44 protein-coding genes (2 of these 44 cut by a window edge) are annotated in these 57,671 nt (G+C 46.5%); 7 read left to right on the plus strand and 37 right to left on the minus strand.

The window, feature by feature from the left end; translation table 11 throughout:
* Window positions 1-400: the 5' portion of a SusC/RagA family TonB-linked outer membrane protein gene (locus B050_RS0101695; RefSeq protein WP_083923228.1), read on the minus strand. 2,762 nt of this gene lie to the left of the window's left edge; the window shows 400 of its 3,162 coding nt (coding positions 1-400); its start codon is at window positions 398-400; its stop codon lies off the left edge, out of view.
* A 131-nt stretch (window positions 401-531) separates the two neighbouring features.
* Window positions 532-1,806: a glycoside hydrolase family 88 protein gene (locus tag B050_RS0101700; RefSeq protein WP_018472139.1), complete on the minus strand. Its 1,275-nt coding sequence runs from the start codon at window positions 1,804-1,806 to the stop codon at window positions 532-534.
* Between the two features lie 495 nt (window positions 1,807-2,301).
* Here B050_RS0101700 and B050_RS0101710 point away from each other — a divergent pair, with 495 nt between their 5' ends.
* The 4 genes from B050_RS0101710 (at window position 2,302) to B050_RS0101730 (ending at window position 9,577) form a co-directional block, all read left to right on the plus strand.
* On the plus strand, window positions 2,302-6,414 hold the full coding sequence (locus B050_RS0101710) for a hybrid sensor histidine kinase/response regulator transcription factor (RefSeq protein ID WP_018472141.1): 4,113 nt from the start codon (window positions 2,302-2,304) through the stop codon (window positions 6,412-6,414).
* A 651-nt stretch (window positions 6,415-7,065) separates the two neighbouring features.
* Window positions 7,066-7,956: a GTPase Era gene (era, locus tag B050_RS0101720; protein ID WP_026235537.1), complete on the plus strand. Its 891-nt coding sequence runs from the start codon at window positions 7,066-7,068 to the stop codon at window positions 7,954-7,956.
* An 11-nt stretch (window positions 7,957-7,967) separates the two neighbouring features.
* Complete coding sequence (der, locus tag B050_RS0101725; RefSeq protein WP_018472144.1) at window positions 7,968-9,281, plus strand: ribosome biogenesis GTPase Der; 1,314 nt, start codon at window positions 7,968-7,970, stop codon at window positions 9,279-9,281.
* A gap of 74 nt (window positions 9,282-9,355) precedes the next feature.
* Entirely contained in the window at window positions 9,356-9,577 is a 222-nt protein-coding gene (locus tag B050_RS0101730; RefSeq protein ID WP_018472145.1) for a hypothetical protein, read from the plus strand.
* 337 nt (window positions 9,578-9,914) lie between these two features.
* Here B050_RS0101730 and B050_RS0101735 read toward each other — a convergent pair whose 3' ends face one another.
* The 3 genes from B050_RS0101735 to galE all read right to left on the minus strand — a co-directional run bounded on the left by B050_RS0101735 (window position 9,915) and on the right by galE (window position 13,309).
* On the minus strand, window positions 9,915-10,580 hold the full coding sequence (locus tag B050_RS0101735) for a heme exporter protein CcmB (protein WP_018472146.1): 666 nt from the start codon (window positions 10,578-10,580) through the stop codon (window positions 9,915-9,917).
* Between the two features lie 117 nt (window positions 10,581-10,697).
* Window positions 10,698-11,972, minus strand: coding sequence for a serine--tRNA ligase (gene serS, locus B050_RS0101740; protein ID WP_018472147.1), 1,275 nt, complete (start codon window positions 11,970-11,972; stop codon window positions 10,698-10,700).
* Between the two features lie 323 nt (window positions 11,973-12,295).
* The gene (gene galE, locus B050_RS0101745; RefSeq protein WP_018472148.1) at window positions 12,296-13,309 is read right to left on the minus strand and encodes a UDP-glucose 4-epimerase GalE; all 1,014 of its coding nucleotides are present in this window, start codon (window positions 13,307-13,309) and stop codon (window positions 12,296-12,298) included.
* 223 nt (window positions 13,310-13,532) lie between these two features.
* Between galE and B050_RS0101750 the strand changes: the two genes are divergently transcribed.
* Window positions 13,533-14,672 carry an acyl-CoA dehydrogenase family protein gene (locus B050_RS0101750; RefSeq protein WP_026235538.1) on the plus strand — a complete coding sequence of 380 codons (1,140 nt, stop codon included), beginning with the start codon at window positions 13,533-13,535 and terminating at the stop codon, window positions 14,670-14,672.
* 528 nt (window positions 14,673-15,200) lie between these two features.
* On the opposite strand, the gene recO is transcribed toward B050_RS0101750, so the two are convergent.
* Genes recO through B050_RS0101770 form a run of 3 tightly spaced genes read right to left on the minus strand, consistent with a single transcriptional unit; the run spans window position 15,201 to window position 16,853 of the window.
* Entirely contained in the window at window positions 15,201-15,896 is a 696-nt protein-coding gene (gene recO, locus B050_RS0101760; protein WP_018472151.1) for a DNA repair protein RecO, read from the minus strand.
* Between the two features lie 21 nt (window positions 15,897-15,917).
* Window positions 15,918-16,502 carry a thymidine kinase gene (locus B050_RS0101765; protein ID WP_018472152.1) on the minus strand — a complete coding sequence of 195 codons (585 nt, stop codon included), beginning with the start codon at window positions 16,500-16,502 and terminating at the stop codon, window positions 15,918-15,920.
* Between the two features lie 24 nt (window positions 16,503-16,526).
* Window positions 16,527-16,853 carry a 2Fe-2S iron-sulfur cluster-binding protein gene (locus tag B050_RS0101770; protein WP_018472153.1) on the minus strand — a complete coding sequence of 109 codons (327 nt, stop codon included), beginning with the start codon at window positions 16,851-16,853 and terminating at the stop codon, window positions 16,527-16,529.
* 34 nt (window positions 16,854-16,887) lie between these two features.
* Between B050_RS0101770 and B050_RS0101775 the strand changes: the two genes are divergently transcribed.
* Window positions 16,888-17,991, plus strand: coding sequence for a hypothetical protein (locus B050_RS0101775; RefSeq protein ID WP_018472154.1), 1,104 nt, complete (start codon window positions 16,888-16,890; stop codon window positions 17,989-17,991).
* Between the two features lie 248 nt (window positions 17,992-18,239).
* Window positions 18,240-19,634 carry a sulfatase-like hydrolase/transferase gene (locus B050_RS0101780; protein ID WP_026235539.1) on the plus strand — a complete coding sequence of 465 codons (1,395 nt, stop codon included), beginning with the start codon at window positions 18,240-18,242 and terminating at the stop codon, window positions 19,632-19,634.
* 162 nt (window positions 19,635-19,796) lie between these two features.
* Here the strand turns inward: B050_RS0101780 and rodA are convergent, their stop codons facing one another.
* The 29 genes from rodA to B050_RS0101935 form a co-directional block, all read right to left on the minus strand.
* Window positions 19,797-21,071, minus strand: a complete 1,275-nt coding sequence (gene rodA / locus B050_RS0101785; RefSeq protein WP_026235540.1) for a rod shape-determining protein RodA — start codon at window positions 21,069-21,071, stop codon at window positions 19,797-19,799.
* A gap of 1 nt (window position 21,072) precedes the next feature.
* Entirely contained in the window at window positions 21,073-22,875 is a 1,803-nt protein-coding gene (gene mrdA / locus B050_RS0101790) for a penicillin-binding protein 2 (protein WP_018472157.1), read from the minus strand.
* The gene (locus B050_RS0101795; protein WP_018472158.1) at window positions 22,876-23,397 is read right to left on the minus strand and encodes a hypothetical protein; all 522 of its coding nucleotides are present in this window, start codon (window positions 23,395-23,397) and stop codon (window positions 22,876-22,878) included.
* The gene (gene mreC / locus B050_RS0101800; RefSeq protein ID WP_018472159.1) at window positions 23,397-24,224 is read right to left on the minus strand and encodes a rod shape-determining protein MreC; all 828 of its coding nucleotides are present in this window, start codon (window positions 24,222-24,224) and stop codon (window positions 23,397-23,399) included. Before mreC ends, B050_RS0101795 begins: the two co-directional genes overlap by 1 nt.
* A gap of 7 nt (window positions 24,225-24,231) precedes the next feature.
* Window positions 24,232-25,260, minus strand: coding sequence for a rod shape-determining protein (locus B050_RS0101805; protein ID WP_018472160.1), 1,029 nt, complete (start codon window positions 25,258-25,260; stop codon window positions 24,232-24,234).
* Between the two features lie 283 nt (window positions 25,261-25,543).
* Entirely contained in the window at window positions 25,544-27,070 is a 1,527-nt protein-coding gene (gene purH, locus B050_RS0101810) for a bifunctional phosphoribosylaminoimidazolecarboxamide formyltransferase/IMP cyclohydrolase (protein WP_018472161.1), read from the minus strand.
* Between the two features lie 72 nt (window positions 27,071-27,142).
* Window positions 27,143-27,700 (minus strand): phosphoribosylglycinamide formyltransferase, encoded by a 558-nt coding sequence (gene purN / locus B050_RS0101815; protein WP_018472162.1) that lies wholly within the window; start codon window positions 27,698-27,700, stop codon window positions 27,143-27,145.
* 111 nt (window positions 27,701-27,811) lie between these two features.
* Window positions 27,812-28,690 (minus strand): geranylgeranylglycerol-phosphate geranylgeranyltransferase, encoded by an 879-nt coding sequence (locus B050_RS0101820; RefSeq protein ID WP_018472163.1) that lies wholly within the window; start codon window positions 28,688-28,690, stop codon window positions 27,812-27,814.
* Window positions 28,691-28,842: 152 nt separating this feature from the next.
* Complete coding sequence (locus B050_RS0101825; RefSeq protein WP_018472164.1) at window positions 28,843-29,613, minus strand: Rossmann-like and DUF2520 domain-containing protein; 771 nt, start codon at window positions 29,611-29,613, stop codon at window positions 28,843-28,845.
* Window positions 29,614-30,238: 625 nt separating this feature from the next.
* Window positions 30,239-32,767: a cytochrome c biogenesis protein CcsA gene (gene ccsA / locus B050_RS0101835; protein ID WP_018472166.1), complete on the minus strand. Its 2,529-nt coding sequence runs from the start codon at window positions 32,765-32,767 to the stop codon at window positions 30,239-30,241.
* Between the two features lie 42 nt (window positions 32,768-32,809).
* A complete protein-coding gene (locus B050_RS0101840; protein ID WP_018472167.1) occupies window positions 32,810-33,232 on the minus strand; it encodes a cytochrome c maturation protein CcmE domain-containing protein in 423 nt (140 codons plus the stop codon).
* 51 nt (window positions 33,233-33,283) lie between these two features.
* Window positions 33,284-33,526 (minus strand): CcmD family protein, encoded by a 243-nt coding sequence (locus B050_RS0101845; protein WP_018472168.1) that lies wholly within the window; start codon window positions 33,524-33,526, stop codon window positions 33,284-33,286.
* A complete protein-coding gene (ccsA, locus tag B050_RS0101850) occupies window positions 33,527-34,204 on the minus strand; it encodes a cytochrome c biogenesis protein CcsA (RefSeq protein WP_018472169.1) in 678 nt (225 codons plus the stop codon).
* Window positions 34,205-34,339: 135 nt separating this feature from the next.
* Window positions 34,340-34,633, minus strand: coding sequence for a winged helix-turn-helix domain-containing protein (locus tag B050_RS0101855; RefSeq protein WP_018472170.1), 294 nt, complete (start codon window positions 34,631-34,633; stop codon window positions 34,340-34,342).
* A 135-nt stretch (window positions 34,634-34,768) separates the two neighbouring features.
* The gene (locus tag B050_RS0101860) at window positions 34,769-35,374 is read right to left on the minus strand and encodes a hypothetical protein (RefSeq protein WP_018472171.1); all 606 of its coding nucleotides are present in this window, start codon (window positions 35,372-35,374) and stop codon (window positions 34,769-34,771) included.
* A 318-nt stretch (window positions 35,375-35,692) separates the two neighbouring features.
* Complete coding sequence (locus B050_RS0101865; RefSeq protein WP_044201467.1) at window positions 35,693-38,404, minus strand: alpha-L-rhamnosidase; 2,712 nt, start codon at window positions 38,402-38,404, stop codon at window positions 35,693-35,695.
* 36 nt (window positions 38,405-38,440) lie between these two features.
* Complete coding sequence (locus B050_RS0101870) at window positions 38,441-40,006, minus strand: MGH1-like glycoside hydrolase domain-containing protein (RefSeq protein WP_157492485.1); 1,566 nt, start codon at window positions 40,004-40,006, stop codon at window positions 38,441-38,443.
* A gap of 14 nt (window positions 40,007-40,020) precedes the next feature.
* Window positions 40,021-41,232, minus strand: a complete 1,212-nt coding sequence (locus tag B050_RS0101875; RefSeq protein ID WP_018472174.1) for a glycoside hydrolase family 88/105 protein — start codon at window positions 41,230-41,232, stop codon at window positions 40,021-40,023.
* An 86-nt stretch (window positions 41,233-41,318) separates the two neighbouring features.
* Complete coding sequence (locus B050_RS0101880) at window positions 41,319-43,766, minus strand: glycoside hydrolase family 95 protein (protein ID WP_044201472.1); 2,448 nt, start codon at window positions 43,764-43,766, stop codon at window positions 41,319-41,321.
* A gap of 196 nt (window positions 43,767-43,962) precedes the next feature.
* Window positions 43,963-45,366 (minus strand): dienelactone hydrolase family protein, encoded by a 1,404-nt coding sequence (locus B050_RS0101885; protein WP_018472176.1) that lies wholly within the window; start codon window positions 45,364-45,366, stop codon window positions 43,963-43,965.
* A 3-nt stretch (window positions 45,367-45,369) separates the two neighbouring features.
* Window positions 45,370-46,545: a four-carbon acid sugar kinase family protein gene (locus tag B050_RS0101890; protein WP_018472177.1), complete on the minus strand. Its 1,176-nt coding sequence runs from the start codon at window positions 46,543-46,545 to the stop codon at window positions 45,370-45,372.
* Entirely contained in the window at window positions 46,526-47,575 is a 1,050-nt protein-coding gene (gene pdxA, locus B050_RS0101895; protein WP_026235543.1) for a 4-hydroxythreonine-4-phosphate dehydrogenase PdxA, read from the minus strand. Before pdxA ends, B050_RS0101890 begins: the two co-directional genes overlap by 20 nt.
* A gap of 246 nt (window positions 47,576-47,821) precedes the next feature.
* Window positions 47,822-48,967 (minus strand): iron-containing alcohol dehydrogenase, encoded by a 1,146-nt coding sequence (locus B050_RS0101900; protein ID WP_018472180.1) that lies wholly within the window; start codon window positions 48,965-48,967, stop codon window positions 47,822-47,824.
* On the minus strand, window positions 48,964-50,541 hold the full coding sequence (locus B050_RS0101905) for a sodium:solute symporter (protein ID WP_018472181.1): 1,578 nt from the start codon (window positions 50,539-50,541) through the stop codon (window positions 48,964-48,966). The genes B050_RS0101900 and B050_RS0101905 overlap by 4 nt, the downstream gene beginning before the upstream one ends.
* A gap of 113 nt (window positions 50,542-50,654) precedes the next feature.
* Window positions 50,655-51,563, minus strand: a complete 909-nt coding sequence (locus tag B050_RS0101910) for a dihydrodipicolinate synthase family protein (protein WP_157492486.1) — start codon at window positions 51,561-51,563, stop codon at window positions 50,655-50,657.
* Window positions 51,564-51,674: 111 nt separating this feature from the next.
* Window positions 51,675-54,509, minus strand: a complete 2,835-nt coding sequence (locus B050_RS0101920; RefSeq protein WP_018472183.1) for a glycoside hydrolase family 78 protein — start codon at window positions 54,507-54,509, stop codon at window positions 51,675-51,677.
* Window positions 54,510-54,514: 5 nt separating this feature from the next.
* Window positions 54,515-56,377, minus strand: coding sequence for a sialidase family protein (locus B050_RS0101925; protein ID WP_018472184.1), 1,863 nt, complete (start codon window positions 56,375-56,377; stop codon window positions 54,515-54,517).
* Complete coding sequence (locus tag B050_RS0101930) at window positions 56,370-57,317, minus strand: glycoside hydrolase family 43 protein (RefSeq protein ID WP_018472185.1); 948 nt, start codon at window positions 57,315-57,317, stop codon at window positions 56,370-56,372. The genes B050_RS0101925 and B050_RS0101930 overlap by 8 nt, the downstream gene beginning before the upstream one ends.
* A protein-coding gene (locus B050_RS0101935) for a glycoside hydrolase family 28 protein (RefSeq protein WP_018472186.1) crosses the window boundary here: on the minus strand, window positions 57,307-57,671 show its 3' portion. It continues 1,234 nt past the right edge of the window; 365 of the gene's 1,599 nt are visible here — the last part of the coding sequence; its start codon lies off the right edge, out of view; its stop codon occupies window positions 57,307-57,309. Before B050_RS0101935 ends, B050_RS0101930 begins: the two co-directional genes overlap by 11 nt.

Consider the following 57,671-nt stretch of genomic DNA (forward strand, 5'->3'; position numbering starts at 1 on the left):
TTTGGATATCGATCTTGCTTTGATTTAGGGCTTTTACCTCCTGAGGGACATAGCCCACAATCTTAAAAATCAGGACGGAGCCAGTCTCAGGGACATTGAGGCTGTAATGGCCATCCATATCAGTGACCGTTCCTGTGGAGCTTCCTTTGATCAAAACATAGACTCCTGGCAGCCCGAGGCCATTTTCATCCACCACCGTGCCCGTCACTTGCTCATATCTGAGGGCATTGCCCTCCACTTTTGGTTGTCCGTCATTTTCCAAGGCGAGGACTCCCGTCATTCTCTCTAAGCCACTGCTCTCTCTTGCATAGGTATCGAATATCAATAGAAGCAACAGAAACACCAGGGTGCAGATTTTCTGCAATGCGCTTAGTCTGTTAATTGTAAAATTAAAACACATAAGTAATCATTTAGGTTATTAAGTTTTGGGTTTCAATAAATATAAAGGATAGTGCATCCATCTAGCTGGAATTCATTTGATCTATTATTTTCATAATTTCACCTCTTTATCTTCAGTTTTTGGGGACAATATTAAGAATCCATCTCAAACCAATTTCTCAATCGCAGTAAGGATTCCAGGTAATAGTAATCGGCATAATTCAAGGGCTTATCGATTTCAGAATTATGAGGGATGCTTCCCACAGAATGCTTGAGCAGAAAATTGTGGTTTTCTCCTGGCTTAGCGAAATACTCCGGACCAGATAGGGTTTTCAACATATCCTTCGCTCTCTGGAGGTAATCTCCTTCGCTATAAGTGCTCAGCTCCAGCAAGGCAGAGGTGGTGATAGCCGCAGCGGAAGCGTCTTTTGGCTCCTGAGGAATATTCTGAGCATCGTAATCCCAGAAGGGCACATCATTTTTCCGGATTTCTGGATTACTAAGTATAAAAGCCGCAATATTCCTGGCTTGCTCAAGGTATTCCTCCTTCTCCGTAAACCTATAACACATGATATATCCATACAGCCCCCAAGCCTGGCCCCTCGACCAGGAGGACTCATGAGAAAATCCCTGAGCTCGTTCTTTATTTCTAACTTCTCCGCTGATCGGATCGTAATCCACCACATGGTATGAGCTATAGTCTTCTCTAAAATGGTGCTTCATGGTGGTATTGGCATGGTTGATGGCGACCTCGGCATATTTGGCATCGCCAGTCATCTCGGAAACCACAAAGAGTAGCTCCAGATTCATCATATTATCTATGATCACAGGAAATTCCCACCCACGCTTAGATTGCCATCCTCCATCCACATTCCAAGACAGGATACAGCCCACCTCTGGGTTATATCTATCCATAAGCGTATTGGCAGCATCTATCAGTACCTGCGCATAGGCTTTATCTCCACTTATCCGAAGGCCATTACCATATGAATTATTAAACACAAAGCCCAAATCATGGTTGGAGAAGAACCTATCCTCCTTATTCAATTCCTGAAAATATTGGGCCTCTTCCATCCATTCCTTGTCCCCGGTAAGCTCATATAAATACCATAGTGAACCGGCAAAAAACCCTTCTGTCCAGTCAAAGCCATTTCTTACCCACATTATTTCCCCATCTTCTTCTATACTTCGGGGAGCCTTTTTAGCCTCCCTCGCCACCTTTGCTAAGCCAGCATATAAGGTTTCGGCCTTCTGCGTCTGAGTTTGTATGGAGAGACTTTCCAGAGGTTGGGAAGTGACCTGAACTTCTGAAGTATTTTCTGCATTGGACTTGGCGGTGCTTGAGCAGCTCCCATGAAGAACTATTACAGAAAGCAGCAGCAGATTTGCAAACCATCCAGCCTGCTGGCCATTTTTGAAATTGATCATAAAGAAAAATTTTGATTCGTGTTTAGAATTTCCAAGCCGGTTTTCAGCGACTTGATTTATTCAAATCTAAATAATAGCTCACCATGGAATCAATAGCATAGGGGCATATTATGAATATTCCCCCCCTTAAATCAGAGAATACACCCCCAGTATAAGAGAATGCAAAGCCCTTCTATCCACAACACCTAATTTCACGCCTCCCTCATCGGACAAAACATACGACTGCCTACTCTGGCTTTCTCAAAATAAAATGACGGGACAATAAAACTGACTTTTGAAGTGGGGAAAACGCCTCTCCTCCCTCAGTATCAGTGAAAGCCTCTGGTGAAGCATCACGCTTCAGGAAATACGGTTAGCACTCCCATATTCATATTTTATAGGGGGTATTTTGATATTTGGCCTTGCAGAGTCCGTCCCAATTATAATTTTTAAACTATTTTTAGTTTGCAAGTCAGACATCATCATCGCCCAAAAACCAAAGTCATCCATTAGATTATGAAAAGAGTAATAAACAAGGTAAGTATTCAGGCATGGGCTATCCTATTTTCGTTTGCCTTCATAATACCTTGTTTTGGCCAGGAACTTCCTAATCTAAAGTTTAAGAAAATCGGTGTTTCTGATGGGCTTAGCAGCACCACGGTCAGCAGCATCATCCAGGATAATAAGGGCTTTTTGTGGTTTGGCACTCGAGATGGCCTAAACAAATTCGACGGATACACGATCAAAACCTACCATAACGAGCTATATGATGACTCCACTCTTCATGACAATTGGGTATCTTCGCTCTATGAGGATCCCAGCAATAAGCTATGGATAAGCACCATCAAGGGCCTGTCATTGTATGATGATGATTTAGACAAAATCATAAGAATAAAAGATGAAAATAATATCCTCGAAGGGCTTACCATCAGTCAGATTTCGGCAGGCCATGGCAACCAGATCCTATTAAGTAGCCGAAAGGGGCTTTTTTCGTTTGACTCTAAGGACGTGCAGCAGCAGATCACGTTGAAACAGATCGTAAATACCTCCGTCATCTCTGCGTATGCAGATCAGGACACCTTATGGATTGGCTCCACTGATGGGGTATATTGCTATGACTATCGGGCAAAGTCGATCTCCAAAGTATATAATTACGACAATAATGTGGTTTCCTATAATTTCAAGATTAAGTTCTTCAGGCTAAACCAAGACACCTTGCTCATGGCTTCTCCCCTGGGATTATTTCAGTGGGATGGCCAAAAGGAAACATTTGTCCCTTTTATATTCAAGGACTCCGACGGGCATATTCACAGCTTCCCAAAGGCGATAAGGGCGATTGTAAAAGACTCCAATGACGTCTTGTGGATAGGTGCTATTGATGGGCTATATTTATTGAATATTGCAAAGAAGAAATTTTCCAAATACAGCCATATCCCCCAGGATTTATACAGCTTGAGTCATAACTCCATCTACGATATTCTCGAAGATGAGGATCATAATATGTGGATAGGAACCTGGGCTGGCGGGGTAAATCTATTTGACAGAAGTCTCGGCACTTTTAATCATTACTATAGCTCAGAAACGGAGGATGCCTTGAGCAATAATATTATTAGCTCCTTTGTGGAAGATGAGCCCAATAGATTCTGGATCGGCACTGAAGGGGGAGGGTTAAACTATTTTGATAGACTGAGCGGCAAGTTTGAAAGAATCCATTACAGTCCTACCGACGAACCAGACGCGAATATCAAAAAGATCATAAAGGACCAGAATGGCAATTTGTGGATAGGCCTGCATTATCATGGACTGGAGGTATATAATCCCAAACAAAAAAACTATACCAAATACAAGCATCATCATGCTGATCGGCACAGTCTGAGCAATAGCACCATCATGACACTCTATGAAGATTCCCAAAGCAATATATGGATAGGGACCAATGGTGGAGGCCTCAACAGGTATATGGGCAATGGACAGTTTGAGCGATATGACAATCAATCCTGGACCTCAAATATGACGGTGTTTTCCATTCACGAAAAGTGGAATGGCAGCCTAATGCTAGGAACCAATAGGGGCTTAGTGGAATTTACTCCCGACAATAAGCAGTTTACTCCCTCCAATATATTTTCGGAGGCGCTCGATGAGGACATCACCGTTCACACTATCTATTCCGAAAAGGACAGTGTGTATTGGCTAGGCACCTCCAGCCACGGCTTGATCAAATTCAATAGTGTAAACGATGATGTGAAGGTGTACCATACGGCAAATGGCTTGCCCAATAACCTGGTCTATGGGATACTTCCTGGGGGCCATCATACCTTATGGATTAGCACCAATAATGGGCTTTCCACCTTCAATATAGATACGGAAACTTTCACAAATTACAGCATCAAAAATGGCCTGCAAAGCAGCGTCTTTAATTATAATAGTTTCCTGAAAACCTCCCAAGGAGATATGCTTTTTGGGGGAATTAATGGGTTCAACCTGTTTGACCCCTCTAAGATTTCCACTAAGGAACGTAATGCGCCTCTCTATATCACCTCCATTAAGGTTTTTGACAAGGAGGTACAGGGTGATAATGAAATGGTCAAGAACATCACCAATTCCGAAAAGGTAATCCTGGAACCCGACCAGTTCAATTTTACCATAAGCTATACCTCCATCAACTTTGTGTCTCCCCAAAGCACAAAATACCTGTATAAGCTCGAAGGAGTGGACAATGATTGGGTAGTTGCCGGAAACCAGCGCTTTGCCAATTATAATGATATTGGGCCCGGCACTTATACCTTCAAAGTAAAAACCTATTCCAATACAGATAATCCTCAGGTGTCACAGGCTTCTTTGGAGATCATAGTGCTGGCACCCTGGTGGCAGACCCGATGGGCCTATCTGGGCTATTTCCTGTTATTTGCCATCCTCCTGTTTTCCTTGTGGAAATTCAGGTCATGGCAGTTCCGCTTACGCCAGAAGCTGCTGCAAAGCCAGATGGACACAGAAAATGAAAAAATTCTTTATGATCTCAAGCTTAATTTTTTCACTAATATTTCCCATGAGCTAAAGACCCCGCTTACCCTGATACTTGGTCCTGCGGAGGAGCTGATCTCGCATGAGTGGAAGAGCAATACACTTAAGGAAAAGGCTCATTTACTTTATTCTCAATCAAAGAAAATGTACCAGTTGGTAAACCAGCTCCTAGAATTCCGTAAGACTGAAACCGACAATATAAGCTTAAGAGCGCTTAAGGGCGATGTGTCTAATTTCGTAAATGAGATATATCTGGTTTTTAAGCTTAAGGCGCAGGAAAAGGGCATCCAATACACCTTTAAGAGCATTAATCATGATATCTCGATCTATTTTGATAGGGAGAAGCTTGAGATGGTATTTACCAATCTACTTTCTAATGCATTCAAGCACACTCATGAGGGTGGTAGCATAAAAGTGGATGTGGACTTTGTGGGCTCTCCTGCCAAAGACGCTGAGTTTTTGCAGGGAGCACTGGTGAATAACTATGCAAAGATATCCATTGAGGACGATGGAAATGGCATGTCCAGAGAGGAGATGGATAAGATTTTCGATCGTTTTCATCAGACTTTTAGAAGTGAAACCCTATCGATCAGCGGTACAGGTATAGGCCTTTCCTTAGTGAAGGATTTTGTCAGTATTCACCATGGGGAGGTGCTGGTAAAGAGTGCTCTTAAGGAAGGTACCATATTTACAGTAAAGCTTCCTTTTGGGAGTAAGCATCTCGCTCCGGAGCAGATATTACCGGATATAAATGCAGGGGCAGAATTTACTATTTATAAGGATATTGACCTTGAAAAAGACCATGATACTCGCCCCATCAGGAATGCGGAGGCCTTTCCCTTTACGATATTAATAGTGGATGATAATGAAGATTTATTATCCTATTTGCAGGGTTTGCTATCGCCCAGCTATTCGATACTAATGGCAGAAAACGGCTTGGAAGCTTTGGAAACATTAAAAAGCCATACGCCAGACTTGATTATAAGCGATGTGATGATGCCTGAGATGGACGGCATCACCCTCTGTCAAAAAGTCAATGAGGACAAGTCGCTGGGATATATTCCATTTATACTTCTGACCGCCAGGACCGCCACGGTTTATGAAATCGAAGGACTTACCATTGGCGCCACAGACTATATTAGTAAGCCTTTTAACCCCAAGGTCCTACAAGCAAAAATCCACAATATATTTTCCAATAAGCTCCGCCTTCATGAATTTTATGAGAAATCAATATTAAAAGAACATTTTGAGCTTGAGATTCCTGACGAAGACCGGGAGTTTATTGAGCATGCTATACGTTTGGTGGAGCAGAATGTGGAGGACTTGGAGTTTAATGTCCAGGTTTTGGCCCGTGACATGGCCATGAGTCAGTCGTCCTTTTACAAAAAACTTAAAAGTATTACGGGCAAAACAGCAGTGGAATTTATCCGTGATGTCAGAATGCGCGTAGCCGCACAGCTACTGATCAACTCTAAGTACAGGATTTCGGATATCTCCCTAAAAGTCGGCATTTCAGATACCAAGTATTTCCGAGAATCCTTTAAGAAAATCTATGGCATGAGCCCTTCTCAATACAAAACTCAGAAAAAACAATCCAATGATTCTTAGCGAACTACTAATAAAAGGAGAATCAATTTTATTTCTCTAGGTGAGGCAAATTAATATTTCCGATACGCCGGTTTTAATTTTTAATAGCTCCATGCCTATAAGTAAGGCCTTAGGTTCTTTTTACTATGGTGGCTTTTTTATGCACAAGGGAGGCTTATTTTTCCCTTTTTTATGATAATTCGGATGGCGGTAGAAGTCGAGCTCTTATTATTTATTGGTGAATGGGAAGCTTAGGATGGGGATATATGTTTAGCTGATAATGGATGGAGGCGCTATAGTTGGGAGGGGGCATAATAATAAACTTCAGGCAGGAAGGGGGCGTTTAGGTGAGAGGAATGCGGGATTGCTGGCCTTGCGAAGCGGCTCTGGCCACACTCATTTTAGCACTGTTTCACCAATCAATCCCAAATTTTATACTGCCATAGCATTAAATATGTGGTGGCTTGCAAAAAAACAAGTACCTTTGTAAAAAATACGCATTTCCGTTTTTAGGTACCTTCTCACGAACAGGGGGAGAATACCAATGATGGGTGACTTGCAGGGGATTAGCTAAAATAATATTTGGACTAATGGTCTCATGCAGAATCACCTGGGAGAGCTATTTACGGAGCCGTTAAAATAGCGGCGGATCATATATAAATTACCATGTCCATGAGTGAAAATGCACATAAGGCCGGATTTGTGAATATTATCGGCAAACCTAATGTAGGGAAATCTACGCTGATGAATATTCTCGTTGGTGAACGGCTTTCTATCATCTCTTCCAAAGCCCAAACCACCCGCCACCGCATCCTTGGACTGATCAACACGGAGGATTATCAGGTGGTATTTTCGGACACCCCGGGAATGCTAAAACCTAAATATGAGCTGCACAAAAGCATGATGAGCTTTGTCAACCTCTCCTTGGAGGATGCTGATGTGGTGGTATTTGTTACCGATCTTTACGAAACTGATGATGAAATCGAACAGGTAATCGAGAAGATCAATGCTGCAGGATCCCCAGTCCTGCTAGTCATCAACAAAATCGACCTTGCCAAAGAAAACAAGCTGGAGGAAGTAACCGCTTACTGGACCGAAAGGCTCAAGACGGATGCTGTAATCCCTGTATCGGCTTTGGAGAATTTTAATACTGAAAGAATCATGCAGGAAATCCTCGATCGCCTGCCTGTCCATCCGCCGTATTATGACAAACAGGAACTTACCGACCGTCCGGAACGTTTCTTTGCTTCGGAAATAATCCGAGAAAAAATCTTCACCAATTATAAAAAGGAAATTCCTTATAGCACCGAGGTGAATATCGAGCAGTTTACCGAAGATGACAAAATCATCCGTATCCGTGCGATCATCTATGTGGAACGCTCCAGTCAGAAGGGAATCATCATTGGCGAGAAAGGAAAAGCACTAAAAAGAGTGGGCATCCAATCCCGTGAAACCCTGGAGGCCTTCTTTGGCAAACAGGTATTCCTCGAAACCCACGTGAAAGTGGAAGACGACTGGAGAAAAAACAAAAACAAACTTAGAAAATTTGGTTACGACCAATAACAAATAGCAAAATGGCAAATATAGTAGCGATAGTAGGCAGGCCCAACGTGGGCAAATCCACCTTCTTCAACCGACTGGTGGAAGAGCGTAAAGCTATTGAAGATAACGAAAGTGGCGTAACCCGTGACCGACATTACGGGCATGCGCAGTGGGGCGGAAAGTACTTTTCCGTGATCGATACCGGTGGATATGTCACCGGATCAGATGATGTATTCGAATCAGAAATCCGTAAGCAGGTCAAGCTGGCCGTGGAGGAAGCTTCTGTGATCCTATTTGTGGTGGACTGTATCGATGGCCTTACGGACCTCGATATGGAATTCGCCAATGAAATGCGGAATACCAAAAAGCCTATCTATATCGTCGCCAATAAGGCCGATACGCAGGAACGGGCATTTATGGCCAACGAATTTTATTCCCTAGGCATTAGCGACGAGCAGGTCTATCCTATCGCCGCAGCGAGTGGTAGTGGTACTGGCGAACTATTGGACGCCTTGATTACCAATTTTGATGAAGAAGGCATTGAGGATCCTGATGCAGGAATTCCAAAAATCGCTATCCTCGGAAGACCCAATGTGGGCAAGTCCTCTTTCCTAAACGCCCTCTTGGGTACAGAAAGAACCATCGTAACCGATGAAGCTGGCACCACCCGAGATACGATCAATTCGCATTATACCTTATATGGCAAAAACTTCATCATCTCCGATACTGCCGGGATTCGTAAAAAATCCCGCGTGAAGGAAGATATTGAGTTTTACTCAGTTATGCGTTCCCTTAGAACGCTGGAGGACTCCGATGTGGTAATCATCATGGTCGATGCCACCCGTGGCCTGGAAGCTCAGGATGTGAACCTGATCTCCCTGGCGATCAAGAATAATAAAGGGGTAATGATCATCGTGAATAAGTGGGATCTGATCGAGAAAGATCATAAAACCATGAATACCTTCAAAGATGATATGGTGGAGAAACTCGGTGAGCATAAGTGGATTCCTATCATCTTCACTTCTATGATCACCAAGCAGCGGATCTTCCAAGCCATCGAGCTGGCAGTGAAAGTATATGACAATAAAACCAGACGCGTACCAACCTCCCAGTTGAACGATAAACTGCTGGCAGAGATTGAGCGCTATCCGCCACCAGCATGGAAAGGCAAGTACATCAAAATCAAATATGTCACACAGCTGCCGACCAAAAATCCGGTATTCGCATTCTTCTGTAACCTTCCCCAATATCTGAAGTCTCCTTATACCAGATACCTGGAAAACAGAGTGAGAGAACACTTTGATTTTGAGGGAGTTCCGGTAAAAATTACCTACAAAAGAAAATAAAAAATATATTTTCTAAAATCGCTTGTAAATGATAAAACTGGTGGTACATTTGCATGCTTATTTTAAGATCATATATGAAGAAAGTATTTGTATTGTTCGCCGTAGCAGGTCTGATAATGACTACATCTTGCGGCAAGAAGGAAGTTGAACAAACTGAAGAGTCAATGGAAACTCAGATTGAAGAGTCTGAGCAAGTAATTGAAGAATCAATGGATCAACTCGAGGAATCAGTGGAAGATACGCTTGACTCAGTTGAAGAAACTGTAGAAGAGCTTACTGAAGAAGTAAACGGTTAATCTTCCCCACCAAAAGTGAAAAAATGACAAAAGGGCCCTTGGGCCCTTTTTTTCGTTTATAGCAAATCCAAAATATATAAGCTTATACGGCTCTGTTTGCAGGAATTACCATCATAGAATTCTTTCTAGTTAGCTTTGTCCAAAGTTTAGCCTATGAATAAGTGTCCCAAAAATATCCCGCCCGAACCAAGCTTAGCTCCTGCCCAAACCACGGATATCTTGTCCTGTGTCCTTTTATAGCTGAGGTATATTTCTCTTCTCCGAATGGTGTCCTCCCTATAGTCAGAACCAATAAGCTTATTTTAAGTCAAGAAACAGAGTTCGTAAAAAGTACCTGTTAGCTTCGCCAGATATAAGGGAATAAGATATAAGCCGTGGCACCGATGATGGCGTTGATCGCCAATAAGGTCACGAGCTTATCGACACTCACCCCGCGATCCAGCCCGTCTATGGCATTCTTGGAGATCCTGATTGCCATTAATAGCATGGGGATAATGATGGGGAAACTTAAGATGGCCATCAATGTGGCGTTATTACTGGCTTTGGAGGCGATGGCGGAGACCATGGTCAGGCAGGCCGAAAAGCCGATGGACCCTAATAGTAAGTTTAGAATAAATAAGCCTAAATCCTGTACCGGGTTACCCAGGATCACTGCAAACACCATAAATCCCAATATTGCCAGTACGGCAGTGAGTAAGATATTATAGATGATTTTTGACAGGATGATGCTCTCCGGCGAGGCTAGCATATAATAGTATAATTGACGGCCCTGATGCTCTTGAATGAAGCTCTTGGCCACCGCATTGACAGCCGAAAAAAGTATAATTATCCAGTACAGGGCATTCCAGGTACCCACGGAGATATTGCCTTGCTTCGCTCCCACACTCAAATAGGTGATAAAAACCGCACTTACCACATACAGCAGTATCCCATTTAGGGCGTATTTCTGACGCCATTCCAGGGTTACTTCCTTTTTGATCAGCACTTTAATTTCTTTCCACATAGCTCAGCTAGTAATTCTCTTCAGCGGGGAAGCGGCATTTGAAGGTATAAAAAAGGAAAAGCTCTACCCCTACCGCTGCACTGAGCAGCAGGAATTAGCAGCTTTTCCTTAATTCTATTAGTCTATATACTCAAACCCAAGGTAAGGCACCAGGACTTCCGGCATCTTAATTCCCTTCTCGGATTGGTTATTCTCTAAGATAGCGGCCACAATTCTCGGCAAGGCGAGGGCACTGCCGTTGAGCGTATGCGCTAATCTAATTTTCTTATTCTCATCTTTGAATCGAAGCTTGAGACGATTGGCCTGGAAGGTCTCGAAATTACTCACAGAGCTCACTTCAAGCCACATTTCCTGCGCAGCAGAGTACACTTCCATATCGAAGGTCAGAGCAGAAGTAAACCCTGTATCCCCACCACAAAGCCTCAATACACGGTATTGTAGGCCTAACTTCTGAAGTAAAGACTGTACATAGCTGCTCATCTCATCGAGCGTCTCGTAGGACTTATCCGGATGCGTGATCTGGACGAGCTCCACCTTATCGAATTGGTGTAGCCTGTTCAAGCCGCGCACATGAGCACCCCAGCTTCCTGCCTCACGTCTAAAGCAAGGTGTAAAGGCCGTGTTCTTGATCGGAAAGTCACTTTCCTTAAGGATCACATCACGGTACATATTGGTGATGGGAACTTCCGCTGTAGGGATAAGAAATAAGTCATCATGGGTCACATGATACATCTGGCCTTCCTTATCCGGCAGCTGACCGGTACCATACCCACTGGCCTCGTTGATCAGGATTGGTGGCTGCACTTCTGCATATCCCTGCTTAGTGGCTTCATCCAAAAAGAAGTTTACAAGGCCTCGCTGCAAGCGGGCACCCTTGCCCTTATACACAGGAAAACCCGCACCGCTGATTTTATTTCCCAGCTCAAAATCTACAATATCATACTTCTTGATCAGGTCCCAGTGAGCAAGTTTACCTTCGGGAAGCTGAACGGCCTCACCGTGCTCATAGATCATCTCATTGTCCTCTGCAGACCTTCCTGCCTTCACCGACTCATGCGGCAAATTAGGGATGGTATAGAGCAGCTGACGAAGTTCCTCCTCCGTCTGGGCATAGCTATCTTCTAGGGATTTTATCTGACTTTTTATTTCTGCGGTCCGCTCCTTGATCGATGCTGCTTCCTCCTTCTTTCCTTCCCGCATCAGCAGGCCGATTTGCTTCGAGATGGCATTCGACTCAGCCTGAAGCTGATCTCTATCCAATTGGATTTCCTTTCTCTTCTTATCTAAGTCCAATACATTTTGGAGTTTGCTTGCTGCATCTGCAAAAAAGCGCTTCTGCAATCCCTCCACTGCTTGGTCATAATGGTCACGGATAAAATTTACCTGTAGCATAATTTCGCTTCACTAATTTATTATGAAAAACAAAGATAATGATTTAGGCAACAGCTCCCCCTTTTGGATTTAAAAATTGAGTTATCTTCTACCATTCCCATCAAAATAATGGGGCGTAGCCAGCCAGGGCACCTGTGATTTGCTGGGGCCGGTTATTAAAGCGATTGTGCTTCGCCGAAAAAAGAAAAACCATCTGCTTAGAAAGCAGATGGTTTTTGATTAATAAACCCCTAATTAAAATTATAATTATGGGTAAATCTACTATTTTTTTACTTAAAAACCTTCCTGTACTGTATTGGTATGGGTTACTTTTCAGTATAATATTATTTATTCAAGGATTCTTGCCAGTTCCAGGCATCTTTAAGCCCTTCTTCAAGGCCAAACTCAGGCGTCCAGCCCAATACAGAGGTCACTTTATCGGTATTGGCCCATACTTTTTCGATGTCTCCATCTCTACGAGCGCCCACCTCATAGTTGAGTTTCTTACCACTTACCTTTTCAAAAGTCTGAATCACTTCGAGTACCGAATTGCCATTTCCCGTCCCTACATTAAACAAATCGAAGAAATTATCTTTTTGCTTGGCCAGGTATTCGATGGATTTTACGTGGGCATCTGCCAGGTCCATCACATGGATATAATCTCTGATGCAGGTCCCATCAGGGGTATCAAAATCAGCTCCGAAGACGGTCAGTTTTTCTCTGATCCCCGCACCAGCCTGGGTCACAAAAGGCACCAAATTGGCGGGCACACCCAGCGGCAGCTCCCCGATAAGGGAGGAAGGATGGGCCCCGATAGGATTAAAATACCTCAAAGCCACCACTCTCGCCTGCGCGCCACTTTTGATATAATCCATAAGGATATCCTCGCAGATCCTCTTGGTATTCCCATAAGGGCTTTCCGCATCTTTGCGAGGCGTAGTTTCTTTCACTGGAAGCTCATCCGGCTGACCATACACCGTGCAGGAAGATGAAAAGACGATGTCCTTCACCCCGTTTTCTTCCATGGTTTGAAGTAAGATCAGCAGCGAGTTGATATTATTATTATAGTAAGTTAATGGGATTTTGGTGCTTTCACCCACCGCCTTGGAGGCGGCAAAATGGATAACCCCTTGAATGGAATTTTCCTTAAAAATCGTCTGCATCAAGGCCCGATCATTACAGTCCCCTTCGTAGCATTTTACTGATTTGCCTAGAATTTTTTGCAATCCCTCCAGCGCCTGCTTGCTGGAATTGGAAAAGTTGTCGATGATGATAGGCTCAAAACCTGCATTCACCAAGGCGACAGCAGTATGGGAGCCAATGTATCCAGCTCCTCCAGTTATTAAAATTTGTTGCATGAATGTGTTTTTTATGAGGGTTAAGGGTCGGCTTATGATGTCAGGACAAATATAAATCAAACCCTTTAGGCATGAAATTTTTACAGCTTTTTAATATGTTAAATCTATTTTTTTGTCTGAAAGTTAATAACTTACACAGGTGATCAATCGTTCTGATCCTAGCGGTAATAATTGATTTTTTACGCTAAAAACAAGAATATAACCCAAAAACAGTAAACGTATGATGGATTTTGTCCAAAATGAAAACCAAAAATTGATCGCTCAAATGATCAGGAGTTTTGGTGCCAAAGAGATCAGTCCTTTTCGCAAGGAATGGGATGATAAGCAGATTTTTCCTATAGAGGTATTCAAAAAATTAGGGGAGCTGGGCCTGATGGGAGTGACCATCCCGGAGGAATATGGCGGAGCCGGATTTGGGTATTTTGAGTATGTCACCGCCATCATGGAGCTGGCCAAGCTGGACCCGGGAGTCGGGCTGTCTATGGCCGCTCACAACTCACTATGTTCGGGACATATCAATCTCTTTGGCTCGCAAGAGCAAAAGAAAAAGTACCTTCCTAAACTCGCCAGCTGCGAATTTTTGGGTGCATGGGGACTTACTGAGCCCAATACCGGCTCGGATGCTGGCAATATGAAAACCACAGCCACCAAAGACGGCGAGTACTATATCATCAATGGGGCAAAAAATTTCATCACTCACGGTCATTCGGGAGATGTGGCCGTGGTCATAGTCCGCACCGGTGAGGTGGGTGATAAGCACGCCATGACGGCATTCATCATAGAGAAGGGCACCGAAGGATTTAAGGCTGGCCGCAAGGAGGACAAGATGGGCATGAGGAGCTCGGAGACCTCTGAGCTTATCTTTACCGACTGCCGCGTGCACCAAAGTCAGATTTTAGGCAAGGAAGGTGAAGGATTTATCCAGGCCATGAAGGTCCTCGATGGAGGAAGAATATCCATCGCCGCCCTGTCTCTGGGCATCGCCGCTGGAGCCCTGGAAGCTTCTATAGAATACTCAAAGGAAAGAGAGCAGTTTAATAAGCCCATCAGCTCCTTTCAAGGCATTAGCTTTAAGCTGGCAGATATGGCTACCAAACTGGAGGCTGCCACCCTGCTGACCTTCAAAGCTGCGGATCTAAAAAACCGCCATCAGCCCGTCACCTTGGCCAGTGCCCAAGCCAAATACTATGCCTCTGAAATAGCCGTGGACTTGGCAAATGAAGCCGTGCAGATCTTTGGTGGATATGGATTTACCAAGGATTATCCCGTGGAGAAATATTATCGCGACGTCAAACTCTGCACCATCGGAGAGGGCACCAGCGAGATCCAGAAACTTGTGATCGCAAGGGAGATCCTTAGGTAATCCTTCCTCCCATTATCATCATTTCCAAAAACAAGACATCAGTTCTTCATTGACAAGTGGAAGCGGTCTTAAATAAGTCAGGCCATCATTTCAGTCTTGCGGGGAGTTCTTTGTTTTGTTTTTGGACCAATAAATCGGATACCTGTACCTTCAGCCGAGGTGCTATGAATAATAACTTTTTTCCTTTTGAATAAACATTTGACCTCCTCGAGAGCTGAGATTAGCTAAACTTCTGGGATCTCCTTCAGGTATATCCTTTAGCATCGAGGGATACCCTTCCATCTTTAGGTCCATTTATAAGGTATTTTTAAAGACTCTAGGGGGTTCATATGGCTATCAATAGGGATTAGCCAAGAAGTTGGCCAGAGCGCCCGAGGGTGTCGGATGGATAAGGAGATTGTGTTTTATTTATATCGAGTAGGCTTGCTTACCGGGAGGGTGGAGGAGTACAGAACAGGACGACCGCTTAGGGATTTATAAATAGACGGAAATGGGTCTTTTTTGGCTTTGCCAGCTTTTAGTCCTTTGCTAGCTATTGCGAGAGAGATTTCTCAGTACCTCTAGGGATTTTACTTCTGAGAAAGTATCCAAATGAAGGTGATAAAAGCGCAGCATATCATCCAGTAATCCACGGCGTATCGCGTTGGGAATTCTCAGATCTAACGCAAAAGGCGAGCTGATCAGCAGATTCAGGTGTATTTTGGACTCCCTTGCATAGTCGGGGGCATCGATGGTGGGATGCACTTGCTCAAAAAATTCTCGGGCATCCTCAGGAGAGAAACCCAAATAGCGGGAGGCCTCCAGCAAAAATGCGATGGGAAAAGTACTAAGATTTACCTGTTCGCCATCCAGCAACTTCACGGCTTGAAAGGCGAAATCATAGAGATATTCATTTTGATAATTCTCATAAATGGCCTTGCTGAGGACCTCGCCCACAAACATGGCCACCCCAGACCTATAAAAATCAAAAGGGATCCGCTGGAAAGGCATGGACAGCTTTGCCTCTGAGATACGATTTAGCGAGGCATTTTCCTTATCATAAACTACCATATCCAGAAGGCTCAGTGGCTGATAAAGGGCTGACTTACCTCTGGCCTTGCTGCTGCGCACCCCATTGACGATATAGCTCTTCAGTCCCAGGTCACGGGTAAAAATCTTCACAATAATGGAAGTCTCCTTATACTTGATATAATGGATGACGATGCCTTGGGTCTTTTTGAGCATAGTTCGGCAGGCTAGGAGGCCTTATTTTTTGTCTTCATAGAAGCATTTGCGACATCTGGCTTCATAGGTATTCTTCTCACCAAGCATAACTTTTTCCCTATCTTCCGAAAGCCTAAAGCTATAAGAAGCCAGCTCGCCGCATTTCATACAGATCGCATGGACTTTGGTCACATATTCGGCGATGGACAGGAGCTGCGGCATGGGCCCAAAGGGCTTTCCCTCAAAGTCCATATCCAATCCAGCCATAATCACCCTCTTCCCCGCTATGGCAAGGGCATTGGCTACATGGACCACCTGATGATCAAAAAACTGAACCTCATCTATCCCCACCACATCGCAGTCCCCCGCCAGCAGCAGGATATCACTTGCAAACTGCACGGGAGTGGACCTGATGGCCGTATCATTATGAGAGACCACATTCTGTTCATGATAGCGAGTATCTATGGCGGGCTTGAAAATCTCCACTTTCTGCTTGGCGATAAAGGCACGATTAAGCCTGCGGATCAGCTCCTCGGTCTTGCCGGAAAACATCGATCCACAGATCACCTCTATATGGCCTTTTTTATCTTTGGGGTTTTTACCGCCCAGGGATGGTTCAATAAACATACTCCTTTTGTCCTGCTTTTTGGCTTAATCACTGTATTTCATATGCGGAAGTTTATATTGCTCATGTACTCGCACACGTAGGGTACCCTTCAATAATTTGGCTTGGCAAGTTAAGCGTTGATTTTCTTTTAGCCTTCCAGATTGTCGGAAAAATTCTTCCCGATCCGTAAGTGGGCTCAAATTCTCCATCCCACTCTCCACAATCATCATGCAGGTGGTGCACCTTCCTTTTTTTCCGCAAGCATGCATCCAATCTACCTTATTTTCATGAATAATTTCGATAACTTTGTTCACCTCAGGATTTGTGTTCAAGTCCTTGTTGTAAAGATTTTCTATTACTATTTTAGGCATTTGACTTTATGATCACCATTTAAGATTTAACCGAATGAACGATAAAATTAATCTCAATTATTTAGAATCCTACGCTCATTCCTTCACCGAAAAGGTATGTTCCGAATATTTTGGCACAAAGAAGTATATGTCCGGTCAGGAAATCATTCAACTTTCCCCCAGCACTCAAGTAAATCTAATGGTGATCAAAACCTTATTCGAGAAATGGAATGAGGAACTGGAAATGCTAAAAGCCAATCCTTACTTTGATTATAAAGATATGGCGGTGACTGAGGCCTTGAAGGAGTTTATGAATGTACTTTCCCGAGCTATCAAAATCGAGAAGCAGCACTTTATACCCTTGCTTGAGGTCGCCCTCATCGACACCGTCCTGCTCGCCATCGATCCACTGGTTTATTTTTGGGGAGAAATAGAGAAAAACCCATCCCCATTCCATCACCTCAAAGCCTCAAAAAAATACATCAAATGGCATGAGAAACTCTTCAGTGAGCTGATCAGCAAAGGGGATCATGCTGATGAGGAAGCCTATAAGAAAACATTGAGCGAAATCTATCATCAGCACGAAAACCAACTTTCTTCCCCACATATTCTCCTGCAGGACCTAAATAAGGTGCTGCCTTTGGACTGGGATCAGCTGATCCCAAAAGAGGAGATTCTAACGGAAACCGCTCCGATCATGCAGGAACCTGCTCAGGAAAACCCGGTTTTTTTCGAAGAGGAAGAAACTCCCGAGCTTCCACAGGAGACCGCCGCTCCTGCTGAGCCGGTTGACTACAGGACTTCAGATCAGGGGGAAATTGATGCTCCTAAGCCATCTCTAGGCAACGGCAAGTCCATCGATCCGGCACTGGCTTGGGCGCGCTTTGAAGCCGAGCAGGGAGGTCTATTAAAAGGCCCAATTGAGAGCCTGGAAGAAGGTATAGCCATCAATCAGCGGTTTATGTTTACCAAGAAACTTTTTGATGGAAATCCCGACCTGATGAACCATGCCTTTAAGTCCATTGATGAATGTGACAGCTTCGTGGAAGCCGTCGAGCTGATCAATGAGCGATATACCTCCAGGCTGGAATGGGAATTGGATTCTGAGGAAGTCAATGAATTCCTGCATTTGGTTTATCGCAAATTTGATGAGAAATAATATTTAAAAGGGGTGAATGATCTTCACCCCTTTTGGTATCTTACCGCCCATAGCATCCCCCGGCAAAGCTAAGCCGACCTTACAAGCCCTATTACGATCAGCAAATCTCTATTATTTGATACCGCATATAATGTGGTATTAAATGAAACCCACGAACATTCCCTTTGCTCCACGGCTAAAATATTCACTTTGATGAATTGCGGAGAGGCTAAGCTGGGGCGATATCTATGATGATAAAATAAAGAAAAATGAGAATAAAAAACGGACTATTTTTAGTGTTATTCCTATTGCTGCCTAACCTTATAATGGCCAGGCAGCAGGAGGCTGATAAGCCCAATATTATATTGATCGTGGCGGATGACCTGGGATATGGTGATCTGGGGATTACGGGGAGCAAGCAGATTTTCACTCCGAATATTGATGCACTGGCTAAGGGTGGCATATTCTTTTCGCAAGGCTATGTTTCCTCAGCGGTATGCAGCCCATCCCGGGCGGGTCTCTTGACAGGCAGAAATCAGGTGACCTTTGGTTATGATAATAATCTTGCCGAGAATCAGCCCGGCTTTGACCCGGCATTTCTAGGTTTGCCGGTGGAGGTAAAGACCGTTGGCGATCACCTGCATGAGCTCGGCTATATCAGCGGGATTGTGGGCAAGTGGCATTTGGGATTCGAAGAGCAATTTTACCCACTCAATAGAGGTTTTGATGAATTTTGGGGCTATAGAGGCGGAGGCCACGATTATTTTGAGGCTACAGATCGGGATAGAGGCTATAAAGCTCGGATAGAGTCCAACTATAAAACGCCTCAGCCTATCAGCTATCTTACGGATGATAAAGGCGACGAATGTGTGGATTTTATCCGCCGCCACCAAGAGGAGCCCTTTTTCCTTTATGCTTCCTTTAATGCGCCACACACACCTATGCAGGCCACTGAGGCAGACCTCAATATCTATAAAGACATAAAAGACCCCAAGCGCCGCACCTATGCCGCCATGGTCCACCGTCTGGATATCAATATTGGAAAGATCATGAATGCCCTGGAAGAAAACGGCTTATCGGAGAATACGATGGTGGTATTCATCAGTGATAATGGAGGCCCCGTGGTCACCAATGGCTCCATCAATGCGCCATTTACAGGCAAAAAAGGCACCCTGCTGGAGGGCGGCATCCGGGTTCCTTTTATCCTAAACTGGCCCGGCCACCTATCGGCTGGCAGTACCTACGATCATCCGGTAAGTTCCCTGGATTTGGTCCCCACCTTTATCACCATGGCGGGGGGTATCCTGCGTCCAGAGGATCAGTTTGATGGCAAAAACCTATTGCCCTATCTGGGCCAGGAGCAAATGGAAATTCCTCACGAGGAGATGAAATGGCGCTTTACGATCAGCGCAGTCATCCGCGAAGGCAAGTGGAAATTGGTGCGGCTTCCAGACCGTCTTCCCATGCTATTTGACCTGGACACGGACCTGTCAGAGCAGCATGATGTGGCCATGGAGCATATGGACATCACCAAGAGACTTTTGCGAAAGCTAGGCCAGTGGGATGTGCAGCTGCCTCATCCGCTATTCCTCGAAGGGCCTTCCTGGAGGATCAATCAGCTTGACCAATATGACAAAACCTATAGGCTTACCCAGCCAGAATAATAGATCGGAGGAAGGAGAAACGAGCTTTTCCTAACCAAAAGAAAAGCCAAGGCTGAGGAGGGAATCTCCATCATAGCCTTGGCTTTTTTTTATGGCCTGCGGCAAAAGTAGTGCTTCAAATCAAGAAGAAGAATGATATTGACCCCAAAGCTTCTATACTAATTAATTCATCCTTCCAAGCAGCTGAATTCGGTGTGAATCAAGCTTGATAAATATAAATAGCAATATGGTAAATGACCATAATGAAGAGCCTCCATAGCTAAAGAAGGGCAGCGGAATACCCACCACGGGGAACAGCCCGATGGTCATGGAGATATTGATCATAAAGTGAAACAGGAGGATGGAAATCACACAATAGCCATATACCCGTGAGAATCTGGTTTTTTGCCGCTCCGCTAAGAATACGAGGCGGATAAGTAAAGCCACAAATAAGGCCACCACTACCAGGCTTCCTATCCATCCAAACTCCTCACCAAGGGTGCAGAAGATAAAATCGGTATGCTGCTCAGGCACAAAGTCAAATTTGGTCTGGGTCCCTTCGAGGTATCCTTTGCCCCAGAAGCCACCCGAGCCGATCGCTATCTTGGATTGGGTTACGTTCCAGCCGACACCCAGCGGATCTATATCAGGGTTGAATAATACCATGATCCTATTCTGCTGGTGAGAGGGCAGCTTAGACACCACGAAGTCTAGGCTATACGAATAGGCGATAATGGCAATTCCTATCAGGACGAAGGACACGATTCGCTGCCAGGTTTTCTTTCCCATCAGGATCAGGATGACCGTCAGGGCCACGACCCCAAAGGCGATATACAAGTTATTCTCCACGGCCAGAGACAGCAGGGACACTGCTATGAATAGCAGAGCAATCACATAGTATTTCTGTGGCATACCTTCCCGATAGAGCATGATGAAGAAGGCTGTATATACCATCGCCGTACCCGTATCTGGCTGAAGCATGATCAGGGATATGGGAATCAGGATGATCAGCAAGGCTTGGAATTGATATTTTGGTTGGCTAAGGTCAAAGGAAGGTTTTTCTATGAACTTGGCCAAGGCAAGCGCGGTGGCAAATTTTGCAAATTCCCCTGGCTGCAGCCGAAAAGAGCCGATTTCAAACCATGCTCTTTGCCCATTTATTTCTTTTCCTATAAATGGAGTCAGCAATAATATCAACAAAAACACCCCGTATAAGATCAGGCTGAGGTTATCAAATAGCCTATAATCTGCCACCATGATCACGGTGATGAGAAGTACGGCAGTCCCGATCCAAACCAGTTGTTTTCCGCTATTGATACTAAAGTCAAAAATGCTTTTGGCCGCCTGCTCGTCATACACTGCGGCATAGATATTTATCCAGCCGATCATGACCAAAGCGACGTAAATCAAAATGGTAATCCAGTCAATTTTGTTAATATATAAATCGTCTTGTCTCACGTCAATCTCCGAAATTCCCTATCAAAACATATTTCTCTAACTCAGGTCTTTCGACATGGCCTCTAAGGTATTTTTCTATCATCAAGCTGGCGGTACTTGCAGCGGCCCTACCGCCCCATCCTTCATTCTCCACATACACGGCAATGGCAATTTTAGGATCCTCCTTAGGAGCAAAGGCCACAAATACCGAGTGATCTTCCCCGTGGGGATTCTGCGCAGTACCGGTCTTACCAGCGATGGCAATATCCTTGATGATCGCTCTGGTGGCGGTACCATACAGAGCCTGAGCCATCGCATCCTGTACCATATCAAAGTGATGGGCATCGACTCCTACTTCATGCTTCACGGTAAATTCTTCAGGAATACTCCCATTTTCCCCATCAATAGCCTTGACCAGGTGTGGGGTATAATAGTATCCTTTATTGGCAAAGATGGCGGCTAGGTTTGCCATTTGCAGGGGCGTCACCAGCATTTCCCCTTGCCCGATGGACAGGGAATAAATGGTGGAATATTTCCATCGACCCTCCCCATAGATTTTATTGTATAGCTTGCTGGAAGGCACACTTCCGCCGCTTTCGTAAGGCAGATCCACGCCCATCTCATGGCCGAGGCCAAATTTCTCCACAGCGGTATGCCATTCATCCAGGCCTATTTGCGTATCGATATAGGTATTGGTACTTTTCTCCTGGTTGATCATCATCCGGAAAGCCTGATAGTAATAAGGGTTGCAGGAGTTCCGAATTGCCCCAAATAGGTTGACGGGGTTGGGATGATTGTGACAAGCCACGAGGGACTTATTACAGGCCAAAGTCGTATTGGGATTGATCACTCCCCATTGGAGTCCGATGAGAGACTGGACGACCTTGAAGATCGATCCTGGAGGGTATTTGGCCTGGATGGGACGCAGGAATAGAGGACGGGTGGAGTCGGTCACCAGCACCTTATAGTTTTTGCCATAGGCCGCCCCAGCGAGAAGGTTTGGATCATAGATCGGGGCAGAGATCATGGATAGGATTTCTCCTGTTTTTGGTTCTATGGCCACCACAGAGCCTTTCTTACCCTTCATGAGTTTCTCACCGTATTTTTGTAGGGCAATGTCAATGGTCGATTGGATGTTTTTGCCGGCAATAGAGGCAGTATCCAAAGCGCCGTTTTTGAAGGAGCCTTTGTCCACTCCTCGGACATTTACCATTTTGTATTTAGCGCCTTTTTTGCCGCGAAGGATTTTTTCATATTGAGACTCCATTCCGGAGTGCCCGATATAATCTCCCTGGCTGTAATAGTTTAGCGTATCACGCTCCAGCTGTCGAGCCTGGATCTCTGCGATATAGCCCAAAGCATTGGCCGCGATGGAATCTGGATAAGCCCTCACCGATCGGGTCATGACGAATAAGCCGGGATAATCGATCAGGTAATCCTGGATCCTGGCAAAGTCAGTGGTGGAGATCTGCTTGATCAGAGGGGAGGGTTTCACCCATGAATACTTCTTGGCAGCGGTATATTTCTCAATTAATTTTTCCTTTTCAATCTGAAATAGCTCACAGAATCTAATAGTGTCTTTCACCTTAAATTCCTTAGGAATCACCATCAGGTCAAACACTGGGTTATTGTACACCAGCAGCTCTTCATTCCGATCATATACAAGACCACGATAGGGATAGTCCACTATGCGCTGAACGGCATTTCGCTCCGCTCGACGTAAGAAACTATCATCTATCACCTGGATCATGAAGAGCTTAGCTAATAGCACCACTCCAATGATCATAATGGTCACAATGATTACAATCTGACGATTTTCGTTCATTTAAATCCCTCTTCTCTTCTTATAGAACAACACCTGAACAATGACTCCAATCACAAAGGTAAATAACGTACTGGCCAATATCTTATAAATCATGGGAAGATATAAGAAGGTGCCCATATTATCAATAAAGAAAAAAGTAAGATGATGTAATAATATCAATGGCAGGCTATATACCAGAAACCAGCCCATGCCCATATTAAGTAAGGTGGGTGGGGTATTGGGATCATATCCGCCGGTGGGTGTGATGACTTTCAGCCAAGGGCTTCTAAAGAAAGCCAGCATCACGGCACTGGCCGTATGAAGGCCCATGCTATCATAAAATATATCCAAGCCAAAGCCCATCAAAAAGGCGATGATCATGGTGGGTATAGCAGACAGTTCTATCGGCAATAGAAGGATGAAGACCACATATAGCAGACAAAATCCCATCCCAAAAACGACCAGGTTTTTTAAGATCAACACCTGGATCAGAAAGTATAAAATAAAAGCACCGGTAAGGGTGAAGATGTTTTTACTGTTCATTATGGTATAGGAATAAACTGGGATAGGGAATCCAATTCTTCTTTACGGTTATTTTCTACTAAGTACACATAGGTCAAGCTGCTAAAATCCGCCGCCAACTCCAGGGTAATGTCCAGGTAATTGGTCTCGGTACCGACGCCAACGGAGTCCACGGTCCCCACAAGGATTCCTTCTGGAAACACAGCATTATAGCCGGAGGTCACCACGGTGTCACCTTTGGCTACTTCCACGTGACGGGGCACATACCTAAGCTTCGCAAATTTTGCGTTTTTACCGTCCCACTGTGTGGAGCCAAATACCTCGGTGGACTTGATCTTGGAGGAAATAAGCAGATCGGTATGCAGCAGGGAGATGACCGAAGCGTAATGCTTGGTGACTCCTTTGACTCTTCCCACGATCCCTTCGCCATTAAACACCCCCATGCCCACTTTGATTCCATCTTCACTGCCTTTGTTCAGCGTGATATGATTGGTCCTTAGGTGAAGGGAGTTATTGATGACCTTGGCGCCTTTGAACTGATAGTTGGCCTGCATGATGCTATCCACCTGGATATAGATGCTGTCTTTGGGAAAAGACTGGGCAGCCAAGATATCCATCAGCTCAGCATTTTTACGGGCCAGCTCATCATTGGCTTCTCCTAAGGTAAAATAAGAGGTAAAGCCATCCTTGGTGGACAGTAAGGAACCAGTAAGTGCATTGGAACTATTGAAGAATACGGCTCCTTGCGGAGAATTATAAGTTACGACTAGCCATAAGGCTACAGCTTCCAGTGCCACAAAGAGCAGGAAGGCTCGGATACTATATAAGAATAATAATATGCGTTGCATTCACTCATCAGGTCATCAGCACGGTTCGGAAACTATTTATATTCTTGAGGGCAGTACCGGTGCCACGCACCACCGCTCTCAAGGGATCCTCAGCGATGTGAATTGGAAGTTTTGTTTTCTGATGTAATCTTTTGTCCAGCCCTTTGAGCAATGCCCCTCCACCAGTGAGGTGAATGCCATTGTCATAGATATCTGCGGATAATTCCGGTGGAGCGATCTCCAGGGCTTTGAGTACCGCCTCTTCGATTTTAGAAACAGACTTATCCAAGGCAAAGGCGATTTCCGAATAGGAAACTTTGATCACCTTAGGAATGCCGGTCATAAGGTCACGACCGCGGATTTCATAATCTTCTGGCGCATCATCCAGCTCAGTAAGTGCTGAGCCAATGGCTATTTTTACTTTCTCTGCCGAACGCTCACCAATAAGCAGGTTATGCTGACGGCGCATATAATCCAGAATATCCTTAGTGAAGGTGTCACCAGCTACCCGGATGGACTGATCTGCCACGATGCCGGAGAGGGCGATTAGGGCAATCTCCGTGGTACCACCTCCGATATCCACGATCATGGATCCCATTGGTTTTTCGATATCAATACCTATCCCTATTGCAGCGGCTATAGGCTCATAGACCATATAGACCTCCTTAGCTCCCGCATGCTCTGCGGAATCTCGTACGGCACGTTTTTCTACTTCCGTGATGCCCGAAGGGATACAGATCACCATGCGATGAGACTGAGGAAACATCCCCTTCTTATGCCCTGGTATCATCTTTATCAGCCCTCTGATCATCTGCTCGGCGGCATAGAAATCGGCAATTACCCCATCCTTAAGCGGACGAATAGTTTTGATGTTCTCATGCGTTTTTTCATGCATGTTCATCGCCTCTCTTCCCACTGCCAAAATCCGATTAGTAGTCTTATCAATAGCGATAATTGATGGTTCGTCTACTACAATTTTTTCTTTATGTATAATAAGGGTATTAGCTGTACCTAAATCTATTGCTATATCACTTGAGAAAAAGTCAAATAATCCCATCCTGGTCCTTTACTTAGAAATTTTTATGTTTGAGTTGATCGTTTAAAGTTAGCACTATCAGTGCTTAAATAAAACGAGGGATGGCAAAATTATTACCTTAATTTGGAATTATATCAGCCTTGCGCTACTTTTTTTCCAGAACCTTCTCTATCCTTCGCAAAGGCATAATTTACAGTGATATAGATTATTGCCGATACTTAACACAATATCGCTATTCAAATGCAAAAAAAATCCCCGGTAAGCAGCTCACCGGGGAAAGATAATTATTACGGGATGTTTATAATTAATGTTTGAAATGACGCGTTCCTGTCATCACCATGCTCATGCCCACCTTGTCACAGAAGGCTACGCTGTCTTTATCCTTGATAGAACCACCTGGCTGCACCACCGCAGCAACTCCTTCTTTGGAGGCGATTTCCACGCAATCAGGGAAGGGGAAGAAGGCATCCGAAGCCATCACCGAGCCTTCCAGCTTGAAGCCGAAAGCCTTGGCCTTATCGATCGCCTGACGCAGTGCATCCACTCGGCTGGTCTGACCCACGCCACTAGCAAATAGCTGATCGCCATTGCTAAGAACGATGGTATTGGACTTGGTATGCTTACAAACTTTGGCGGCAAATACCAGTGCATCTTTTTGCTCCTCAGTCGGCGCCACTTTTGTTACCACTTCAAAATCCGCCTTGGTCTCCGTCGCCAGATCCTTATCCTGCTCGATGTATCCATTCAGCAAGGTCTTGATCTGCTTGGTACCTCCTACGGTGGTTTTCTGAACTAGCAAAATTCTATTTTTCTTGCCTTTCAACACATCCAGAGCATCCTCATCGAATGCAGGGGCAATCAACACCTCGAAGAATAAACCGTGCATTTCCTCCGCCGCAGCCTTGTCCACCGTTTGGTTGGTGATCAATACACCGCCAAAAGCAGATAAGGTATCGGCCTCAAAGGCTTTAAGATAAGCTTCTTTGACAGTCGATCCTTTGGCGACTCCGCAGGCATTATTATGCTTGAGGATCGCAAAAGCAGTCTCTCCTTCAAACTCAGCAATCAAAGCCACTGCAGCATCGACATCCACCAGGTTATTATATGACAATTCCTTGCCATTCAACTGGTCGAATAGATCTTCCATATTGCCGTAGAAATGTGCTTTTTGATGTGGATTCTCGCCGTATCTAAGGGCCTTGGCATTGTTTTCACTTACTTTCAAGGCAGGAATTTCTTCGTTTTGGTTGAAGTAATTGAAGATATGGGTGTCATAGTGTGAGGAAACCTGGAAGGCTTTGGCCGCAAAATATTTCCGGTCTGCCAAGGTGGTTCCTCCACCATTATTTTTTAGTCTTTCCTCCAATTCACCGTACTGGTCTCTGGAAGCAATGATGGTCACGTCCTTGAAGTTTTTGGCTGCCGCACGGATTAGGGAGATCCCTCCAATATCGATCTTCTCGATGATATCCTGCTCCGCAGCACCAGAAGCTACCGTTTCTTCAAATGGATAAAGATCCACGATCACCAAATCAATGGCTGGAATCTCAAACTCTTCCGCTTGGGATAGATCGCCTTGGTCTTCTCTTCTGTACAAAATACCACCAAATACCTTTGGGTGAAGGGTTTTTACTCTGCCACCAAAGATAGAAGGGTAACCAGTAAGATCTTCTACTGCAGTCACTTCTGCTCCCTGCTCCTCTATGAATTTTTGAGTTCCACCGGTAGAATATATCTTGACTCCTTGCTCTTTTAGCAGGGCAATAATAGGCTCCAGGTTGTCTTTATAAAAAACAGAAATCAGGGCAGATTGAATTTTCTTAACAGCCATTTTTATAATGTGTTGAATGAAATAGAGTTGCGTAAAATGATTTTAAACTGCAAAGTTAGGAAAATCAGCTGATTAAAGCAGGCTTTCGATCACTTTTGGGAAATATTTATACTCCAGGGCGTGTACCTTATTAGCGATCTGCACGGCATCGTCTCCTTCTTCCACGGCCACACTTTCCTGAAAAATTATCCGTCCATCATCGTATTTTTCATTGACATAATGGATGGTGATGCCGGTCTCTTTATCCCCTCTGTCTTTTACAGCTTGATGCACCTTCATGCCATACATCCCCTTACCGCCATGCTTTGGAAGCAATGCGGGATGCACGTTGATGATTTTTTCGGGATAGGCTTTGATCAGTCCTTCGGGAATTTTCAGTAAGAATCCCGCCAATACCACGAGGTCAATCTTACGCTGAACAAAAGTATCTTCCAATACGCCTGCATCCATCTCCTGTCTGGTAAAAGCAAAATGGGTGATATTATGGTTTTTTGCTCGCTCTAAGACATAAGCCTCTTTTTTGTTGGAAGCGATGATATTGACTTCGGCTTTTTGGGAGGAGGAAAAATGTTTGATTATTTCTTCAGCATTACTGCCATTCCCGGAAGCTAATATGGCTATCTTTTTCAATGGTGTATAATATTTTCGTAAGTGTATTATTCTTATTCAGAGGAACAAAAATAGGGATATTATTTTTGCCATCGCTATACTATAGGCAAGCTGCGGGCCAAAAAGTGCTTTTTATAGAAAGGCCATGCTCAGCACTCCGGTCAGCATTATTAATTTTGACAGCTGACTGAGCCGCGTAAAATGCGCCTTGCGGTCGGCCTGATAGATATTGATCATAAAGTAGATAAATAGCAGCCCTATTCCAGCGAAATACGCATATAGCAGAAACTCATTGATCAGATAAGCCACTATTCCTATGGAGCTCACAAAGAAGCCTGCAATAATAAAAATGACATTCTTCGTCTTCCTAAACCCCAATACCACGGGAAGCGTGCGGCAGCCATGCTTCCGGTCCCCTTCCCGGTCTTCGATATCCTTGATGATCTCCCTGATCAGATTTATAAAAAATGCAAAAATAGCATATACCATCACCAACAATTCCGCCTTATGGTAATAAAAACCGATGATCCAGATGGCCAGGCCAGTCAGCAAGGCCACGGCCATATTCCCCACCAATGGCAGGCGCTTTAGGGTATTGGAATAAAACCATAAGATAAAGGCCGCCACAAAATTGATAATCCCCACTTCTATACTGACCAGGGTGGCCAGCATGATGCCGAGCATATTCAGAAAAGTGTGGAGAAACATCACCATTCTGCGGCGCAGGCCTTTGCCGATAATCACTTCATCGGGCTTATTGATATAGTCTATCTTGACATCGTAATAGTCATTGATGAGGTATCCTGAGGCGGCGATCATCACCGTGGACAGGATCAGCAGGTAGAGGTTGGAATCCTCAAGGATGGGCTGCCCGTCGGTGCCCGTTTCCACCAGGAAGTAGGCCGTCATGAGCTGCGCAAAGGCCATCATCAGCAAATTGTCCGCACGGATGATTTTGATGAAGGCGATAAAAGAAAATGCCTTTTCGGTAGGTAGTGTATCCCTGGACATAGTTTTTTACTTTATTGCAGTGGCCAATGAGCCCCTCGTCAGACCTCTAGAGGAGCGAGAAAACCTAGGTCAATCCTCAGGCAAAGGTAAGGCAAAATTACAGCATTGATAAGCCTTTTGTCAAAAGCCTGAATCAGGACTTAGGGCTGGGATTAGTTCGCATCAATGATATCCTGAGAGATCAGCTTATAAAGCTCGGCTATCTGATCATTATAGTTCAGAAACTGATAATGCATATCTAATACATTGAGGTCACCGCGTACGGCAGGCCCCGTCTGGGAGGCCTTGGCGCCCTGCTCCAGCGCCTTGCTGATTTGCTCGATGATCAAGGGCTGTAGCATCTCAAAATCCAAACCCTGCCGTCTCATGATTTCCTCTGATAACCGGATCATATGATTGGTGAAGTTGCTGGCAAATACCGCAGCAATATGAAGGGCCTGTCGATCTTTTGACTTGACCTGATAGTACCTTGGGGAGAGGCTCTTGGCGAGCTTCTTCAGCTTCTGCAGGGTGGTCTGATCATCTGACTCTATAAGGAAAGGCACCTCGTCAATGTCCATTTTTCGGGATTTGCTAAAACTCTGAAGCGGATAGAAGATCCCAGTATAGGTCGCCGAGCTATAGCTCAGTACCTCCAGCGGCATACTTCCCGAGGTATGTACCAATACGCTGCCTTCGGGCAGGATGATGGCATCGGCGATGTTTGTGATAGCATGATCACTTACCGCAATAATAAAGATATTGGCCGTGCTGTCCGAAAAGTCCAGGTCAGTCTTTACCTCTGCGGTGTAAAGCTGATTGGTGATCTTGTCCGCTCTATGGGCTTCCCGACTATATACCTCTGTGATGGTATGCCCGGCATTCTCTAAGGCAGGTGCCAGGTGCCAAGCCACATTTCCGGTTCCGATGATTGCTATATCCATATCAATAATATTTCTGGTGCCTCCCTCAGTGGGAGACGGTTAGTTTAGCAAATGCAGGTGGTTCTATCGTCCCAAATTAAAGAATATATCATCTATTTAAGAGTCAAAATCCATGGTCATTGCCACCGCCTCGCCAATTCCGATAACTATTTTTGCCTTTTGGCTTTAACTATTCTGAATCATTTGATCCACTAATCTAAATACCCTTGTAGATAATTCCTCCTTAGCTAAATTTATATGATCAAAAAAAGCAAAATTTCTTTTCGCTAATCCGAGTGCCAAATCTCCACTTAGCCTACTGGACCCCGGAATTTCCCCCTATAATATACCAAAGATTTCTTGGGTAATTACCTTGAAAGACCTTCCAGCATAGCTTAGTCCGATATTCAGTATTAACTCATTAATAATATCTCAATACCCCCCTATCTATTCCGCCGCCATGATGCTCATTGAAATATAATAATATCCTCAACTCAATATCTTGATTTTTAATTAGCCTGGTCAAAATTATTGGCTTCCACATACTGAAGTGACTCCAAAATCAGCCTTAGCTGGAAAGCCACGATTCTGCCTAAGGGCAAAAAAAAAGCCTGTGACATGGTCACAGGCTTAGAGTAGAGTACTTTTATTCGAGGCCCTTGTCCCGCATTTTTACGAATTCATCGTACCTGCGATATATTGCTACAGCAAATCCCATGAGCATCACGATTGTGCCCATCCAGAGCACATTGATATAGGGTTTTACTAATGCTTTCATGACTACATAGTCCTTTTGGGAGCTGTTCATCGTAAATACAAACTGATTGGTCTCGGGACTAATATTTTCCACCTGGATCTTTACGCCCAGATCATGATTGATCGCTGGAATTTTGCCTATTTGGTTTCCCCTGATGAGGAATACCGGGTCCAGCTTGATCTCCCGATCATTGTCATATACGAGTAAGTGGGCCTTCACCGCGATATCGCCTTCCTGGAGGTTCACACCTTCCAGCTCTTCCAATACCTCACCGCCCTCAAAAGTGGTCACATAATCACCGAGATGGAACTGCTCGCCAGGCACGACTTCATAGCCTTGGTCATCGCCCCACTCAGGATCACCATAGCTGTTGATCGCAGAGATATGCGTATAGAGATCCTTATCAATAAAGTGCCTGGAATCTGGAGATGAGATCAAGCCCATGGTCGGATTGGGCTGTGACATTGGGTAAAGCGTAAACTTCAGCTCCTGATCCTGGTAATATTCTATTTGGAAATAGCTGTTTTCATTAAGGATAATATCTACTTCGTCTCCTTTGGAGAAGTATTTTTCACCATCCACCACTATATCCTCGGTGGCCAGCGCCTTATTTACCTGGTCTAGCTCCTCCAGTTTATTTACACTTACATAGCCTGGTACACCCTTCAATTTCTTATTTCTACCTCTGTACACCACATCATAATCCTTCATCTTTAGAGGCTTATTGATCCAGAGCAGGACATTTTCTTTATTTAACTCATCCTCCCAATCCCGCTTATAGGTCAAGCCAGAATTATTGATCGATATCACATCCGAATAGCCGGAGGAGAACATCACGCCGATGAGGATCATCCCCAAACCGATATGGGCGAGAGATCCACCAGCGAGTTTGAGGGAGGATTTTTTAAGTATCTTGACAAGGATGGTGGAATTCGCCACAATGGTGAATGTACCTGCCATCAGGATGATCATATAGGTAAAGTCATATACCTTGGTCAGGCTGATGATCAGTGCAGTCACCAGCAGCGACACTATATAAGGGGTAACCAAAGCATTCTTAAGGGCGGTTTTGTCCATTTTCTTCCACCAGAAGAACTGGCCCACGGCGGTAAGCAGGGCAAGAGCCACGCCAAACCAAAGCTGAAACTTGGTATAGAATTCCACCTGATCTGCCGGTGGAGCCACATTGGACACTCCTCCAAAAGCCTCCACAATCGCGTTAAACACAGGAATGGAGGTAGGCAATATCACTTGGAAAGCCATCAATCCTAAGGTCGTGGCTCCGATAAACACCCAAAACTCGCGGGAATATACCGAAGCTTCCTTATCTGAGGTAGGGATATCCTTCCATGCCCGGGCAGATAAGAATATGGCCACAAACATAAAGAAGAAAAGATAAATCAATAGCTGACCGGAAAGCCCTAAGTCGGTAAATGAATGGACAGAGGTATCACCAAGTACGCCACTTCTCACGAGGAAAGTCGCATAAAGCACCAGGATAAATTGCAGGATAACTAGCACAATCGAGGTCTTCAGGGCCGTGCTGCTTTTCTTGAAAGTGATCATGGTATGTATAGAAGCCACGATGATCAGCCAAGGCACATAGGAGGCATTCTCCACAGGATCCCAGTTCCAATATCCACCAAAATTCAGCGTCACATAAGCCCAATAAGCTCCCATGATGATACCCATTCCGAGAATGGAAGCGGAGAAAATCGTCCATGGCAATGCAGGGCGGATCCACTCCTTATAGCGCTTGGTCCATAGGCCTGCCATCAGGTAGGCAAAAGGCACTAAGGTGGAAGCATAGCCCAGAAATAAAGTAGGAGGGTGAATTACCATCCAGATATTTTGTAATAGCGGATTAAGTCCGGTGCCATCTGCAGGGACAAAATCGGGGTTGATATCAAATATTGGCGCTAGCGCCACATCTCTCAATAGGATAAACGGAGAACTCCCGATCTTAAGATCGCCGATGACCACTCCTAGGATCATGGATACTAAGAAGGCCTGTACCAGAGAGAAAACCACCATTACGGGGCCTTCCCAAGACTTATTGGTATGGATGAGAAACAGTCCTAAGAGCACATCCCAGAAAATCCAGAGTATAAAACTCCCTTCTTGTCCTTCCCAGAAGCTGGAAATCATATAATGGACGGGGAGCGCGCGCGAGGCATGCGAATAAGCGTAAAAATATTCGAATCGGAAATTATAGATGATATTAAAAAGTACTACGGCAATGGAAATAGCCGACACGGCATGGATATAGAAGAATATCCGGCTAAACTTACGCCAAGATTGCTTTTCTATTTCGGCGACTGTTGTATATTTATAATAAGACCATGCGGTAACAATGGCACTAACAAAGGCAATAATTACCATCAGATGGCCTAAATTACCTATAAAGGTATTAATCATAATAAGTGGGAAATCAGAATGAGCAATTTGAAGGGTGAGTTTTTAGTTAGTAGCTGCTACTTCACGAAACTCGTTGTCCTGGTATTTTGATGGACATTTCATCAGGATTTTATCGGCCACAAACATTTCTTGCGATTTATAGGCGCCAATCACCACGACCTGTTCGGAGCGAACAAAATCAGCGGGTACCGGTTCATTATAGTACACTTGTTGTTCGGTGCCATCATTATCCACCATGGTGAAGGTAAAGGAGGTCTTGTCTTCACTAACCTCTAAGCCTGTCACCGTGCCAACTGCGTCTTTCTTAAGGCTTCCTACCACATGGATGGGATCTTCATCCCCATTATCTGCCATTTCCTTAGCGGTAGAAAAGCTCTCATATGAGCTGGCATCACCAATAGAGGTAATAATAATCACAATAGCGATGGCGATAATTCCTAAGCCAATAATATGTCCTTTTTTCATGAGTTGCTGAGATGTTAACAAACCTTACGCAAAACCTGGGCACAGGTTTGCTTAGCTTTTAAATTCTTTTTCTAATCGTGACAGTTTCTTATCAGTTCCTATGAGGTAAACCAATATTCCTCCCATAACGATCCCTATGACACCAACTAAAACGTAAATTTTTCCGTTGGACCGCATTTCGTCGGCCATCTCCACGCTATAGTTTTGGTAATCTTCCGTCTTGATTTCTTTCTTTTCCTGGGCCACCACCTGAAGGCTGATGAATAACAGGAAAACCACGAGCCATTTTCTCATTTATTGTTGATTGATGAGTTTATCTTCTAATTTTCTTTCCAATCTTTTGGTGCGGATACGCAGGGTGGCCAGCCATACACCGACCAAAGTCCATGCAATAATCGCTGGGTAAAACACTGCGCGCAAGCCGCTGTCAAGGTCATAAGCGTTGAAGCCGGGATTCCCCCCATTCCCGGGGTGAAGGCTATCGGTCAGGCGTGGCAAGACAAAAATCAAGGGCATAAATGCCGCAAACGCAAAAATATTATATACCGCTCCTATCCGCGCACGCTGATGTACATCCATCAGCGAATTTCTCAATACCAGATAGGCAAAATATATCAGTAAACCGATCGCCGCCGCATTCTGCTTAGGATCTCCACTCCAATAATCTCCCCAGGTAAACTTGGCCCACAACATCCCCGTCACAATCCCCAATACCCCAAAGAGTATGGCGGCATTGGTAAACTCAATCGCGATATCATCATGTTTTAGCTGGCCAGATCGCAGGTACTTAATGCTGTACACCACAGCCACCACCAGCATGATGATCATCCCAAACCACATGGTGACATGGAAATGTAATGCCCGGATGGTTTCATTGAGAATGGGTAAACGCGGTACTTCAAAGAGAAGACCGGCGACAATCGTGTAGGCTAAAAGGATGATCGCCAATACTTTCCACCAATATGCTCGCATGCTTATAATTTGCTTTTACGCTGCAAAAGTAAGGTATAAACTCCTCATTTTCGACCTTTTCAGCAAAAACTTAGTATTTCCCTCCTCCTAATTCCAAAAAGTGATGCTTTTAGAGAAAATTACCTCCATTTTATGTCATTTATCGGCTTTATTAATATACGTCTCCAAGGCCTCCACATATTCCAAAAATGCCTGCTTGCCCGTATCAGTAATCCTACAGGTCGTCAGCGGAAAATTATCCCGAAAAGTCTTCTCCACAGCGATATAGCCGATGTCTTTTAGCTTGCTGATCTGTACCGACAGATTGCCGGAACTAGCGGCCGTCTTTTCCTTCAGATACTTGAATTCCGCCTCCTCCACGCTTATCAGCAGAGAGACGATCGCCAGCCGCAATTGATTATGTAATATTGGATTTAAGATTTTAAACATTCTTCCCCTTATCTCTAGTCATAAATCCGCTGAATAGTATACTGATTATGCTGGAGCCCTACACCGGAATCAGGCTCCATGCTTTTTCTAATCTTGCCAGCAAATATAGCTAATGCCAGTCCTCAGCCAAAAATATCAGGAATGCAATGCCGGTGTCTTCCCTCCCTTATTGGCCGCAGGAGCCATGCTATGCGCTGGAATAATATAACTAAATAGAACCGCAAGCATCAGTAATAACAACTGGTGCTGGAAGGGTTGGTAAAAAGCAATTACCCCGCAAAGAATGCTGCCCAGCCCTCCAAATAGCAATACCCTGAAGCCCAAAGCAGTACCACTGGCATAGCAGGCTACACCATATAAAATCATCATAAAAGGATACATAGCGGTCCATGCCAGCTGCGGGCTGCCCAGCAGCACTGCAAAAATCGATAGACTCAGGCCTCCCCATATCCCCGCCATCACCCGATCCATATACGTCCTTACCCGAGCCTCATTCTTACGCTTCCGCAAATATAATACATGCACCAAACCTGCAATTCCCATCGCCCCCCACACCATATAGGGATGCTCCACCCTCAAGATATAGCCCAAAATATAATGCAATCCCGCACAAGCCAGCGTCATATATCCCCACATAAAATATAAAAACCGGTCCTTGTACAGATTGTACTTCGTCGCTTCCACCATAGAACGGATCATCTGGATCTGTTCACTTGGGTTCTCTGGTCTCTGATCTTTCATACTATTATTGATTCAATGGTTAAACAAAATTTTCCCTCTATTCACTATCCCCAATCAAAAGATTCCTCGCCACCATGCAGTCCATTTTACCCCGCATCCCATCCCTCTCAGCAAATGATCTTCAGATATAAATCGTAATTGAATAGATTCAAATATAAAGTAGTTTATAATATAAACCAAATAATAATCAGAGTTTTATAAGTAGATAATCTACTTAGCTCAGTGTAATGAATTTTGTTTTAACCTATTTTCTTCCCCTGCAAAAAATGCCATTGTTAGAGACCTATCGAACCAAAGCTAGCAGCAGGTGGGGCTGAATCACCAGGTAAAATGATATTGCCCGGAGGGCAAAACGATCCTCCCCCCTTCCAAATCAGGGTACTGGGACAGGTCTGGGCTGGCTGCTTCGGGAAGCTGGATTATAGCCCTGGTATTTGGGGGAATCTGGATGCTCCAGTGCATTTGCTGGTTCTTTCTTTCCCAATGGCTGAGGATCTGCCCATATGGACATTCGTAGCTCACCCGTGCCCAGTCCAGCCCCTCCGGCATGACGGGAGCCAATACAAATTCCTTAAAACCTGGATTTTCTCCTGCTTTTATTCCTCCCAGGTATTCATAGTACCAGAGCATCAAATCCNCAAGCAACATGGTGTGATTTTGAGAGTTCATGCTAGCCTTGGCCACATTGCCGTGCCAAAGTTCCCAAATGGTACTAGCGCCATTTTCCACCATATACCCCCAGCTGGGGTAGCTGGTATTGGTGGCCAGCTGCAGGGCCAGATCTGCCCGGCCAAAATCCGACAGGGTCCTCATCAGCCACTGTGTGCCAATAAGACCCGTGCTAAGGTGCCCTTGATTTTTGACCATAATGGTATTGACCAACTGCTCGAATACCCGATCTTTGTCCTGCTCATCCACCATTCCAAAGGCCAATGGCAAAAGATTATCCGTCATCTTATTGTCTCCGTAATAGCCTTCCTCAGGCTGGTAAAAGGCCTCCTGAAAACCCGAAAGCACCTGGTCTCTAAGTTGCTGAAAACAGGGGATATCTCCTTCCTGTCCACTAAGAGTGGCAAAATCAATCATCAGATTCATGAAATAATAATAGTAAGCAGTACTGATCAAGGGACTGGGGCGCTTGACGTCGGCATTTTGTCCCCGGCCAGCTTCTATGGATGGCGGGGGCACCACCCAGTCACCATAGCTATCCTTGGTCAGCACAAAGTCAGGGCTCATATATAACTCCTTCATATAGGCCAGCCACTTCTTCATAGCGGGATAGTGCTCGCGAATGACACTGGTATCGGCCGTCTGCTTATAGAGCATATCCGCAATCATCAGATAGGTGCCCGGCCAGGTCATATTGTCACTGTAATATCGCCAATAAGCTGGCGCCACATCAGGAATGCTGCCATCTCCTCGCTGAGCATAGAAGATATCCTCCAGCCACTTGCGGTACAGCCTGCTATTGTCAAACATATAATTTTCACCATAGGCACCTACAGCACGATCCCCCAACCAAGGCTGGCGTTCATTTCGCTGAGGACAATCCACCGGCATTCCTTTATAATTGCCCGCAATTCCCCACCAGGCATTTTGATATATCTGGTTTAGCATGGGGTCTGAGGTCTCAAACTGCCCCACCGTACGGATATCATCATACACCACCTGGCCTACAAAATCCTCCAGTATTGGCGGATCGAGGAGACCGGAAACCTCCACAAACCGAAAACCATGGTAGGTGAATTTGGGCTCCCAAATTTCGGTTTCCTGCCCTTTTAGGATATAGGTATCGGTGACTTTGGCATCGCGAAGATTGGTCAGGAATAGCTCGCCATCCTCTTGAAGCGACTCCGCAAAGGTCAGCCTGACCGTGTCACCTTGATTGCCTCTCACACGGATGCGCAGCCAGCCCACCATATTCTGGCCCATATCCAGCATATACCGCTGCCCCGCCCTTGCGCTTATCGCTACAGGCCTTAGCTCCTTCATCACCTTCATATTCTCATTGAGCTGAGCTTGGTAATCTCCTCCAGGCTCCTGCACATACTCTGCGGGCAGCCAGGAAGAATCATCAAAACCGACCTCATCCCAAGCCCCTAATTCCTTATTGGCATCGTAATACTCCCCATCGTATTCATTATTATTCCTGATGGGGCCATCTGCGGTGCCCATCCATTGGTCGCTGGTGCTGATGGTCTCAGTGGTACCATCTTCATAGTTTATGATAATATTTAACAGCAGTTTTGGGAAGCCAAAATTCTTAATTTTATAAGCTTTATAATGCTGCCTCATCGTGAAATACCGTCCATTCCCGAGGACCACGCCCACCGCATTGCGCTCTCCTGCACGTAACCTATCGCTAAGGTCAAAGGCATTGTATTTTACATTCTCCTCATAGTCGGTCGGCGTAGGAGCCAATACCGCATCGCCTACCTTCTGACCATTTAGACTCAGCTCGTATAATCCCAGACCAATGATATAAGCAGTGGCAGATTTTATATTGTCCTTTGGGACAAATTCATTTCGAAAATACCGGGCGCCCATAGTTGGGAAAGTACTTATTTCTTCCCAAGGAAAAGCCCTGTCAAAACCTATCCATCGCCCTTTCCAGTCCTTTTGATACCGAAGTCCCAACCGCCAGTGGTATACTGCTGACCAGTCACTTTCTCCCCTATTGGTCCAGACCTTTACCTTCCAATACACTTTGGTATTGGTCTGGAGGGGCTTCCCCGCATAAGGTATTCCCTGGCTATCGCCAGAAAGCAATTTTCCAGAATCCCATAGGTCCCCCTGGCCTTTGGCCAGTAGATCTTCTGAGGAGGCGACTATCACCTGATAGGCCTCCTGCCAAAGCCCTTTATGGCTACTTTCCAGTTGCCAGCTCAGCAGCGGTGCAACTCGGTCAATGGCCTCGGGATTATGAAGCCCTTCTACCTTAAGCCGAATGACCTGTACTCCTCCTGCCCAGGCAGGAGAAATGCTGCCAAATAGCATAATTAGGATTATAGTAAGCTGCTTATATTGCATATCTCCAGAGTTATTGATTTTGGGCGAAGCCTGAGTCTATTGATGGTCCGAGCTTGGCGCTGCTATTAGTGGGCTTAAGCTAGGCGAATTGGCGATCTTTTCACCATTCACCAGCAGGGTAAGCCCTTGGCCTTTATGGTATTTCTGTCCAGTCTTATCCCAGATGATCGTGATGACCTCTTCATTGTACACAATATTGTCCAGGCAAAACCAATCCCATTTTTCCTGAGGAATCAGGGGATGTACCTCCACTTTGCCATCCGCACGCGGGCGGAATCCTAGCAGTCCGGTGATGATCAGATCATTGAAGGTGGAATGGTTATAATATCTGCTACGCTCCTGGTCCCCCTTCAGCCAGTAGCCGGTCTTTTCATCCAGGTATTCCCCGATATAAGGCCGACCGCGATAATATTGACTTTCCACATACTTCTCCATCTGGTCAAAATAATCTTGCTTCCCCACCCTATCTTGCTTATAATCCTGGAGCAGATGGGCCATGGCCGTGAGCGTCTGCGCGCTGGCAAAGGGCCAGATAGCTCCATCCCACTCACAGTTGCAGCAGCCATGAGACCTGAATTCCGGGTGGCGGCACTCTGCGGTGGTCAAGCCAAAAGGAGCGAGGAATCCCCCCTCATCGGTCAACTGATCCCAGGCCGCATCATAGCTCCTGCGATCTTCGGGCAGGTCAAAGTACCATGGGATAAAACCTATGGCTTCCCGCACTCCTGCAAAGCCCCCGTCCTCCTTCAGCGTCTCAAAAAACATACTTTCGGGATTCCATAGCTTTTCCTGTACCAGCTCCTTTAGTGCGCTGGCTTTTTGATCATATACTAAGGAGAGTTCCTCATCACCTTTCAATTTAGCCATGGCCGAGAGGGCCTTTGCATTGCCATACATATAGCTATTGATGGTGGGCCGCACATTCTTCTCGTGCCTTCCTCCACTGATGGATTCCTCCATACCGTCCTTCACATCGATCTGCCAAAACAAACCATCCTCACGCTGACGATTGGATTCCCACCATTCATAATCCTCCACAAGGTCTGGCAATAGATCCAGAAGGTAATCCTGGTCTCCATTCAGCAGGAATCGCTGGTATAAGGCATCCGCCGTCCAGCTGCTGAAGTTATGCAGCTTGTCCATAGGCTTGCCTTCATTGCCACGATACCAGGTGTGCACGATCTGATCCAGAAATTCCTGATTATGCAGCCAGCGGGACTCATAGATATGATGCCCCAGGGCGCAGCTGATCAGGTTATACTGATCAGCATAGGATCTCTCCACCAAAAACTCCGTCATGGCATAGCCGACGGGGCTTTCTTTGATATGCTTCCGCAATGTCCACCATCGGTAATAAAAGATCTCCTCAAAGTTCTTTTGGGGTACCTCCAATAAGGGAATATTCTCCTTCATCCAATGCCAGGAATCCTTATTTGGAATAGCCTGAATAATATTCTCCTCCTCCATTTGATTGAAGTAATCCACATAATGCCTGAAGTCTTCCTTCTTCAATACCGCGGGCTCCTGTGCTTCCGCCTGCGGCATAAAGGAGAATAGCCATATTGGCAAAAGAAGGAAATAGCTTAATTTCGGGTAGTGCATTGCTAATAATAGGTTTAATTCTTCAGAAATCTTTCATGCTCTATGCTGGCCATGATGGCTGGGGCATTGGCTTTGACATCATTTTCCTTGATCGGCTCAGAGATATAATAGTCGAAGCTTCCATCTCTATTGCCATCTCCTCCGAGTCCAGCAACGGAGCAGGCGTCGGTCACCGATACAGTCCCGTCCTCTTCCACCTTAAAAAATTGCTCTACCAGTCCTTGGTATCCAGCCTGGGCTACGCTAAGGTATTCCTCTGGCAAATAGCCGTTGCGTAGGCCTTTGTAGAGGAAATACACAAACATCGCCGTACCAGATGACTCGAGGTAATTACCTTCACGATCGCCTTGGTCGATGACCTGATACCAAGCACCAGTCGTTTTATCCTGATTTTCTTTTATTCCTACCGCCACCTTATTGGCAATTGCGATAAGCTGCTCCCGCCTTGGATGGTCTGCAGGCATATAGTCCAGCACATCCACTAGCGCCATCAGGTACCAGCCTATGCCTCTGCTCCAGAAATTAGCGCTCAGGCCAGTTTGCTTATCCGCCCAAGGCTGTGCCTTACGCTCATCCCAGCCATGATAAAGTAGATGCTTCTCTGGGCTATATAGCACCTCAAAAGCCGCCTCCAACTGGCCAATCGCATCTTCCAAAGCCTCCGGCTGATCAAAGGCCTCCGCGTATGCAGCCAAAAAAGGCCCCGCCATATACAAGCCGTCCAACCATACTTGATGCGGATATTTCTTCTTATGCCAAAATCCTCCATCCGACACCCGTGGATGATGAGCCAATTGCCGCATCAAGGTATCTAAGGCAATGCGGTATTTTTGATCTTTTGTTTCCTGAAATAAGGTGATCAGCACTTTCCCCGAATTGATATTATCAATATTATACGATGCCAGATCATAGGTCTTGATGGTCCCCTCCTCACTGATAATATTATTTCCAAATCCAGCTACAAAATCCAGGTATTTCTGCTCTCCAGTGTATCGCCACATATCTAGCATCGCCTTAGACTCCAGGCCCTCATGATAGCCCCAGTAGGGATCTTTTACTATCCAATCATCGAAACGAATCAGGTCTGAATCGGCTAGGCGGCTGGACCATTTCACCGTCTCAGTGGCCTTATTGATCTCGGTGGACTGTACTTTTTTATTTCCGCAGGAAAACAGAACGATTCCTAATGCCAATGCAAGTGAAAGATGAGCTGCGTACTTTTTCATAACTTAATATTTTAATGATCCTTAGTCTTCAAAACCCTTTTTGGCTGGCGGGGATCAGCTGATGAGGTGCCTCAGCCTTATTTAATCTAGTTCCCGATGATTTGGTAAACTTCGCCAGCCACAGTGGCCAGATCATACTCGGTATACTCAGGTATTGCCAGCTGGCTAAGCGGCGCCTGCTCCGCAATGATAGGAGACTTTACCTCAGGAAGTTCGAAAAAAGGGTTGGGGTTAATGCCATTGGCTTTTTTCAGGCCTTTAGCCTTCAGATTTCCGGAAAGCCTCAGCCTTAAGTTGCCGCCGAGGTGCGACTTGATGACTAACTTATCCACCTTATGATCCTTCCAGCTAAGCTCCACTATTTCGAAGCCAGCCCTAGCCCGGAGGCCGGCAATAGTACCAGAGTCCCATACGCTCGGTAAGGCAGGGAGCAGGTGAATGGCCCCGTCATGACTTTGCATCAGCATCTCGGCGATGCCTGCTGCACAGCCGAAGTTTCCATCGATCTGGAAGGGAGGATGCGCATCAAACATATTGGCATAGGTACCGCCACCACGGGTGGAAGGCGTCACCAGACTGAGCTGGTTTTGGAGTAATTTATAGGCATGGTCACCATCGAGAAACCTCGCGCAGAGGTTGACTTTCCAGCCCATGGACCAGCCTGTCGAAGGATCCCCTCGATACATCAGGGAAGTCTTGGCGGCCTCAAAGAGCTGGGGCGTTCGGAAGGGGGACAGCTGATTGCTGGGAAATACCCCATACAGATGAGAGATATGCCTGTGCTTATCCTCGGGGTCATCCCAGTCCTGCATCCATTCCTGCAGCTGGCCATGCTGGCCTATCTGCATCGGTGCCAGCCGCGCTCTGGTGTTCCTAAGCGTATCTGCAAAGGACTCATCATGGCCCAGGATTTCTGTAGATCGTATCAAATTAGAGAATAAGTCAAAAAGCAACTGGTTATCCATCGTCACCCCAGCGGCAATCGCCGCTCCATGAGGATGGCTATTTTCCGGCGAACTTGAGGGTGACACCACCAGCCAGCCGTGCTCAGGCTCTTCTTTGAGCACATCGAGAAAAAACTGCGCTGCTCCTTTCATGATAGGATAGGCTTCCCGCAGAAACTCCTGGTCTCCACCATATAAATACCGCTCCCACAGATGCTGGGACACCCATGCCCCTCCACTGGGCCACATTCCTGAAGCAGCATAATCTATCGGCCCGGTGATCCGCCAGAGGTCTGTATTATGATGCAGCACCCAGCCACGAGCCCCATACATCATCTCAGCTGTCTCCCGCCCTGTCTCGCTGAGCTCCTTTATCATCTGCAAAAATGGCTCATGCATCTCACTGAGATTGGTCAGCTCCGCTGGCCAATAGTTCATCTCCGCATTGATATTCACGGTGTACTTGCTCTCCCAAGGTGGAAAAAGCATATCGTTCCATATCCCCTGAAGGTTGGCGGGCTGGCCTCCCGGCTGGCTGCATGAAATTAATAAATAGCGAGCAAACTGAAAATACAAAGCCGCCAGCTGCGGGTCTTCCACCTGCGAGAACTGCTCGATACGCTGATCGGTGGGATTAGCCATGGCTTCGCTGCTGCCAAGATCTATGGACATGCGATCATAAAACTGGCGATAATAGCTCGTATGGGCACTTTTGATGGTAGAATAATCCTGCTGAAGTGCAGCCTCTAATATGGCCTCCGACTTCTTTTCATATTCGACCGACAGGTCTTTATAATTCTTGAAATTGGTGGCTATAGATATATAAAGCAGCAGCTCATCTGCTTCTTGCACACTGATAAGTCCATCCTTGACCACCAGCTCTCCGCCTTTATTGATGGGCTTGATTCTTCCTTGAAACTTCACACTTCCACGCTGATGATCATGCGTCTGTGATTCGCCGGATAATGTAAGTTGATCTCCTCTCACCCGTGCCATGGCATTATCATGCGGGCTGGTCATCTGTACATTACAGGTGATGCTTCCAGGCTGATCGGCTGTCAATCTCACCATAATCACATCATCTGCAAAAGCACTAAAAACCTCCCGATGATACCTCACCCCATTGGCGATATAGGATACCGAAGATAGGGCCTGCTGCAGGTCCAGGTCTCGGTAGTATTCGGAATAATTCTGATGTCCCGGAAAGGAGATATACACATCGCCAAAGGTCTCATAGGGCATACCATCATTGGTTTGGGACCGTATTTTCTCATTGGCGAGCTCCTGCGCCGCCTGGTATTCCCCCTCAAAAATCAATTTTTGAACATACGGAATGGCTTCCTTGGCGCGGGGATGAGCATTGCTATTGGGCGATCCGCCCCAGATAGTTTCTTCATTTAGCTGTAGGCGCTCCACCGCTGGCACCCCAAAAACCATCACTCCCAGGCGTCCATTCCCCAGAGGAAGGGCCTCATTCCAGTTGGCGGCAGGCTTATCATACCATAGCTTCCATGTCGTATCCTGTGCCAGGGACCTCCCATAGGAGAGCATAAAAGCAAAAAGTACTATTAATGTCAAATGCCTATTCATTGTATTCGGTTATTTTGGTGAATTGTATATTATTGGGTCATATTACTTATTTGAGCTGCATCAGGCGGTGACTATTTTTAGCTTTGCGCCGTGGCGCAAAAACACTATAAATCCACGACTCATACGCTCTACTCCTAAACGAGGGAAGCCTAGGGTCATCCGCCATTTCCTGGGCAAATCCATCTCCGGAAGCGGGTCAATTTCCCTCCAGCAACTCAAACAAGGCCTCTCGTCCCTGCACTGCATGAGCAGGCAATAGGCTACCATCGGCGCCAAATACCTGCAAGTCCTGCTCGGATAAAATCGTGATATTATCTTCTGCTACCTGTCCCAGCTGATTGAGGAGAGATTGCGGGTTTAGCCCCAGGTGTTTGGCCATAAAGGGGTACATGGCTTGTCGCTTGGAGAAGCCGTAATCATGTCCTTCTTGGGAAAAATGACTATTGATCAGCAGGTCTTCTTGATCATAGAAACCATATATTCTGCGGATATAGGGAAGCTCCAGCTCGGGAACCGAATGGGTCCAGTCGCCTCCGTCAGAGATGATGAGCAGTGGTCGAGGAGCGGTCATAGCGGCGATTTCCGCATTATTAGTTCCTCCACCGCAGAGGTGTATTGGCTTCCCGCTCTCACAAGGGCAGCCACCCGAAAAGTGGGAGGAGAGCATAACGGTGGGCACAGACACGGTGATGCGATCGTCTATGGCGGACAGCAGCATGGTCTGCGAGCCCCCGCCGGATCCTCCAGTGATGCCCACGCGCTGAGGGTCTGTTTCTGGCAGGGCAGTCAAATAGTCGATCCACTGGATGCCATTCCAAGTCTGCAAGCTATGCGCCGCAGCCAAATGATGGTCCTCACTGTCGAACTGTAATAATGACTCGCCCCAGGCAAAGAGATCATAGCCCACCACGACCGCTCCCATCCGGGCCAAGGTCGCACTTCTGATCTGCTGGCTTTCCCGATAGCGGCCCTGGCCAAAATGACCATTTGGCATGATGACAATCGGGAGGTTTTCTCCTAAGGGAAAAGGTCGGTAGATGGAGCCCGTGGTGAATATTCCCGGCAACACTTCCAAGGCAATATTCTCTACGGAATAGCCCTCAAAGATTTTTCTTTCATTCACAATCGGGGCATTATTCGGAGCGGCAGGCAAAGCTTCCAATGCCAAAGCCTCCATTATACAGGCTTTCAGAAGGGCTTTTCGGTTTTCCCATTCCTCAAGGTTATGATAAGTGGAAGCCAAAAAGTCCAGCTGCTCCTCGGCAGCAGAGCGTGATTTCTTATGATATTGAAAGGGCTTTATGGTATAATGACTGGCATCTTCTTTGAAAAAAGTCAGGTCAAAAGGCGCCAGTACCGCCGTGAGTGATACCTCCAAATTTCCCTGTCTGATTCGCCAATACGCATAGTCAAGGGATTTTCCCTCCACGAGCTTAGGCTCATATTTCAGCTGCACCCCAAAGATCTCCTCTATTTTTGTCAGGCTGGCAGCAAGGTTTTCACGGTAATTATGATCCGAATCCTGGGCCAAGCACCGCCCCAGTCCAGCCATAATAAAAAGGAGGAAGGCTAAGAAGAACTTGTTTTTGGGGGAAGACATAGGCTAGACCACAGGTTTTTGGAGTTCGAAATAGCGATATACAGCCTCCGGCCAAGCGTAACTGCCGGGCTTAATCGTCAGGACCATATCTTTGCCTTCCACCTTCAGCCTCACCACCCCAGGGCTGAGCTCCTGCATAGGGATCAATGCGCCCAAAGCCAGCTCCTCGATGACAGCACAGGTGGTCGCCCCACCTTCCAATAATAACTCCCTAACGGGAATTTCTTGGATGACTTTAGCCACTGCCATGGCGGTACGTTTCTTGAGCACTGCGGGGTAATTATCGAATTTCACCTGCTTACTTCCATAGGCCATGATCACGCGATCTCCATCGAGCAAGCCATCGGCAACATCATCCACCCAGGCCTCAAGGGCTTGGTCGCTGAAGGCCTCTTGCATAAGACCAAGGGGCATTTCGCTTAGATGAACGCCTTTTTCCACTGCTTTATGTACAAAGTCTTTGCTATTTTGGTGGCTGCTACCTGCGATCATCAGGCTATTGCCTACGAAAGATAGAGGGTCTGGCTCCTGGCCTCGCATCCAATCGGGAAAGTTTCGCTTTAGGCACATCTCAAAAAAGGCCGCACTGCCTGCCGGCAATACCGAATCATCCATAAGGCTGGCCCAATCATAGAGGTCTTGCATATTCTGAGAATCCGGGATGTTAAACCCTATATTCAGGTCTTCCTCTCCCGAAAACATCCCATAGGCCACTGGCATTTCGCTTTCCCTCAGCAAATCCTTAACATTGGAAGAGAAGGCGGGGAAGGTGGGATCATCCTTAAAGCTGGTTTCGCTCAGCGGATTACCTTTGACATAATATTCCCCATGGCTGATACTCCGACCCGTATAGGGATTTGCCGGGACCAACAGAATCTTGCTCTTGTGCATTTTTTGGGCCAGCACTTTAAGTTCGGCAGCCACATGCCCACGCATGGCCGAGTCAGATTTCTTAAATATCCAGGTAATGCCCATGGCGAGGAGCTCGGCGGCGATCCTATCGGTCTCGTGGATGGCCTGAACTTCTGACATGGATCGGGTGTCGGTGGCTATCACCATTACCTCCGCCCCATGGATGGGGCTGGCATCCAGCGCAAAAGACACAGGAATACCCCATCTCAGGCATACCCCTGCTATTTCGGCAGCGCCGGTAATATCATCAGCTATAACTGCTATCATATTTTTTTCTGTTTATGGCCATCGGAATGGCATAGTCAATCGCTAAGTTTAAGGCATCTTCGGAGGCTATTCCCTGCCCGGCAATCTCAAAGGCAGTACCATGATCCACCGAGGTGCGGATGATGGGCAGGCCAAGAGTGATATTTACCCCCTTGACACTTTCCATCGTTTGGGAAGTATTGTCCCATTTGAAGCCAATCATCTTGAAAGGAATATGACCCTGATCGTGATACATAGCCACGCAGCCATCATAATATCCCTGCACGGCCTTGGCAAATAATGTATCAGGAGGCACAGGGCCGAAAGCATCTATCCCCTCCTCCCGGGCAGCAAGCACCGCCGGAAGGATCTCCAGATCATCCTCCGTCCCGAATAAACCTCCGTCACCGGCATGTGGGTTTAGCCCGGCCACCCCGATACGGGGCTTGGCTATCCCAAACTGTTGGCAAGCTTCCTGTAAAAGATGGATTACCTCCAGTACTCTTTCCTTCTTCACTAAGTCACAAGCCTGCCGAAGCGGCACATGGGTGGTGACATGGATGACGCGAAGGTTTTGCTCCACCAGGAGCATGGCATATTTCTTTGTATTGGTATATTCAGCGTAGATCTCAGTGTGCCCAGCATAATGATGCCCGGCCAGGTTGATCGCCTCTTTATTGATCGGGGCGGTGACGGTGGCATCCACCACCCCGGCAAGGGCAAGCTGGATTACCTTTTGGACGGCCTCGAAGGCTGCATTTCCTGCCATAGCGCTCACCTTGCCATATTCCAGCTCCTCCACCTTTACATTGGCCAGGTCTATCACCTCGAGAGTCCCACTCTCATATCGAGCTTCGGAAACCTCCTGCAAGGCAGATACCTTCAAGGAACTCCCGAGCCGCTCCACCGCCAGCGAAAGCGTCTTTGCATCTCCCACCACCACAGGCCGGCATTTGCTATGCAAGCCGCCAGCCTGAAAGCTCTTCACAATGATCTCCGGTCCTATTCCAGCCGGATCACCCATGCTGATCGCTATTATTGGTTTTTCCATTATCTTCATTTTTTATGGACATCGATGGAGGATCGCTGGCCTTAAAGCCTCACCTCCCTCCACGGTCTCAGTCCTCTGATCCCTGAAAATAGGCCGGGCAGCAATCGCTCTAGGCCCAGCTTACTTCCTCTAGCCTGCTTACGAAATCGTATTAAGGCTACTTTATACACTATTTATCTAATATTCTTATGTATTCATTAGTTTATGCAAGCCGGGAAAAGCCGCCATTTCCTCGCCTGATTTGGATCAAAAGAGGCTATAGTAAATCTGCTCGGCATCCTCCAAGGTCATTTCCTTAGGGTTATTTTTCAATAAACGGCTTACCCTCATGGCCATAGTCGCCAGCTCGGTGACATCTTCTTTCTCCACACCTAAGTGGCTAAGATCCTGAGGTATATTACATAACCTCACCATTTCCTTAATTTTCTCCAGCCCATTTTTGGCTGTTTCTTCAGGGCTATTACCTTTTTTTGCCCCTATGGCTAGAGCGATTTGCTCATGCTTTGATACGTCGGAGGACAGGTTATAGGCCATGACCTCGGGCAGCAAAACGGCATTTGCCAATCCATGAGGCACATGATACTTCCCACCTAAGGGGTACGAAAGCGCATGTACCGCAGCGGTATTTACTGGACCCAAACAGAGTCCTCCATACATGCTTCCCAAAGCGACCGCCGTCCTGGCCTCAATATCGGAGCCATCGGTATAAGCTCGGAGGAGGTTTTGTCCGATGAGCGAAATTCCCCTTAGCGCATAGTCATCGATCAGCGGATGGCTAAACTTATTTGTATAGGCCTCTATGCAGTGAGACAGGGCATCGATCCCTGTTTCTGCGGTGATCTTTGCTGGCAAGCCCAGCGTGAGATCAGGATCTATATAAGTAGCATCCGGCACCAAATACGGACTGATCACCCCTTTCTTCTCCATCGTCTCCTCATCTAGGAGAATGGCATTGGGCGATACCTCGCTGCCTGTACCTGCTGTGGTAGGAATACATATCAAGGCTGTTTTCCGACTTTCTAACAAATTTATACCAATAAATTCACTTAACTCACTTGTACTGTCCTGCATCGCCGCCAGGATCTTCGCCAGGTCCAGGACACTGCCGCCACCTATGCCCACAATCACCTGAGGCTGAAAGGATTTTACCTCCCGGAGGTATTGCTGGTATAAGCCAAAAGTAGGCTCGCCTGCCTCATATACCGAAAGGCGCAGCCTGATACCTGATGCCTTCAGCCGGTCTATCCCTGGTTTTAGCGCCTTAGTCAAGGGCTCAGCGATCAATAAATATACTTTTTTGGGCGCAGCCTGCAGGGTATCCTCCACAAATAGCTCCCACGATCCGCTGCCAAAAACCAGCTTTGAAGGTTGTAATAACTGTATTGCCCTCATGAAAATTCCTTTATTTTTTCCGTCTTATTTTTTCCTTTCAGATAACCGTATATCGTGAGGTTCTCGGGCGCTTTGGGGCTAGGGAAAAACAAGCTTGCTCCATAGCCAACCACCAAAACGATCACATGACTGTACACCCCAAGCATATACTTATGCTGTGTGAAATTATATTTCCCTAAATCCAAAAGAAGTTTTTCGTCTCCCCCAAACCCCATGGGGCTGGAGGTAAGCAGGGCGTAGGCCGTAAAGAGTACACATGCCGCTATCCCCACATATAAGCCTTGCTTATTGGCGCGTCTGCTGAGTATGCCTAGCAGGAATATCCCTACTATCCCGGCAGAGAATATCGCATATAAGCCAAATACGGCCCCGAGTACCCCCTGACCATCCCATAGAACATACAGTACCGCCACCACCGCCGCAGCAAGACCAGAAATAAACACTAGAATCCTCCCTACTTTCAGCTTCTGCTGGCTGGTACAGTGGGGCCTGAATCGCTTATAATAATCCTCCACGCCCACCGCCGCAAGGCAGTTCATATCAGAATCCAAACTAGAAATCGCTGCCGCCGCCAAGGCCGATAGTACCAATCCGGTAACACCGGGTGGCAGCTGGCTCATAATGAAATAAGGGAATACCTCATCCACGCTCGTCCCCTCGGGCAGTGCAGCCCCAGAGCTATTATAAAACACATACAGCAGCGAGCCTATGAGCATAAATAAAGCCCAAACCGGAACGCTCAGAAAAACGCCCATATAGGCCGCCTTCTTGGCCTCCTGATCATTGCGTGCCGTCAGGTACCGCTGGACTATCGTCTGGTCAGTGCCATATTTCTGAATCGCATAGAAGAACCCATTGAAGACCATCACGATGAATGTCAACTGTGTAAAATCAATATCGTAAGGGCCAAAACCTATTTTATTCATCTCAATGGCCTTGCCCATCACCTCCGAAGGCCCTCCCTCGGGAACAAACAATAATAAACCCAGGCAGAATAAGCCCCCGCCAATCAGCAGAAAACCCTGAATGACATCCATCCATATCACCGCTTCGATTCCGCCCAGTAAGGTCAGGACTATGATTACAAAGGTGAGTACCCCGATAATCAGAAATATATCGATCCCAATCATACTACTCAGAGCAAGGCTGACCAGGTACAATACCGTTCCCATCTTAGAGAAATGGGTCAATACAAAAGCTAGGGAACTGTATAATCGAGCAAAGAAGCCAAAGCGCTTTTCGAAGTACTCATAGGTGCTCAGGCCGATAACCTTGCGAAAAAGCGGGACAATCACCCATATCATGCCCAGCAAAACGATGGGTACCATAAGCCCCTGGACCAGCAAAATCCAATTGGATTTATAGGCCGCACTAGGATAAGCCAGGAAGGTCACACTGCTGATCAGCGTGGCAAAAATAGACATGCCTATGGCCCAGGCAGGGATTCCTCCTCCACCCGCAAAATAATCTTCGCTGCTTTTTTGTCGCTTGGAGAAATAAATCCCCATCGCTATCGTCCCCAGAATCGAGAGGATGATCAGTAAATAGTCTATCCAGTGTAATCCGCCGTTCATTCGGTATTTTGGGTTATTATTATAGAATAATTTTGCGCCGAGCAAAGCCCTCAGGGAATGCCCGGTATCCTAATACAGCAGCCTACAAGGCTCGCTAAGCCATATCCTGCTGCTCATTGCTGGAGTAAAGGGTTTACCTGGCTCCACTGAGCCAGTATTTCTTCCACCTCCCCCTGCTCCAGCTCGCTCAAAGGGGGCTTCATATACTGCTCACATAATCCCTGATGCTTCATTAGCACCTTTAATGCCGACAGAGAGGCCCCAAGACTGCGTCCGGACTGGTAGATTTTGGCCACCTCATCACTTAAGTTTTGGTAATGTCTGGCCCTGGCATCCTCGCCATTTGCTGCCGCAGCATATAGTTTTTGGTATATTTCTGGGACAATATTACCCGTGCTGGGCACAATACCATCTGCCCCTGTCCTGATGCTGTCTGCGGACTGAGCACCCCAGCCACAAAAAAAGGAAAAATCAGGCCTTTGGCGATAGCGACCGATCGTCTCTGCCATTCGCTCACCATCCCTTTCGGAGTCTTTTAGTCCCCAGATATGAGGGTGATGACTCATCTCCTCCACCACCGATAGGGGGATGGACATCTGGGTAGTGGCCTTGATATTATACATCAATAAGGGCCCCTGAAGCTGCTCTGCCAATCGCTCAAAATAACGCTTCATCTGATCCGCCGACAGGATATAGTAGGCAGGCAATGTGGCCACGACAGCATCCACCCCCAGGTCCAAATACTGCTGACCTCTGCCGGCTTGCTCTGCCACATTATTACTCACCAAGCCTGCATAGACTTGCTGATGGGCGGATTTGGAGGCGATTGCTGCCTTCACCATCTTATGACTTTCTTCCTGCGAAAATGAAGCCGACTCCCCCGTGGTCCCCAGCAGAAGCGGCGAAATATCATACCGGGCAAATGCCTCCATGATCCTAGCCACCGCCTCTATATCTATCTCCCTTTTTTCATTCAGTGGAGTCACCATCGGCACCACCACCCCCTTATATTTCTTTTCCATAGGTATCATTTTGTCTTTTTCATTAGCCCCTGTCGGGGCAAATAGGAATTTTCACCCCCTTCTGTTTTTCCCTTTTCGAGCACATTTATCATCCCTCCCTGAGCACTTTAGCTATAAGCGTACCTCGATAGAATACTCTCCCGAGCCCAAGGCATAACTGTGCGGCAGAGGCTTAGCATTATTATCTTTGGCATCCCTGTCACCAGCCTCCCTGCCATTGATCAAAACCTCCGCCGGATGGCTCACAGGCATGACAAAGGTCGCAGTGCTATTCACCGGGATGGTAAAATGAAAAGTAAGCTTATCTTTCTCTCTTTGCCAGGCGGAGTGAATGGTGCCATAGATGCTTTCATAGCTGGCCTTGACATAGTCCATATCTCCCAACAGCTGCGGTCGAAGGAAAAAATGCTTAAAGCCTGGATTCATTCTATCCACCTGTATTCCTGCTAGATCAGTAAAAAACCACTCTTCTATCTGGCCCATCATGAAATGATTCCAGCTATTGCCTTTGCGGGGATCCCACTGCTCAGTCAAGGTGGTCAACCCAAACTGAATTTGAAATCCATAACCTGGCGTATCATAATGATTATGCATTTTGAACATCAACTCATTGAGCCCATTCCGCGCCAACGTCTGGTATAAATACCGATTTCCCACATCTCCAGTGGTAAGGCGGTTGCCATTTTCATGAATATTTGCCACCAGATTGTTTAGCACTTTTTCCCTTCTGGAACTGTCCACCATATCCAAAAACAAAGGAATGGCATTCGAAAACTGGCTGCCTGTTCCATATTGGTTGCTGCGGGTATCAAAGAACTCTCCGTTGAAAGCCTCCTTCACTTCTGTTTGCAGCTGACGGTACCTGTCATAGTCTGCCTCTTCCTGAAGCATGGAAGCGGCATCTTTTAGGAGTTTTATCCCAAAATAATAATGAGAAGTTGCCGACAGCGAAATAGGACTGTTTTTGGAGTATCCTGCCGCATGAGGGCCATAGTCATACCAGTCGCCAAGCCCATGAGAGAGGATGTGATTGGTGGCTTTAGTTCCTAGGTACTCTATATACCTTTTCATCATGGGGTAATGTCTTTCTATAAGGCTGCTGTCGCCATAATAATCGTAATACATCCAAGGCAAAATGATGGCCGCCATACCCCATTCAGGAGAATCGGTGAAATCTCCACCGAAAATCACATATTCAGGCGCGATATTGGGCACTAGGCCATTTTCCCATTGGGCATCGGCCATGTCCTGCATTACTTTAGGGACCAGAAGTCCCAGGTCATAGTTAAAAAATAAGCCAGGTCCATTGAGGTGGGTTTCCTCCAGCCAGCCGAGTTTTTCCCGATGGGGGCAGTCAGTAAATACACTCTGCATATTACTCTTGATGGCATTATTGATCAGGACATGGCTTTTATTAAATATCTCATTGGAGCTCTCAAAAGTCCCAATCTCTGCGACATCATTATAGATAAAATTGGATTTTAGCTCCAGAACGCCGGGCCGGCCTGGCTTCTCCGGTTGACCCGGCAAGTTTACATTTTCGATTTGGATATATTGGTAGCCATAGTAACTAAAGCGCGGAGTCCAGCTTTCCTCCCCTTCTCCTTTCAGGGTATATTCGTAATAATGTGGCCCGCCAGTGCGCCCCTGACCCACAAGGCCATCTTCTTTGAGATGCTCCCCGACGATAAGCCTTATCTTCTGCCCTCTTGATCCTTTTACTTTAAGGCTGGGAAAACCAGCAAGATTTTGACCCATATCCATTATATAGACATTCTCTTGTGGCTCTGTGATGGTCTGGATGCCATATTCCTCTTGCACCCGCACCGAGGAAGCTTGCTGAGGGCCTAGTCTGCCTTTTGGAGCCTGCTGGACCTGCGCCGCTTTCCAGTCTGAAGCATCAAATCCCGCCTCGTCCCAGCCGGCCTGCTCCAGTCGAGCATCATAGTCTTCTCCGCCAAAAATGCTATTATAACGTATCGGGCTCTTATCCCACTTCCAACTCGCATCAGAGGAGATGGACTCCTTCCGGCCGTCCTGATATTCCAGGTCCATACGGAAAAACAAGGTGGGAGGACCAAAGCTCACCAGAAATTTGAAATACCTGCCACCCGTAATATTATACATGCCATTGCCAAGAAGGACCCCGATGGCATTGTCCCCCTTATTCAGCTGCTCGGAAACCTCAAAAGTATTATAATAAACAGTCTTGTCATAGTCTGTCCATAGCGGGGCAAATACGCTATTTCCCACCTTATGACCATTGATACTAAGCTCATAGTGGCCCAAGCCACTGATATGTATTTTTGCTTTTTTGAGCTTGTCTGTGACCGCAAACTCCTTCCTCAGCAGGATGCTTCTGCTAGCCAGTGAGTCCACTTTGCCCCATTTATCTTTATTTTCTTGCTTTCCCATGAGTGGAGCATGGTAGTCACGCCCTTCGGGCAAATGGCTATCGGCCCTAGTGATAGCACCTATCCATTGGGACTGAAGGGACAGCTCCGCAGGGGCCATTCCAAAGAAAGATAGCTCAGACCATTGCGAAGCCTGCTCCTTGTCATTCCATACTTTCAGCCTCCAGCAATAGTCATTTCCCGGAGATAAGGGAGGCCCAAGATAAGGTAGGAGCTGGCTTTGGCCCTCGGGAATTTTTCCGCTATCCCAAATCATTTTTTCCGCCTCAGCAGTCTTACCCTGATAGACTTCTAGCTGATAGGCCGACTGATAAGCGCCTTGCTCAGGGGAATGCAGTTTCCAACTAAATCGTGGCCTGCGCGTCTCCAGGGCTAAGGGATCTATCTGCCGCTCCACCCGCAGCTCATAGCTGGTCCAAGTCGCCAGCCCCCTTTCCGAGTCGCAAGCTATTCCACCCATAGCCATCAACAACAGTATGGTAAGGATGCTCAGGGGTGTTTTGCAGGTGGCTAGTAGGCGGCAAGTGTTCATAATGATCAGTAGCTAATTAGAGATTCCAAATAAAATTCGGCCTCTGGATCCATCTGCCCAGCGCCATTCACATCATAATCTTGATCAGTGGGAGTCTCCGCATGAGGAAAATAGCGCTGGGTGCCGGTACGAAATACGATCCGCTCCATCGCCTCCAGAGGGGCAAAGAATAATTTGGGGCCCTTCTCAATGCCATTCACCTTCAGGGAATAAAACCGTGTTTCCACATCCAAATCCATTTCCACCTTATAGGTCTTTCCCTTCTGGTATTCGCTGAGGGTGTTCATCCTATAGCCAGCGCGGGTTTTGATCAGCCCATCTTCATCAAATAGCAGCTGGACTCCAGGCCGCCCTTGAGCATCCTGGATTTCTATTTGTAGCTTGCCATGATCATCCTGGTTTGGGATCAGGGTAAATTCCACATGAAGCTGCTTGCTGGAGGGAATAATCCGCTGCGCCTTTGCATAATCAAATGGGTCCTTATCGGCCATGCGAAGGTAGCGCTTGCCTTCCTTCCTGCTGATCTGAGTCTTTGCCCACTGGGGGCTGTAAGTATTCCATAGTCGAAGTTCCTGTCCTTCGGGCAACTTATCGAATACCTCCATGGCATGGCCAGCGGCCTCTGCGCTAATGGGCGTCGGCACGGAGGCCACCCAGATATCCTCCTTATTTACACTATAGGTCAACCACATTTTGCCATCGGGAGGGGTTCCATTGCCCTCCAGGATTCCCCTGATATATTGCGGCCCATAGGATTTATAGTTTCCTCCATATCTCATAGTGGTGATTTCTCCATGAACCAATAATAAGTTGGTATAATCGATCCCATCCACGCTGGTGGACACCGCCAAAGGCCAGCGGTATTCCGAGGGATTATAGACCAAGGCAAATGCTCCATCGGCGGTCCTTTGTCCCCAGATTTTGGCATTGGAGTTGACTATTCTAGGGGCTCGAAGCGGCATATATTGCCAGGAAAGGCCTCCATCGGCGCTGATGCTGGTCAGGGCATGCTTCCATAGACCCAGGACCCTTGAGTCGGGCAGAGTATAGTAGCTAAAGGCCTTATACTGCTTTTGGAGCGGGATCAGTGGGTCATCACGATCTGCTTCCTCCACCCACTGCTGCATCATCAGGGGCTTGCTCAGCAGCTCCTCACAGGCCGCCACCATAGCCCTATCCGTACTGCTTTTGTAAAATGGATAATCGGTATTCCCTTCGGTCCAGCCCTTATTATATCGTATAAAATAAATAGGGCCGAAGCTTCCATCTTCCTTGATCTCTCTAATCACTCTCCCTATACCCTTACCATCATTGGGGCCATCATGGGCATCCATCGCTATCCCATAATAGGCCAGCGCTAGTAGCTTCCCGTTGCTGGCCACATAGAAGCCCATCCTCTGGTGCATCACCGCATCGAGATCTTTGGCTATTCCTTCATGGCCTTCCTTCCTGGTCCCATCGGGAATCCGGTAAGGAGGGAATATTACCTCAGGCATGGTCCACGAATATCCATCTTCTGAGGTTTGCAATAAAGTCTGACTGGGCGCAATATGCTCTCCTACGGGATCGCTCAGGTATTCCAGATAGTACTTTCCCTGCCAGTATGCGATCATGGGAGCATGATTATAAGTCCAGCCATAGCCATCACTTTCCTCTGGCATTTGCCGGTTGGCGCGCATGGTCTGCACGGCATGTACCCCCACGGCAGGCTGCAATTGCCCATGGTGATAATCCACCCTTGAGAGAGTGCTTCCACTATAATGAAGGGTATCCTGAGCCCGGACATCCGGAATGTACAGACCCAGAGACCATACTAACAGCCCTATAAGCCCTAAATTCATGCGCCTTGCTTGATATAGATTATTCATTATTCTTCGCATTTTTCGATTGGGATTTTAGGCTCCTGAGCAGCGCAGGGCTCACCTTAGCGATGGTGCCATGTTTATGCCCTTCGGGCAAACTGATCTGCTCGTTGATTTGATGAAAATCCTGAAAGTCCGGAGTGCTTACCGCCTCATAGGTTTTGGCACCATAGCTATCATAAAATATTAGCCACTGATCATCGATGGAAATTACGGTGGGTCCTTCCGTAAGAAAATCCGAAAATGCAGGGCTGATATTCTCCCAAGGTCCGAGGGGGGATTTACCAAAAGCGACTTTTAGGTTCCGATTAGGCCGGGTATTATCTTTAAGCACCAATACATAATCTTCTACCCCGCGTTTTACAATCACCGCGTCAATCACACTAAAGCCAGGCTCCAGGAACAACTGGCTAGGAGAAAACTCCTTAAAATCTCTGGTGCTGGTAGAATACATTCGGTGATTATTCTGTTCTTCTTCCTCGCCCTTTTCGAAGCGATGAGGAATGGTGGAGGCCCAGATGATAATAAACTGATCGGTGGTATCGTCATAGAAGATCTCTGGAGCCCAGACATTCACCACCTCTGGCTCATGCTCCATCACAGGGATAAACTCCTGCTCCGACCAATGGATAAAGTCCCTGGTGGAGGCATAGCCAAAACCATTGCCCCCCTTCCAGTCAGTGGTCCACACCATATGATAAGTCCCATCGGGGCCTTCCGCTATGGATGGATCCCGCATGATCTTGCTCTTGCCAGCGACAGGCGGCAGAAACGGCCCTCCGAGGCTCTCCCACCGATAGCCATCCTCACTATAAGCCAAATAAAGCCCCTCATCTGCAGGCTCTCTGAAGGAGGTGAAAATATAATAATCCTCCTGAGCTTTACAGCTTCCCAAGCCTAGAATGACCATCAGCGCAACTATAATCCCTTTGCTCTTAATCCTCATATCCAACTATTTTCACTGCTGATTCCTTCACTTCATGTCCCTGCTTAAGCGGTACTTTGACATTGGCCCACTGGTTATTTTGAAGGTGGATTCCCCGTGATGCCGAGCCTGTGATTTCCAGAAATAGCGGAGTCTCCGCCATGGGAAAATTATTATAAATCATCGCATTGCTGACCTCCTCCAACCTGATCACCGGATGCCCATCCTGTGGACGCTGGCTTTTCAGGTTATCCATCACCAATCCCTCAGTATTGGTTACGGTAAAGGAGGGGCCCATTTGGGTGTTGATCTGTACATCATGCAGCTCCACCTGGCTGGCGGTATGGATGGACAGGCCTTCTTTGGCGTCTATAT

This window comes from Echinicola pacifica DSM 19836 (assembly GCF_000373245.1).
Classification (GTDB): Bacteria; Bacteroidota; Bacteroidia; order Cytophagales; family Cyclobacteriaceae; genus Echinicola; species Echinicola pacifica.

Coding starts and splice junctions, on each gene's coding strand:
- B050_RS0101700 (WP_018472139.1), bottom strand. CDS start 1,806: ATGATCAATTTCAAAAATGGCCAGCAGGCTGGATGGTTTGCAAATCTG.
- B050_RS0101710 (WP_018472141.1), top strand. CDS start 2,302: ATGAAAAGAGTAATAAACAAGGTAAGTATTCAGGCATGGGCTATCCTA.
- era (WP_026235537.1), top strand. CDS start 7,066: ATGAGTGAAAATGCACATAAGGCCGGATTTGTGAATATTATCGGCAAA.
- der (WP_018472144.1), top strand. CDS start 7,968: ATGGCAAATATAGTAGCGATAGTAGGCAGGCCCAACGTGGGCAAATCC.
- B050_RS0101730 (WP_018472145.1), top strand. CDS start 9,356: ATGAAGAAAGTATTTGTATTGTTCGCCGTAGCAGGTCTGATAATGACT.
- B050_RS0101735 (WP_018472146.1), bottom strand. CDS start 10,580: ATGTGGAAAGAAATTAAAGTGCTGATCAAAAAGGAAGTAACCCTGGAA.
- serS (WP_018472147.1), bottom strand. CDS start 11,972: ATGCTACAGGTAAATTTTATCCGTGACCATTATGACCAAGCAGTGGAG.
- galE (WP_018472148.1), bottom strand. CDS start 13,309: ATGCAACAAATTTTAATAACTGGAGGAGCTGGATACATTGGCTCCCAT.
- B050_RS0101750 (WP_026235538.1), top strand. CDS start 13,533: ATGGATTTTGTCCAAAATGAAAACCAAAAATTGATCGCTCAAATGATC.
- recO (WP_018472151.1), bottom strand. CDS start 15,896: ATGCTCAAAAAGACCCAAGGCATCGTCATCCATTATATCAAGTATAAG.
- B050_RS0101765 (WP_018472152.1), bottom strand. CDS start 16,502: ATGTTTATTGAACCATCCCTGGGCGGTAAAAACCCCAAAGATAAAAAA.
- B050_RS0101770 (WP_018472153.1), bottom strand. CDS start 16,853: ATGCCTAAAATAGTAATAGAAAATCTTTACAACAAGGACTTGAACACA.
- B050_RS0101775 (WP_018472154.1), top strand. CDS start 16,888: ATGAACGATAAAATTAATCTCAATTATTTAGAATCCTACGCTCATTCC.
- B050_RS0101780 (WP_026235539.1), top strand. CDS start 18,240: ATGAGAATAAAAAACGGACTATTTTTAGTGTTATTCCTATTGCTGCCT.
- mrdA (WP_018472157.1), bottom strand. CDS start 22,875: ATGAACGAAAATCGTCAGATTGTAATCATTGTGACCATTATGATCATT.
- B050_RS0101795 (WP_018472158.1), bottom strand. CDS start 23,397: ATGAACAGTAAAAACATCTTCACCCTTACCGGTGCTTTTATTTTATAC.
- mreC (WP_018472159.1), bottom strand. CDS start 24,224: ATGCAACGCATATTATTATTCTTATATAGTATCCGAGCCTTCCTGCTC.
- B050_RS0101805 (WP_018472160.1), bottom strand. CDS start 25,260: ATGGGATTATTTGACTTTTTCTCAAGTGATATAGCAATAGATTTAGGT.
- purH (WP_018472161.1), bottom strand. CDS start 27,070: ATGGCTGTTAAGAAAATTCAATCTGCCCTGATTTCTGTTTTTTATAAA.
- B050_RS0101820 (WP_018472163.1), bottom strand. CDS start 28,690: ATGTCCAGGGATACACTACCTACCGAAAAGGCATTTTCTTTTATCGCC.
- B050_RS0101825 (WP_018472164.1), bottom strand. CDS start 29,613: ATGGATATAGCAATCATCGGAACCGGAAATGTGGCTTGGCACCTGGCA.
- ccsA (WP_018472166.1), bottom strand. CDS start 32,767: ATGATTAATACCTTTATAGGTAATTTAGGCCATCTGATGGTAATTATT.
- B050_RS0101840 (WP_018472167.1), bottom strand. CDS start 33,232: ATGAAAAAAGGACATATTATTGGCTTAGGAATTATCGCCATCGCTATT.
- B050_RS0101845 (WP_018472168.1), bottom strand. CDS start 33,526: ATGAGAAAATGGCTCGTGGTTTTCCTGTTATTCATCAGCCTTCAGGTG.
- ccsA (WP_018472169.1), bottom strand. CDS start 34,204: ATGCGAGCATATTGGTGGAAAGTATTGGCGATCATCCTTTTAGCCTAC.
- B050_RS0101855 (WP_018472170.1), bottom strand. CDS start 34,633: ATGTTTAAAATCTTAAATCCAATATTACATAATCAATTGCGGCTGGCG.
- B050_RS0101860 (WP_018472171.1), bottom strand. CDS start 35,374: ATGAAAGATCAGAGACCAGAGAACCCAAGTGAACAGATCCAGATGATC.
- B050_RS0101870 (WP_157492485.1), bottom strand. CDS start 40,006: ATGCACTACCCGAAATTAAGCTATTTCCTTCTTTTGCCAATATGGCTA.
- B050_RS0101875 (WP_018472174.1), bottom strand. CDS start 41,232: ATGAAAAAGTACGCAGCTCATCTTTCACTTGCATTGGCATTAGGAATC.
- B050_RS0101880 (WP_044201472.1), bottom strand. CDS start 43,766: ATGAATAGGCATTTGACATTAATAGTACTTTTTGCTTTTATGCTCTCC.
- B050_RS0101885 (WP_018472176.1), bottom strand. CDS start 45,366: ATGTCTTCCCCCAAAAACAAGTTCTTCTTAGCCTTCCTCCTTTTTATT.
- B050_RS0101890 (WP_018472177.1), bottom strand. CDS start 46,545: ATGATAGCAGTTATAGCTGATGATATTACCGGCGCTGCCGAAATAGCA.
- pdxA (WP_026235543.1), bottom strand. CDS start 47,575: ATGGAAAAACCAATAATAGCGATCAGCATGGGTGATCCGGCTGGAATA.
- B050_RS0101900 (WP_018472180.1), bottom strand. CDS start 48,967: ATGAGGGCAATACAGTTATTACAACCTTCAAAGCTGGTTTTTGGCAGC.
- B050_RS0101905 (WP_018472181.1), bottom strand. CDS start 50,541: ATGAACGGCGGATTACACTGGATAGACTATTTACTGATCATCCTCTCG.
- B050_RS0101910 (WP_157492486.1), bottom strand. CDS start 51,563: ATGGAAAAGAAATATAAGGGGGTGGTGGTGCCGATGGTGACTCCACTG.
- B050_RS0101920 (WP_018472183.1), bottom strand. CDS start 54,509: ATGAACACTTGCCGCCTACTAGCCACCTGCAAAACACCCCTGAGCATC.
- B050_RS0101925 (WP_018472184.1), bottom strand. CDS start 56,377: ATGAATAATCTATATCAAGCAAGGCGCATGAATTTAGGGCTTATAGGG.
- B050_RS0101930 (WP_018472185.1), bottom strand. CDS start 57,317: ATGAGGATTAAGAGCAAAGGGATTATAGTTGCGCTGATGGTCATTCTA.